The sequence below is a fragment of the Acidimicrobiales bacterium genome, assembly GCA_035540975.1.
Lineage (GTDB): Bacteria > Actinomycetota > Acidimicrobiia > Acidimicrobiales.
On record DATLFN010000055.1, the window covers coordinates 1 to 57,389 of the forward strand.

The following is a 57,389-nucleotide window of genomic DNA, read 5'->3' on the forward strand; positions in this document are numbered from 1 at the left end:
GCCGACGACACGATGACCTGAGCCAGCTCACGCACTCCGTCGCGGCGCTCATCGCGAGATCGTGGAGCGCGGGAGAGCCCGCCGCCCGGGCAGGCCTGCGCGGCGGCACCGACGAGCGGGAGGCCGCCGGCGCGATGGCACGCGCCGGGTGACGGTGAAGCTCGGGCGGCGGCCGGGGTCCTGAGCGGCGGGCTGCCCGCCCGCTCTACGATGAACCCGTGCCCACGCGCATCAAGCACTGCGGGATCACGAACCTCGACGACGCCCACCGGGCGGCCGAGGCCGGGGCGTGGGCGCTGGGGATGATCTTCTGGGCGGGCTCGCCGCGGCGCTGCGAGCTCGACGAGGCGCAGATCATCGGGTCGGCGCTGCGGCGCACGGTGCACCTCACGGGCGTCTTCGTCAACGCGCGGCTGGAGGAGATCGACCTCGTCGTGCAGGCGGCGGGGCTCGAGCTCGTGCAGCTGCACGGCGACGAGGGCCCCGTGTTCTGCAGCGAGGTCGCGCGCCGCACCGGGGCGAAGGTCATCAAGGCCGTGCGCGTGCAGTCGCGCGCGACGCTGCAGGCGGCGGCGGCCTACCACACCGACTTCCTGCTGCTCGACGCCCACGTCGAGGGCGTTCCCGGCGGCACCGGGCAGACGATCGACTGGGAGCTCGTGCGCCGGGCCAGGCTCGCGGCGCCGATCATCCTCAGCGGCGGGCTGAACGCCGGCAACGTCGCCGCCGCGATCGCCGCGACCGCGCCGTTCGCCGTCGACGTCGCGAGCGGCACCGAGGCGGCGCCCGGCCGCAAGGATCCGGCGAAGCTGCACGCCTTCCACGAGGCCGTCCGCGGCGCCGAGCTCGCGCAGGCGTCATGAGCGCCGTCGCCACCACGATGGCGCGATGACCGAGCGCGGCCCGGTCGTCGAGGCCGGGGTGGAGCATCGCTTCGGCCCCTACGGCGGCCAGTACGTCCCCGAGACGCTCATGCCGGCGCTCGCCGAGCTCGAGGTCGCCTGGGTCGCGGTCAGAGACGACGCCGGATACAAGGCACACCTCGGCGGCCTGCTGCGCGACTTCGCCGGGCGCCCGACGCCGCTGTACCTCGCCGAGCGCCTCTCCGAGCTTGCCGGCCGCGAGATCTGGCTCAAGCGCGAGGACCTCATGCACACCGGCTCGCACAAGCTCAACAATGCCCTCGGCCAGGCGCTGCTCGCCAAGCGGATGGGCAAGAACCGGATCATCGCCGAGACCGGCGCCGGCCAGCACGGCGTCGCCACCGCCACGGCCGCCGCCATGTTCGGCTTCGAGTGCGTGGTCTACATGGGCGAGGTGGACGTCGAGCGCCAGGCCCTCAACGTGTTCCGCATGCGCCTGCTGGGCGCCGAGGTGCGGCCCGTGGCCTCGGGGAGCCGCACGCTCAAGGACGCCATCAACGAGGCCCTGCGCGACTGGGTCGCCTCGGTGGAGACGACCCACTACTGCCTGGGCTCGGTCACCGGCCCCCACCCCTACCCGTGGATGATCCGCGAGCTCCAGCGGGTCATCGGCGACGAGGCGCGCGGCCAGTGCCGCGCCCTGCTCGGCGGTGCCGATCCCGACTACGTGGTGGCGTGCGTGGGCGGCGGGTCCAACGCGGCGGGCACCTTCGCCGGCTTCGTCGACACGGGTGCCCGGCTGGTGGGCGTGGAGCCGGCCGGCGGCGCGGCGGTCGGCCGCGGGATCCCCGGCGTCGTCCACGGCTCGCTGTCCCAGCTCCTCCAGGACGAGCACGGGCAGGTCCTCGAGGCCCACTCCGTGTCGGCCGGCCTCGACTACCCGGGCGTGGGCCCCGAGCACGCCCACCTGGCCGACGTGGGCCGGGCCCGCTACGTCCCCGCCGCCGACGCCGAGGTGCTCGACGCCCTCCAGCTGCTCGCCACCACCGAGGGGATCATCCCGGCCCTGGAGCCGGCCCACGCCGTGGCGTGGGTGATCCGGGCGGCCGGCACCGCCGAGCTGCCCACCGGCTCCACCGTGCTCGTCACCATGTCGGGCCGGGGCGACAAGGACGCCGAGCACGTGATGAAGACGGTTCACCTCGCGACCACGCGCCAGGTGCCGGCGCGCGCCAGCGCGAGGTGAACCGGTGACGGGGGCCCTCGAGGCGCACCTGCGGGCCCGCCGCGACGCCGGCGCCAAGCTGCTCGTGCCCTACGTCACCGGCGGGCTGGGGGAGCGGTGGACCGAGGTGCTGGCCGCCATGGCGGCCGCCGGCGCCGACGCCGTCGAGATCGGCATCCCCTTCTCCGACCCGGTGATGGACGGCCCGACCATCCAGGAGGCCTCGCAGCGGGCGCTCGACCTGGGCACCACCCCGGCGTCCGTCCTGGCCGCCGTGCCCGCCGACGTGCCCGTCCCCCTCGTGGTGATGACCTACTACAACATCGTCTACCGGGCCGGGCACGAGCGCTTCGCCGGCTCCCTCCGCCGGGCCGGCGTCGTTGGCGCCATCGTCCCCGACGTCCCCCTCGAGGAGCTGGGCCCGTGGGCGGCGGCGGCCGCCGGCGAGGACGTCGAGACGGTCCTCCTGGCGTCGCCGGTCACCCCCGACGACCGCCTGGCCCGCCTGTGCGAACGCTCCCGCGGCTTCGTCTACGGGGTGAGCGTCATGGGCATCACCGGCGAGCGCCGGAGCCTGGCCGCCTCGGGGGCCGTGCTGGCCAAGCGGCTCAAGGCCCACACCGACAAGCCCGTGCTCTTGGGCTTCGGCGTCTCCACGCCGGACCACGCCGTCGAGGCGTCGGCTGAGGCGGACGGCGTGATCGTCGCCTCCGCCCTGATGCGCCGCCTGCTGGACGGCGCGTCGCCCGACGAGATCGGCGACGTGGTCGCCGACTTCCGGGCCGCCCTCGACCGCGGCTGAAGCCCGGGCGCGCCACCGGCCGGCCCCGCGCTCGGGCCGGCCGGTGGTCGGGGCGGGACGGGCCCGCCGGGGCGCTCGCTCCTACAGCTCGCGGCGGTCGACGGCGTAGGCCGGGGACAGCAGGCCGTGGCGGCCGGCCAGCACCGACAGCTGCACACCGGTGACCGTCTCCTCCCGGAGCAGCTCGGCCACCAGGTCCTCCAGCAGGGGGACGTTGGCGGCGATCAGGTCGCGGGCGGTGTCGATGGCCTGCTGGAGGAGGCGGTCGACGGCCTCGCCGATGCGGTCGGCCTGGCCGCTTCCCAGCTGGGCGTAGGTGGCCCGGCTGGTGGGGCCCAGCTCGCTCATGCCGAACTCGGTGACCATGGAGAGGGCGAGCGACGTGGCCGAGGCGAAGTCGCTGGCCGCGCCCTGGGTGAAGTCGCCGTCCAGGTGGTGCTCCTCGGCGGCCCGGCCGGCCATGGCGACCACCAGGCGGGCCTCCGCCTCCGATCGGGTGAGGAACGAGTTGTCGTTGCCGCCCATCCACGTCACGCCGCCGGCCTGGCCGCGGGGGACGATGGTGACGGACACGGGATCGTCGGCGTGGGGGAGCAGCAGGGCGGCGACGGCGTGGCCCGCCTCGTGCCAGGCGGTGATCCGCCGGTCCCGCTCGGTGACGACGGCCGACACCCGGGCCCGGCCCATGACGGCGGTGGCCAGGGCGGCCTGGAGGTGGGCGTTGGTGATGGTCTGCGAGCCGCTGCGGGCCGCCTCCAGAGCCGCCTCGTTCATCAGCAGGGCGAGGTCGGCGCCGGTGAGGCCGGGGGTCCGGCGGGCCAGGGCGACCAGGTCGACGTCGCGGTCCAGGCGGCGCTCCCGGGCGTAGAGCTCCAGGATCTTGGTGCGGCCGACCCGGTCGGGGGCGGGGACGGTCACCCGCCGGTCGAAGCGGCCCGGCCGGGTCAGGGCGGCGTCGAGGACGTCGGCCCGGTTGGTGGCGGCCAGCACGATGACGCCGGAGTCGCTGAACCCGTCCATCTCGACCAGCAGCTGGTTGAGCGTGTTCTCCCGCTCCTCGTTCCCGCTGCCGCTCGACTGGCTGCTGCGGGCCTTGCCGACGGCGTCGATCTCGTCGATGAAGATGATCGCCCGGCCGTGCTTGCGGGCGGCGGTGAACACCTGGCGGACCCGGGAGGCGCCGACGCCGACGAACGTCTCGACGAAGTCGGACCCCGACAGGGCGAAGAACGGCACGCCGGCCTCGCCGGCCACGGCCCGGGCCAGCAGGGTCTTGCCCGTCCCCGGGGGGCCCACCAGCAGCACGCCCCGCGGCATGCGGGCACCGGCGGCGGTGAACCGGTCGGGGTCGGTGAGGAACTCGACGATCTCCTTGACCTCGGCGACGGCCTCCTCGACGCCGGCCACGTCGGCGAAGCGGGTGTCGGGCACCTCGGTGGGCTCACGGCGCGACTTGTTGAGCTTGCCGACGTTCATGCCCATCCGGGGGCCCATGAAGAAGATGAAGAAGGCGATCAGGAGGCCGACGGGCAGGAGGCTGAGGAGCAGGCTGCCCCACATGGAGCCCGCCTTGTTGGGCGAGGCCGTGACCTTGACGTCGTACTCGATGGCCGTGTTGGTGAGCTCGGGCCCCGAGCCCACGGGGTAGGCGGTCTGCACCTCGGTGCCGTTGTTCAGGATCAGGGTGGCGCGGCGGGACCCGTCGTTGAGGTGGAGCCGGCCGACCTTGCCCTCCTTGATGGCCTGGACCGCGCCGGAGAGCGTCACCTCCGGGGTCTTCTTCTTGGAGGACGCCCCGCCGGGCAGGTTGAAGAGGACGAAGAGGACGACGACGAACAGGGCGACGACACCGGCGATCTGCCAGCGGCTGGCCCGTGACTTCTGTCGCTGCGGTCCGTGCTGTCCGGGGGGAGGCATGCGCATGGTCGGCCTTTCTGGCGAGCGAGGCGACTCTCCATCTTCCCAGTGTTCGTCGGCATCGAACGGGCCGGATTTGAGCAGTTCACCGCATCTTCAACGAGGAATCGCCCTGTCCGCTACGCTGGGTGGTGTGAGCGCGCAGGGAGCGCTGCTCGCGGGCTCACCTCATGTCCTCCTGTGTTCGGGTGCGAGGCGGGGCCCACCCAGAAGACCAGGAGTGACAGACGTTGCAGACGACCTTCGCCGCGCTCGGCGTGTCGGACGACCTGGTGGCCGCACTGGCTGCCCAGGGGATCACCGACCCCTTCCCGATCCAGGCCCTCACCCTCCGGGACGCCCTCGCCGGGCGTGACGTGTGCGGGAAGGCCAAGACGGGGTCCGGCAAGACCCTGGCGTTCGGCCTGGCCCTCCTCGAGCGCATCCGCACGTCGCCCCCCGGCCGGCCCGACTCGCTGGTGCTGGTGCCCACGCGCGAGCTGGCCGTCCAGGTGACCAAGGTCCTCGAGCCGCTGGCCGCCGTGCGGGGCCGCAAGGTGGTCGCCGTCTACGGCGGCGCCAGCATGGAGCGCCAGATCAAGGCGGTGAAGGAGGGCGCCGACATCGTCGTCGCCACACCGGGCCGCCTGATCGACCTGGGCGAGCGGGGTGCGGTCAGCGTGGCCGGCGTGTCCATCATCGTCCTCGACGAGGCCGACCGCATGGCCGACATGGGGTTCCTGCCCCAGGTCGAGTGGTTCCTGCGCCGCGTCGAGTCCGACCACCAGACGCTGCTGTTCTCCGCCACCCTCGACGGCGACATCGACCACGTGGTCAAGACGTACCTGCGCGACCCCGTGCGCCACGAGGTCCACTCCGACCAGCCGACGGTCGAGGAGATGACCCACCGCTTCCTCAAGGTGCACCAGATGGACAAGCCCAAGGTGTGCGCCGCCGTGGCCCGCTCGCAGAAGCGGACGCTGGTGTTCGCGCGCACCAAGCGGGGCGCCGACCGCCTGGCCGCGCAGCTCGAGCGGGAGGGCGTGAAGGTCGGCATCATCCACGGCGACCTCCGCCAGCAGCAGCGGGAGCGGGCGCTGAAGGACTTCTCCGCCGGGAAGCTGCCCGTCCTGGTCGCCACCGACGTGGCCGCCCGGGGCATCCACGTCGAGGGCATCGACGTGGTCATCCACTACGACCCGCCGGAGGACCACAAGGCCTACCTGCACCGCTCGGGGCGCACGGCGCGCGCCGGCGAGGAGGGTGTCGTCGTGACCCTGGTGCTCTGGGACCAGGAGCTGGAGGTCGAGCGGCTCCAGAAGCGGGTCGGCGTGCGCCAGCCCCTGGTCGAGGTCTTCTCGAACGACCCCCGCCTCGCCGACCTCACCGCGTGGGACCCGGCCGAGAGCGACGATGCGCCGCCGGCGCCGCGGCCCAAGGCGACGTCGGGAGGCCGGCGCACCCGCTGACGGGCGCACCGGAGGCCGACCGCCGGGGACGCGCTCGTCGTGCGGTACCCACGTACCCACGAACCCGGCCCGTCGACGCCGGAGGGCTCACGTGTCCGGGGCGAGAAGACGCACCTTCGGGAAGTACGCCCGGTAGCGGGCGGGATCCCGGATGAGCAGATCGAAACCTTCGACCGCGGCGTGCGCGCCGATGAAGAAGTCGGGCAGGGGTGTCGATGCCGTGCCCCGGTCACGGCGGTAGGCCAGGAAGGCCTTGCCGGCGAGGAAGGCGGCTGCCCATGGAAGGGGAGCCCGCCTGAAGTGCTCGGGGCCGAGAGCGTCGTCGAGGTCCTCGATCCGCGAGAACCGGACCGACACCTCTGCGTAGACGATCGGATTGATGAAGAGCGGGCCCGATTCCGCCGCTGCCGCCAGCCCTCCGGACGACCACTCCAGCCAGGTGGCGTCCTCGGTGAAGACGTCGAGCAGGACGTTGGAGTCGACGAGGGTCCCGGCTGCCACCGGTCAGTCGGCGCGGGTGAGCGCCATGATCTCGTCCGTGGTCATCGGGACGTCGCCGCGCCCACGCAGGCGTTCGGCCAACCGGCTCCCGCGATGGCTTCCGGTCCGGGCCTTTCGGACCACGATCGTGTCGCGTCGGCGTTCGAACTCGACTTCGGTGCCAGCTCCGATCCCGAGGGCATCCCGCAGCGCCTTCGGGATCGTGACCTGTCCCTTCTCCGTGACTCTCAGAGTAGGAATCCTACCGGTCGAACTCCTACCAAGCTGGCCGCCGCTCCGGTTCCACGACGCGCCGACGACCTTCATCGCGCCATCCGCTCACGCAGGACGTGAAGACGGCCTCCCTCACGCCGGCGCTGCAGTGGGGATGCCGAGGCGGGCCGCCGCGGCGATCATCCCGTCGTCGTACGTGACGAGTTCGCGGAGCTCCGACTCGAAGCGCTTCACCGTCGCGAGGTGGATCGCGTCGAGGGTCCGCAGCTCGCCTGGTTCCAGCGTCGCGGCAGCGGCCAGCACGCGATCGTTGATCCGAGCGAGCTCGATGTGAGCCAGGACCGACCGACCCGCCGCGACGGCTGACGAGCCGGCGGGCAGGAGCGCGCGTACCACCTCCGCACGGGCGAGCGCGCTGGAGACGAGTGGTCGTCTGCGCCGCAGGTGGCGACGGAGGGCCGCCGACTCCGGCTCGGCCACGGCCAGCTTCACGATCGCCGACGAATCGAGGTACGTCACCATCAGCGCTCGCCGCGGCGGAGGCGAGCCAGCACCTGCGACGGCAGCTCCGATCCGGCGGGCAGCACCAGCGGCGGTGGAAGGCCGTTGATGTCGCCCGAAGCCGCCTCGATCTCGCCGGCGGCGCGCATGCGCTCGAGCGCGTTCCCCGCCGGAACCGGCGTGAGGAGGGCGACCGGGCGCCCGCGATCGGTGATCTCGATCGTCTCGCCCTGTTCGACGAGCCGCAGCAGTTCACTGGCCCGCTGCCGGAGCTCGCGGACGCCGACTCGGGCCATGCGCTACTTGTAGCACAATCGAGGGGCGGGGTGATAGGTTCCGGTGATGCCGCTCGAGCCGGGTGACAAAGCCCCCGACTTCACCCTGATCGACCAGCACGGCGACCCCTTCTCGCTCCAGAGGTCGCTGAAGGAGCGCAAGGCCCGCCACCTGGTCTACTTCTACCCGAAGGCCGGCACGCCCGGGTGCACCGCCCAGTCGTGCGGCCTGCGGGACGTGGCCGGTGCGGTGGGCGGCACGGTGATCGTGGGGATCAGCCCCGACAAGCCTGCCCGCCAGGCGAAGTTCGACGAGAAGTACGGGCTCGGCTTCCCGCTGCTGGCCGACGAGGACCACGCCGTGGCCGAGGCCTACGAGGTCTGGGCCGAGAAGAGCATGTACGGCCGGAAGTACATGGGCATCGTGCGGTCGGCGTTCCTCGTGGACGTGGACGGCACGATCGTCGAGGCGTGGTACAAGGTCTCGCCCAAGGACACGGCCACCAACCTGGCGGAGGCCCTTTCCACCCGCTGATCCCGGACCGGTCAGCGGACCCGAGACGATCGGTCAGCCGGACCGACGGCGTCCCACCAGCCAGCCGAGACGGTAGGCGAACCCGCCGTCCTTCTCGCCCGCCTCGGCCGCCAGCCGGGCCAGGCGCGAGCGGGCCGCCGCCCGGCCCAGGCGGTGCAGCGGCGGTTCGGGCGAACCCGCGGTCCGGGCGCGGTCCGGCTCGTCCGGGCGCCCCCGGGACGACCCCCGCTCGGCCAGGATCGCCTGGTAGGCGTCGGTGAGCTGAGCCATGGCCCGGTCGGCCTCCCGCCGAACCGCGTCGGGACGCCCCTCATGGAGGTCGGGGTGGAGCAGCATGGACCGGGCGCGGTAGGCGGCACGGACCTCGTCGTCGCCTGCCGTGCGGGCGACGCCGAGCACGGCGTAGTGGTCGGGCGCCGTCACGGCAGGCCCAGGGAAGGCACCCCACCAGTGTGGCGCGCCGGAGCCGCCTCGAACCCGGCAAGAAGGTCGTAACCCGATCGTCCCTTGGATTTCGGGCGTCCTTCGCGTACCCTTCCGACGTCATGGCTGACGCTTCGCGGGTGTTCCCCCGCCCCGTACCGGCGCCCGTCGCCGCTCCCTCGAAGCTCGGCCACCGGTCCGAACGGCGGGCGAGGAGCAGTCTCTTCCCATGATCCGCACGGCCTTGATCGCCTGGGTCGCGGCATCCGTCCCGTGCAGCGTCCTGCTCGGGCGGATGTGCCGCGAGGCGTCGGCCCCCCTCACCGGCTGGGGCGGCGATGCCGTCCCCCGCCCCGTTGTGGTCGCCCCGCCGCGGGCCGTCGCCCACCTGTAGCCGGCCCCGGACGGCGCCGGCTTCAGCGGCGGCAGGGCCCGACGTCGGCGGACACGCCGCGGTGGTCCGACCCGGTGATCGTGAAGCGCCCGCTGCCTCCCGCGCACCACTGGCGGGAGACGAAGACGTGGTCGATCCGCAGCAGGAACGGCCGGTACCTGGTCGAGACGTAGGTGGGGCCCGCCGGCGAGGCGCGGCCGGCGTCGCGCAGCGCCCCTTCCAGGCGGCGGTAGGCCCACGTCCGGTCGGAGAGGTTGAAGTCGCCGACGACCAGCGTCGGGGACGCCTCGCCGTCGACGGCGCGCAGCAGGGCGGCGACCATGGCCCGTTGCTCGAGCAGGGGTGAGCGCACCGCGCCGCGCGGCCGGGGCCGGCGCAGGTGGACGCTGTAGAGGACGACGGGGCCCGAGGGCGCCGACACCTGCCACCGGCTGACGCGGTCGTCCACCGGTGCCCCCGGGAGCCCGGACAGGAAGCGGACCGGGAAGCGGGAGAACACGGCGTGCGACGACTGCGGCGAGAGTTCGCCGTGGGGGAAGTGGGGCTCGAGCGCCTCGTCCATGCCGGTCGGCGCCTCCACGACCACCACCAGGTCGGGAGACCGGGCGCGCACGTCGTCCGCCGCGGCCACCGGAGAGGCGTTCCCGGCGTACGCGTTGACACCGACGACCCGGATCGGCTCGGACGGGGCCGGGCCGCCGGCCGGCAGCCACGGCCCGAACACGGCGACGGCGCCCATCGCCAGCACCGAGCCGGTCGCCACCACGAAGACGGGGCGGCGGGTGAGGAGGAAGGCGGCGAGGGCGAGGACGGCCACGCCGGCGACGACGGCCGGGAGCCCGGTGGCGACCACGTCGAGCAGCGACGCCGTGTCGCGCACGACGAACCACGTCCACGGGAGGGCGGCGGCCACCAGCGAGGGGAGTGCCCGCCGCAGCGCCGGCCGCCGGTCGGTTGTCTCCATCGACCAATCCTCCCGCCGGCGTGCCCGAGGTGGGACTCGAACCCACACGCCCCGAAGGACAGTGGCTTTTGAGGCCACCGCGTCTGCCGTTCCGCCACTCGGGCGAGCGCAGAGGAGCGTACCTGCGCCGGGGACCACCGCCCCGGCCGTGGTGGGAGGATGGCACGGATGCGCTACCCCCCGGCCCGCCGCCAGGACAACGTCGAGCACCTCCACGGGCGGGCGGTCGCCGACCCGTACCGGTGGCTGGAGGACCCGACCTCGGAGGAGACGCAGGCGTGGAGCGCGGCCCAGGACCGACTGGCCCGGTCGTTCCTCGACGCCCTACCGGGCCGCGACCACCTGCGGGCCCGCCTCCACGAGCTGCTGGCCGCCGGCCTCGTCACGGTGCCGGTGCACCGCGGCGACCGGGCGTTCTTCACGCGCCGCTCGCCCGGCCAGGAGCACGCCGTGCTGGTCGTGCGCCACGGCGACGGCGCCGAGCGGGTGCTGGTCGACCCCAGCGCCCTGAGCGACGACGACAGCGTCACCCTCGACTCCTGGGCCCCCTCCGACGAGGGCGACCGCCTCGCCTACCAGCTCTCCGAGGGGGGCGACGAGGAGGCGTCCCTGTGGGTCGTCGACGTGGAGTCGGGCAAGGTGCTGGACGGGCCTGTCGACCGGGTGCGGTACTCGGCGGTGGCGTGGATGCCGGGCGGCGACGAGCTGTTCGTGGTCCGCCGCCTCCCGCCGTCGGAGGTGCCCGAGGGCGACGAGCAGTTCCACCGCCGGGTGTACCGCCACCGCGTCGGCGCCGACCCGGCGGGCGACGAGCTCGTCTTCGGGGACGGCCGCGACAAGACGGAGTACTACTCGCTGGACGTGTCGCCCGACGGGCGCTGGCTGGTGGTGGGGGCGTCGAAGGGCACCGCCCCCCGCAACGAGGTGCACCTCTGCGACCTGGCCGCCGCCGACGCCACGCCCCGTTGGCGGGTGGTGCAGGAGGGCGTGGACGCGTGGACCGACGCCAGCTTCCACCACGACGGCCGTCTGTGGCTGCTCACCAACGACGGCGCCCCACGCGGCCGCCTGGCCGTCACCGACCCTGAGGCGCTGGGCCCGTGGGTGGACGTGGTCCCCGAGTCGGGGGCCGTGCTGGACGACTTCGCCGTCACCGACGGCGCCGTGGTGGTGGTGTCGACGTCGCACGCCGTGGCCCGCGTGCACGTCCACGACCTGGCCACCGGCGCCGTGCGCTACGAGGTGCCGCTCCCCGGCCTGGGCACGGTCGGTGGCGTGCGGGCCCGGCCCGAGGGCGGCTCGGAGGTGTGGATCGGCTACGCCGACTTCGTGCAGCCACCGGCCGTCCACCACTGCGACCTGCGGGACGCCACCGTGTCCCTGTGGGAGGACGCACCGGGGCGGGTGGCGGTACCCGGCGTGACCGCTCGCCAGGTCACCTACGAGTCGCGGGACGGGACCGAGGTGCGCATGTTCGTGCTCTCGTCGGGGGACGGGAGCGGGCCCCGCCCCACCATCCTCTACGGGTACGGCGGCTTCAACGTCCCGCTCACGCCCGGGTACAGCGCGGCGATCCTGGCGTGGGTGGAGCAGGGCGGCGTGTACGCCGTCGCCAACCTGCGGGGCGGCAGCGAGGAGGGGGAGGCGTGGCACCGGGCCGGGATGCGCGAGCACAAGCAGAACGTGTTCGACGACTTCGCCGCCGCCGCCCGGTGGCTGGTCGACAGCGGCACGACCACGCCCGAGCGCCTCGGGACCAGCGGCGGCAGCAACGGCGGCCTGCTGGTCGGGGCGGCCGTCACCCAGCACCCGGGCCTGTTCGCCGCCGCCGTGTGCAGCGCACCCCTCCTCGACATGGTGCGCTACGAGCGGTTCGGCCTGGGGACGACGTGGAACGACGAGTACGGCCGGGCCGACGATCCCGAGGAGCTGGGCTGGCTGGTGTCGTACTCGCCGTACCACGCGGTGCGGGAGGGCGTCCGCTACCCCGCCGTGCTCTTCACCGTTTTCGACGCCGACACCCGGGTCGACCCCCTCCACGCCCGCAAGATGTGCGCCGCCCTCCAGGCGGCGACGACGGCGCCGTTGGAGGAGGCGCCGGTGCTGCTGCGGCGCGAGCAGAAGGTCGGCCACTCGGCCCGGTCGGTCAGCCGCACGGTGGAGCTGACCGTCGACACCATGTCGTTCCTGGCCGACCGCCTCGGCCTCGCCCTGCCGGGGGCCGGCGGGCCCTAGTCAGCCGCCCCGCTCGGTCGTCGGTGCGGGGAGCCCCGGCAGCCCCTGGAGGAACGGGTTGGTCCGCCGCTCGTGGCCGACCGTCGTGGTCCCGCCGTGGCCGGGCAGCACGTGCACGTCGTCTTGCAGGGGCAGGATCTTCTCGGTCATGGAGGCCAGCAGCTCGTCCATCGAGCCGCCCGGGAGGTCGGTGCGGCCGATCGACCCCTTGAAGAGGTGGTCGCCGCTGAACAGGACCGGCGCCTCGCCGTCGACCTCGAGGAGGAAGCACGTCGAGCCCGTGGTGTGCCCGGGGGTGTGGAGGGCGGTGAAGGTCAGGCCCGCACCCGACACCCGCTGGCCGTCGTCCAGGCCGGACACCAGCTCGGGCGGGTGGAGGTCGAGCCCCGACGCCTCCAGCGCCTTGCCCAGCAGGGCGCCGGTGCCCACGGGGTCCAGCAGCATGTGGCGGTCGCCGTCGTGGAGGTGGACGGGCACGGGACCGGGCGACGACCGCACGACGGTGGGGATGCCACCGACGTGGTCGACGTGGCCGTGGGTGGCGAGGAGGGCGACGAGCCGCATCCCGTGCTCGGCGATCCGGGCCAGGAGGGCCGACGGCTCGGGCGGCGCGTCGACCAGCACGCACTCGCCGCCCGGGCCCTGCGGTGCGACGATCCAGGCGTTGGTCCGGGCCAGCCACAGCGGGATGCCCTCGATCAGCATGGCCGGTCGACGCTACGCGAGAACGGCCGGGGCGACGGGACACGACGAGGTGGATTAGGAAGGGAACCGTCGAGCCGGCCACGGTGACGGGCGCTGCGAGGCCCTGCGACGGACAACGGAGAGGTGGACCGCATGGGAGAACGACGCGTACGACCCGGCCGAGTCGCCGCGGCAGTGGTGGTGCTGGGGGCGGTCGCGGCGGGAGGCGTCGGCCCCCTGGAGCCGGCGCCGGCAGGGGCGGTGACCGTCCCCCCGCCGGCGCAGGCCAGGGCGGTCCTGCGGGACGCCGCGGGGGCCGAGCGCGGTGGCGTCCTGTTCACCCAGGAGGGGGCGCATCTCCGCGTCCAGGTGGCGGCCAGCCAGCTGAGCCCCGGATGGCACGGATTCCACGTCCACGCCGTCGGGAACTGCACGGTCGGCGACCCGGCCTCGCCGTTCACCGCCGCCGGCGGGCACCTCGGCTCGGGCGCCCCCCTGAACCAGGGCCACGGCGCCCACGACGGCGACCTGCCCCTGCTGTACGTCCCCGCCAACGGCGTCGCCCGCGCCGCGTTCCGCACCGACAACCTCACCATGTCCCAGCTGCTCGACGCCGACGGTACCGCGGTGATCATCCACGCCAACCCCGACAACTACGCCCACATCCCGGCCGACCCGAACCGGTACCGGCGGGCGCCGTTCGGGGAGACGGACACGGGGCCCGACGCCGCCACCCTCAACACGGGTGACGCCGGCGGGCGCCAGCGCTGCGGCCTCGTCCAGAGCGGCGGGCTGGGCTTCGCCGACGCCGGGTACTGGCTCCTGGGGGCCGACGGCAAGGTCCACGAGTTCGGGAACGCCGCCCAGCACGGCTCGACGGCCGACCTGCGCCTGAACCAGCCCGCCATCGGCCTGGCGCCGAGCCCCTCCCGCCGCGGCTACTGGGTGGCGGCCGGCGACGGCGGAGTGTTCGGGTTCGGCGACGCCGGGTTCCACGGCTCGACCGGCGCCCTCCGGCTCAACCGGCCGATCGTCGACATCGCCGCCCCGGCAGCCGGCGCCGCCGCCGTCCTGCGCGACACCGCCGGTTCCGCCCTCGGCCACGTGACGCTCACCGACGAGGGCGGCCCGCTGCGCGTGGAGGTCGTCGCCCGGGGGCTGAGCCCGGGCTGGCACGGCTTCCACGTCCACGCCGTCGGCAACTGCTCGGTCGGCGACCCGGCCAACCCGTTCACCGCCGCCGGCGGGCACCTCGGCTCCGGCGCGCCGCTCAACCAGGGCCACGGCGGGCACGACGGCGACCTGCCGTTGCTGTACGCCAACGCCGACGGTGTGGCGCGGGCCAGCTTCCGCACGGACAACCTGACGCTCGCCCAGCTGCTCGACGCCGACGGCAGCGCGCTGGTCGTCCACGCCAACGCCGACAACTACGCCCACATCCCGGCCGACGCCGCTCGCTACCGCAAGGCGCCCTTCGGGGAGGCCGACGTCGGCCCCGACACCGCCACCCTGGCCACCGGCGACTCGGGCGCCCGGCGGCGCTGCGGCGTGGTCCGCCGCACCGGCCAGGGCTACTGGCTGGTGGCCTCCGACGGCGGTGTGTTCGCCTTCGGCGACGCCCGCTTCGCCGGCTCCACCGGCGCCCTGCGGCTCAACCGGCCGGTGAACGGGATGGCACCCACCCCCACGGGCGACGGCTACTGGCTGGTGGCCGACGACGGCGGGGTGTTCGCCTTCGGCGACGCCGCGTTCCACGGGTCGACGGGGGCGCTCACCCTGCGCTCGCCCGTGGTCGGCATGGCGTCCACCCCCACCGGTCAGGGCTACTGGCTGGTGGCGGCCGACGGCGGCGTCTTCGCCGTCGGCGACGCCGCCTTCTGGGGCAGCACGGGCGACATCCGCCTGGCGGCGCCCGTCGTCGCCATGGAGGCGACGCCCACCGGCGGCGGCTACTGGCTGTTCGCGGCCGACGGCGGCGTCTTCGCCTTCGGAGACGCCGAGTTCGCCGGCGCCGGCGCCTCCAAGGGTCTCCGGGCTCCCGCCCGGGACGCCGCCGGCTGGACCACCTGACCGCCACCACGACGACCACGTTCTTGTAGCGGGAACGACTCGGATCCGGGTCGTTCCCGGTACAGGTTCGGAGACGGGCCGGTCAGTGGCCGGGCCCGCCGCCCCGGTGGGCGGCCACGAAGCGCTCGACGGCCTCCACCGACGCCTCGCCGGCGTCACCGCACACCAGGCGGTGCTGCCAGGCGGTGGCGACGACGGGCGACGGGAGCTCGGGGTTGGGCGCCACCGCCACGTCGTCGGCGGCGAGCGCCTCCAGGCGGGCGCGGCCGGTGGCGTCGAGGCCCTTGTGCTGCACCACCACGCCGCCCTCCTCCAGCACCGCCACCTGGACGGGGCGGGGGAGGGGCTCGCTCTGCACGCCCCCGACGCCGCCGCCGGCCAGGTGCGGGCCCGACGTCGGCGGGTCGGTGGCGTAGGACGGCTCGGGCGCGCCGGGCAGCACGTGGCGGACGCTGCCCGGGTCGAGCGCCTCCTGCACCTCCGGCCCGCACGAGCCGCCGCCTCCGCTACCGCCACCGCCGGCGCAGCCGCCGAGGAGGAGGAGCGCCAGCACGGCGGCCACCACCGGGCCGGGCCGCAGGCGCCGGAACCGCTCCTGGATCATGGCCATGCCGGCGATGGTGAGGGCGCCGCCGACGACCAGCCGGACGTGGAAGCGCTCGTGGAGGAACACCACCCCGACGGTGACGGCCACGATGGGGACGAGGTACGTGACCAGGGAGGCGCGGGTCGACCCCACGTCGGCGATCGACCGGTAGTTGACGACGTAGGCGATGCCCGTGCCCACCGCACCCAGCAGGGCGACGGCCGCCAGCTGGCGCGGCGTGGGCGAGAAGCCGTCGTCCACGCTGGTGGCCAGGGCCAGGGGCGCCGACAGCACGGCACCCGTCACCAGCTGGCCGCAGGCGGCGACGAGCGGAGCGGTGTTCGTGAGGTGGCGCTGGGCGTACACGAAGCTGAAGCCGTAGCAGGCCGACGCGGCCAGGGCGGCGGCGATCCCCGCGCCCGACGACGAGACGAAGTCCGAGGTCCCCGTCCCCGAGGCGACGGCGACGCCGCCGAAGCCGATCACCAGCCCGGCCACCTGCGGACGGCGCAGCCGCTCGCCCAGCCCGATGGCGGCGGCCACCGCGGTGAACAGGCCGGTGGTGGCGTTGACGACGGCGGTGAGCGCGGAGGTGATGTGCTGCTCGCCCCACGCCAGCAGGGTGAACGGCACGGCGCTGTACGCCAGCCCCATCACCGCGAAGTGCCGCCAGGACCGCAGGTCGCGGGGGAGGGAGGCGCCGGTGGCCTTCAGGACGGCGAGCATCACGACGGTGCCGAGGGCGATGCGGGCGAACGCCACCGTCGCCGGCGTCATGCCGCCCAGCGCCACCTTGATCAGGAGGAACGACCAGCCCCAGATCAGGGCCAGCAGCACGACACGCCGCACCCGCCGACCCTAGGCGGGCCCGTCGGGGCCCCCGCTCGCCGCTCCCGCATACACTCGACGCGTGTTCCAGGCCTCCGTCGAACGCCGTCTCCGCCAGACGACGGCGCGCCTGCGCAAGGCGAGGGAGGAGCTGGCCGTCATCGACGAGCAGCTGGCGGCGCTGGCCGAGGAGGCCGACGACCTTGCTGTCCGGGCGCTCGTGGGCGACTCCCCGATGACCGAGCGCCAGTCCCGCGAGGCGCAGAGCCACGTGGAGGCCATGACCCGCAGCCGGGCCGCCACCGTCGCCATCATCGCCGACCTCGAGCGCACCATGGACGAGCTGCTGGACAAGTTCGTCCCCGGTGCCCGCTGACCCGAAGGAGCGAGCTCTTTGGCCGTGCGAGTGGTGATCGCGGAGGACGAGGCCGTCATCCGCCTCGACCTCAAGGAGATCCTGGAGGAGGAGGGCTACGACGTGGTGGGCGAGACGGGCCGGGGCGACGAGGCCGTCGAGCTGGTGCGCCAGACGTCGCCCGACCTGGCCATCCTCGACATCCGGATGCCCGGCATGGACGGGCTGGCGGCGGCCCGGGAGATCGCCGGTGAGCGGCGCGCCGCCGTGCTGATCCTCACCGCGTTCAGCCAGCGCAACCTCATCGAGGAGGCCCGGGACGCGGGCGCCCTGGCCTACCTGGTCAAGCCGTTCCAGACCAGCGAGCTGATCCCGGCCATCGAGGTCGCCCTCGGCCGCTTCCACGAGCTCCAGGCGCTGGAGAACGAGAACCGCAGCCTGGAGGACCAGCTGGAGACCCGCCGGGTGGTCGACCGGGCCAAGGGCATGCTCATGGACCGCCACGGCATGCGGGAGGGCGACGCATTCCGGTTCATCCAGCAGACCGCCATGCGCGAGCGCCAGACCATGAAGGCGGTCGCCCGGCGCATCATCGACGGCGAGCTGACCCCCCCCGCCGGGTAGCGTTTCGACCTCATTCGTTCGCTCCGCTCACTCCATTCGGTCGAGTTGGATCGTGCTCCGGCGGGCGAGCGGAGCTCGCCCACCTCCGCCCTGTCCTCTCTCGGTGTCCGCAGCCGTCGAGGCCGCCTGCGGCGGCGAGTGCGGCCACGGACCTGGCGCGGCTGCGAACGCGGCGACGATCGCGAAGAACCAGCCGGCCCTCCGGCTGCGCCCGGTGGCGGCCGCCGGTCGAAGCTCAGGCGGTGACGACGAACAGCTGGCTGGCCAGGGCGGGCCCCAGGGCGATGGTGCCGTCGCCCACCTCGAGGGTGAGGGTCCCGTCGGGCGCCCTGGCGCTCACCCGGGCGGCGGTGCCGGGCACGAACCCGTTGAGGCTGAGGTAGGTGAGCGACTCGAAGTCGATCTCGACCTGCTCGGTCACCCGCTCCAGGCGCACCCGGTCGCCGGGGCCGAAGTCGGCCAGCGCCACCAGGTCGGCCTCGAAGGGCGCGCCCTCGGTGCCGGGGATGGGGTTCCCGTGGGGGCAGGTGGTGGGGTTGCCGAGCAGGGTGGTCAGCCGCTCCTCCACCTCGTCGGAGATCACGTGCTCCCAGCGGCACGCCTCGACGTGGGCCTTGTGCCAGGGCAGCCCGATCACGTCGGTCAACAGGCGCTCGGCCAGCCGGTGCTTGCGGACCACGCTCTCGGCCAGGTGGCGGCCCTTGTCGGTGAGCATCACCGCCCGCTCGACGACCTCCACGTAGCCGTCGGCCCGCAGGCGGCGGACCATCTCCGACACCGACGGGGCCGAGTGGCCCAGGCGCTCGGCCAGCCGGGCCTGGATGCACACCGTCCCCTCCTCCTCGAGCTCGTGGATCGCCTCGAGGTACTCCTCCAGCGGGGGGTGGAAGCCGTCGGACATGGCGCCCATGCTACCGACCGGAGTGGCCCCGGTCCGGCCCGCGGCGGCGGTGCGAGCCGTAGCATCGGTCCGATGGCGAAGATCCTGCTCCTCGACGGCAACAGCCTGGCCTACCGGGCGTTCTTCGCCCTCCCCACCGACATGGCCACCGCGTCGGGCCAGGTCACCAACGCCGTATTCGGCTTCACCTCGATGCTGGTGAACCTCCTCAAGGACCACGAGCCGGACGCGATCGCCGTCGCCTTCGACCGTCCCGAGCCCACCTTCCGGCACTCGCTCGTCAAGAACTACAAGGCGGGCCGGGCCGAGGCGCCCGACGTCCTGCGCCAGCAGATGGGCCTCGTCCGCCAGGTGGTGGAGACGCTGCGCATCCCCCTCCTCGAGGTCCCCGGCTACGAGGCGGACGACGTCATCGCCACCCTCGCCACCCAGGCCCGGGACCGGGGCGACGACGTCATCGTGGTCACCGGCGACCGCGACGAGTACCAGCTGGTGGAGGACCCCCACGTGAAGGTCCTCTACAACCGGCGGGGGGTGAGCGACTACGCCCTCTACGACGAGGCCGGCATCGTCGACCGCACGGGCGTGACCCCGGAGAAGTACCCCGAGTACGCCGCCCTGCGGGGCGACACGTCGGACAACCTGCCGGGCGTCCCCGGCGTGGGCGAGAAGACGGCGGCCAGGCTCATCAACACCTACGGCGACCTCGACGGCGTGTTCGCCAACGTCGACAAGTGCACGCCCAAGCTGCGGGAGTCGCTCATCGCCCACGAGGCCCAGGTCCGCAGCAACGCCAAGGCCACGCCGCTGGTGCGGGACGTGCCGCTCGAGTGCGCCGTCGACGACCTGAGGATGGGGGGCTTCGACCTCGACGAGGTCCGCACCCTGTTCAACTTCCTCGAGTTCCGGACCCTGTGGGACCGCCTCCTGGACGCCGTCGGGGGCCCGGCGGCGGTGGAGGCGGCGGCCACGGCGGCGGCCCCTGGGGCGGTGCTGGCCGTCGACGTGGCCCGGGTGGCCTCGCCGGAGGAGGCGGTGGGCGTGGTCGGGCGGCTGGCCTCGGGCACGGGGCCTTTGGCCGCCGAGATCGCCTGGACGGCGGCCGAGGGGCGGTCCGACCTGGCCGGCCTCGCCCTGGCCGAGGCGCCGGAGGGCGACGGGGCGACGCCGGTCGTGTGGTTGGGCGCCACGCTCCTCGACGACCCCGCCGTGGCCGTCGCCCTCGGGCGCCTCTTCGGCCGCCACGGTCGGCCCCTGGACGCCCACCGGGCCAAGGAGCTGATGCGGGGCCTGGACCGCCACGGCGTGGACGTGCGCGACCTCGACCTGGACACGGCGGTGGCCGCCTACCTCGTCGACCCGGCGGAGACGGCGTACCTGCTGGAGGACCTGGCCAGCCGCTACGCCGGCGTCGACCTGCGGGGCCCCGGCGCACCGCCCCCGGGCCAGCTGGACCTGGACGGGACGGCCAGCGACACGGCCGAGACGACGGCCCGGCGGGCCGGCGCCGTCGCCCGCCTGGCGCCCGCCCTGGCCCACGCCCTCGACGCCCGCGGCCTGCGCCGCCTCTACGACGACGTGGAGCGCCCGCTGGTCCGGGTGCTGGCGAAGATGGAGAAGGTGGGCGTTCGGGTGGACGTGCCCGCCCTGCGGGCGCTGTCCGAGGCGCTGGCCGCCGAGTGCCGCACCCTGGACACCGAGATCCAGGAGATGGTCGGCCACCCGTTCGTCGTCAACTCCACCAAGCAGCTGCGGGCCGTGTTGTTCGACGAGCTCGGCCTCCAGCCGCAGAAGAAGACCAAGACGGGCTTCTCCACCGACGCCGCCTCCCTGGAGAAGCTCAAGGGCCAGCACCCGGTCATCGACAAGCTCCTGCGGTACCGGGAGGTCGAGAAGCTGCGGTCCACCTACGGAGAGGCGCTGCTGGCCGAGGTGGCGGCCGACGGCCGCATCCACGCCACCTTCCAGCAGACCGTCGCCCGCACCGGCCGGCTGTCGTCCGACCGCCCCAACCTCCACAACATCCCGACGCGGACCGAGGAGGGGCACCGCTTCCGCAAGGCGTTCGTCCCCGAGGAGGGGTGGCAGTTCCTCATCGCCGACTACAACCAGATCGAGCTGCGGGTCATCGCCCACCTGGCCGAGGACCCGGGCCTCATCGACGCCTTCGAGTCGTCGACCGACATCCACACCGCCACCGCGGCGCGGATCTTCGGCGTGGACGCCGACGGGGTGACCCGGGCCATGCGGTCCAAGGCCAAGATGGTCTCCTACGGGCTGGCCTACGGCATGGAGAGCTACGGCCTGGCCCAGCGCCTGGGCATCCCCGTCGACGAGGCGTCTCAGATCCTGGCCGCCTACTTCCAGGCGTTCCCCAACGTGAAGGCGTACATGGAGCGCACCGTCACCGAGGCCCGGGACCGGGGCTACACCGAGACCCTGTTCGGCCGGCGCCGCCAGATCCCCGAGCTGTCGTCGCTCAACTACCGCATCCGCCAAGCGGGGGAGCGCCAGGCCATGAACGCCGGGATCCAGGGCCTGGCCGCCGACATCTTCAAGGTCGCCCTGGTCCGCCTGGACGCCACGCTGGAGCGGGAGGGCCTGGCCAGCCGCGTCGTCCTCCAGGTCCACGACGAGGTGATCCTGGAGGTGCCCGAGGGCGAGCGCGACGAGGCGGCCGAGGCGACCCTCGACGCCATGCGCCACGCCTGCGACCTGCGGGTGCCGCTGGAGGTCAACCTCTCCTGGGGCCCCAACTGGGCCGACGCCAAGCACTGACCGGCCGGAGCGGGCGGGCTCCGGCGGGGCGCGCGCCGGGCTTCGGGCGGGCTCCCGGCGGGGTCGCCCGCCGTTCCGGCGGCAAGAACGGGCGAATAGCGCCCCATTCTGCCGCCGGAACCGACCGACCGGCCCCGCCAGGTGTCAGGCCCCGGTCGCCACCGCCCACCGTCGTTCCGGCGGCAAGAACGGGCGAATAGCGCCCCTTTCTGCCGCCGGAACCGACCGACCGGCCCCGCCAGGTGTCACAGGGCCGCGCCACGCTTGGGCCCGTGACGAACTCGACCCACACCGAGCGCCGCCTGGCGCGCATCTCCCGGCGGCAGCTCGGGCTGATCACCAACGAGCAGGTCCTGGCCGCCGGGCTGTCCGTCGATGCCAGGAAGCGCCGGGTCAGGTCGGGGCGGTGGATCGCCGTCGCTCCCGGGGTCGTGGCGGTGGCGGGAACGGCGGCGACGTGGCGGCAGCGCACTCTCGCCGCGATCCTGGCCGCGGGGCCGGGGGCGGTTGCCTCCCACACCACCGCGGCGGCGCTGTTCGGGCTGTCGAGCTGCCCGTTCCGGGAGGTCGAGATCACCGTTCCGCGCGGGCGGTCACACCGCAGCCGGTTGGCAACCGTCCACGAGGCCCGGCACCTGCCCCGGTGCGACGTGACGACCGTCGACCGCATCCCGGTCACCCACCCGGCGCGGACGCTCGTCGATCTCGCCGGCCGCGTGCCGCGAACGGTACTCGAGGACGCCGTCGACGACGCTCTGGTCCGCGGGCTCACCACCCTGCCGCGGCTGCGGGCCCGGCTCGACGCGCTGGGCGGCTCCGGGCGGACCGGCTCCGCTCTGCTCCGGTCCGTGCTCTCCTGCTGGGACACGGGCGAGATGCCCGAGGAGGTGGCCGAGGCGCGCCTGCGGCGGCGCCTCCTCGCCCACGGGTTGCCGGAGCCGGCGGTCCAGCACGACGTCCACGACGCCGAGGGGCGGTTCGTGGCCCGGCCCGATCTCGCCTACCCGGAGGCACGCGTCGCCGTCGAGCTCGACGGGTTCCGCTGGCACGGCACGCCCCGCCGGTTCGCCATCGACCGGGCGCGAGCCCGGCGCCTCGCCGCCCTCGGGTGGCTCGTGGTGCCGGCCACACCAGCGGATCTGGCCGGTTCGGGCGACGAGCTGGCCGCCCAGATCGCCTCGGCCCTCCGCGAGGCTCCGGCGGCAAGAAAGGGCGCATAGCGCCCCTCCCTGCCGCCGGAACCGAACGGGCTGTCCCCGACCGGCCGACCAGCCGCGGAGGGGTCGCATCGGCCCTCGCGCCCCAAGTCCCGGCGGCAAGAAAGGGCGCATAGCCCCTCCCTGCCGCCGGAACCGGCCCCCCGGCAACCAGGCCGCCGTCCGGAGTCACCCGAGCAGGGGCTTGAGCTCCTCGACGGAGTGGGCGAGGGCCCGCCGGAGCTCCTTGACCCCGACCGCGGCGCCCTCGTCCTGGAGGCGGAGGAGCCGGTCGGCGTCCAGCTTGGCCTTGCGGCCCGGGGCCTTCTCGAGCTGGGCCTTCACCTTGTCGGTGGCCTCGAACGTGGCCCGGACGAGGCCGCCGAGGACGGCGATCTCGAACAGCTCGAAGGGCGGGCACGACAGGCACGGGTCGCCGCCGGGGACCGGGATGCCCTTCTTCCAGAAGAGGTGGTTCTTGAGCCACGCCCAGATGTCGTCGTCGACCAGGGCGAGGCGGTCGAACACCCAGCTGGTGACCCAGCACGGGCCCAGGTACCGGGAGAGCTGGGCGTGGAGCGGCCGCCCCAGCTCGAAGACGCTGGCGCCCCGCTTGTACTCCTGGAAGCCGAGGTAGGAGAACTGGCTCTTGACCGCCTCGAAGACGATGCACCAGTCGCGCCGGCCCGGAGGCGCCAGCCACGTCGCCACGTTCAGGTAGTAGCGGCTGATCTTGTCCCAGTTGGCGCCGCCGGCCGCCTCGATGGCCGTGATGTTCTCGTCGAACCAGTGGTGCCAGGTGGTGTCGGTGACGACCCGCCCCACGTTGGCCTGGTGGCCGTCGTAGGCCGTCACCATGGCGAAGCGCTTCTTGGGCGACGGGCCCTTCTCCAGGTTGAACGGCGGGTTGGGCGTGGTGGTGCCGTGGGCGATCACCACGGGCGACGGCCGGTTGGCGCCGACCATCGGGTACTCGTCGCCCGACAGGGCGCCGAAGGCGTAGGTGGCGGTCAGGTCGATCTCGTCGTCCTCGTAGTTCCAGCCCTCGTGCGGGTGGTCGGGCATGACGTCGATGGGCCCGTGGGTCGGGTGGCACAGGATCGGGTGCGGCCGCTGGTTCACCTTGAAGATCGACACCTGCTGGGAGATCCACGGCACCCAGTCGATGGACTGGGGCTTGGAGTCCTCCTGGACGGAGAAGGGGATCTCGGCCCCGCCGCTGACCTGGGCGGGCGTGAAGGGCTGGTTGGTGTCGTGGCGCAGGGCGGTGTCGGCGTCGAACTCGCCGCCGATGGGCGGGACGCCCTGGGCGTTGGTCCACCGCCGCATGGAGCGGATGCGCGGGATGCGGTGGCACATGGAGGCGCCGAGGTAGTCGTGGTCGCCCATGGCGAGCAGCCCGCCCCGGCGCTCGTTCATCCAGCGGGTGAGGGCCTCGAGCTCGGCGTCGGACGCGGGCAGGGCGAGCGCCGAGGTGATGTTGGCGTCGGGACCGGCGTCGTTGCCGGGCTTGAAGCCGAAGCACCAGACCTCGTCGTAGCGGTTGAGCACGGGGGCGCCGCCGTCCTGGGAGTTGAACCGGAAGCCCTCGTAGCGGGGCTGGTTGGGCGCCGGGCTGGCGTTGACGGTGAAGGCCGCGTTGTTGCGGCGGGCCAGGTCGACGCGGAACGACGTGCAGCCGACGGTCGACTCCCGCAGGAGCCGGACGACGCGCCCGACGCCGAACGCGGAGGGGCCCTCGGTGAGCGAGATCTCGCTGTCGACGACGACGAGGATCCGCACGGTCGAGCGCAGGAAGAACGCCTCGTGCAGCTCGGCGATGGTCGGCACGTAGACGTCGGAGACGCCGCGGACGGCGGCGTCGCGGAGGTGGTCGGACATGGATGGGCCTCCCCGGGATCGATGTGGTCGCCCGGACGGGCATCGCGCCGGGCATCGGGGGAGAGCGCCACCGGGCCCGACTGATACATCCGCTTCGGCGGGGCCGGCGGGACCGGGGGGCGCCGAGCGGTTCCCGGCCGGGGCGGTAGTACCCTGGTCCGGACCACGCCCGGCGACGAGCGCTGGCCGTGGTCCGTCCGGAAAGAGAGCGACCGAGCGCATGTCCGACCAGCCCCAGCAGGACCCCACCGACGCCGCGCCCGCCGAGGGCGCCATGGGCAGCTTCGACGACGAGGGGAAGTACACGCCCAAGCAGATCACCCAGGACGACCTGGGTGAGATGTCGTTCGAGGACGCCATCGCCGGCACCATCGTGCTGTTCGAGGACGGCGACATCGTCAAGGGCACCGTCGTCAAGGTGGACAAGGACGAGGTGCTGCTGGACATCGGGTTCAAGTCCGAGGGCGTCATCCCCGCCCGCGAGCTGTCCATCCGCCACGACGTCGACCCGAGCGAGATCGTGTCGCTGGGCGAGGAGATCGAGGCCCTGGTCCTCCAGAAGGAGGACAAGGAGGGCCGCCTGGTCCTGTCCAAGAAGCGGGCCCAGTACGAGCGGGCGTGGGGGACGATCGAGCGCATCAAGGAGTCGGGCGGCGTCGTGTCCGGCCCCGTCATCGAGGTGGTCAAGGGCGGCCTGATCCTCGACATCGGCCTGCGGGGCTTCCTGCCCGCCTCCCTCGTGGAGCTGCGCCGGGTGCGGGACCTCCAGCCCTACGTCGGCAAGAGCCTCGAGGCCAAGATCATCGAGCTGGACAAGAACCGGAACAACGTGGTGCTGTCCCGGCGGGCGTGGCTGGAGGAGACCCAGAAGGAGCAGCGGGAGGAGTTCCTCGAGAACCTCAAGCCGGGCGAGGTGCGCAAGGGCGTGGTCTCGTCGGTCGTGAACTTCGGCGCCTTCGTCGACCTGGGCGGCATGGACGGACTGGTGCACGTGTCGGAGCTGTCGTGGAAGCACGTCGACCACCCGTCGTCAGTGGTGGCGGTGGGCGACGAGATCAGCGTCCAGGTGCTGGACGTCGACCTCGACAAGGAGCGCATCAGCCTGTCGCTCAAGGCCACCCAGCAGGACCCCTGGCAGGAGTTCGCCAACGCCCACCGGGTGGGGGAGCTGGTCTACGGTCGGGTCACCAAGCTGGTGCCTTTCGGCGCCTTCGTGCAGGTCGGCGAGGGCATCGAGGGCCTGGTGCACATCTCGGAGATGGCGGCCCACCACGTCGACCTGCCCGAGCAGGTGGTCACCCCCGGCGAGGAGCTGTGGGTGAAGATCATCGACATCGACCTCCAGCGCCGGCGCATCAGCCTGTCGATCAAGCAGGCGGCCGAGGGCGGCGAGGTGGCGGCCGAGTACCGGGAGCACTTCGGCGAGCACGCCTACGACGAGCAGGGCAACTACATCGGCGCCGTGGAGTTCGAGCCGGAGACCGAGGCGCAGGCGGCGTGGGCCGACTACGCCGCCCAGCTCAGCGCGGCCGAGGAGGCCGCCGGGACCGGCTTCGGCGGCGCCGCCAGGGCGGAGGACGAGCCTGCCGACGGCGCCGACCCCGTCGCTGCCCCTGCTGATCCCGTCGCCGCCGACGCCGGCGAGGACGCCCCCGGCGGCTCGTAGCCGTCCGGTGCTGGTCGTCGGGCTCACCGGCGGCATCGGGTCCGGGAAGTCCACCGTCGCCGACCTCCTGGCCGAGCGGGGCGCCGCCACCGTCGACGCCGACGCCCTCGCCCGGGCCGCGGTGGAGCCGGACGGACCCGCCTACCCGGCGGTGGTGGAGCGGTTCGGCCCCGGCGTGGTCGGCGAGGGCGGGCGGCTCGACCGGGCCGCCCTGGCCGCCGTCGTGTTCGCCGACCCGGCCGCCCGCCGGGACCTGGAGGCCATCGTCCACCCGGCCGTGCGGGCGGGCGTGGCGTCGCGGGTGGCGGCGCTTGCGGCGTCGGGCGGCGCTGGCCGGGTCGTCGTGGTGGAGATCCCGCTGCTGGTCGAGTCGCCGGCGTCCCGGGCCGGCCTGGCGTCGGTGATCGTGGTCGACTGCCCCGAGGACGTGGCCGTGGCCCGCCTGGTGGCGCAGCGGGGCATGCCCGAGGCCGACGCCCGGGCCCGCGTCGCCGCCCAGACGTCACGGGAGGAGAGGCTGGCGCTGGCGGGGTTCGTGGTGGACAACTCGGGGACGATCGAGGACCTGCGGGCCGGGGTCGACCGCTGCTGGGCGTGGCTGGAAGGGTTGCGGGCCGGCTCCCCGGGGTGACGGGCGGGGGAGTCAGTCGCTCCCGAACAGCTCCTCGACGAAGAAGCGGGCGGCGACGTCGAGGCGGTCGCCCATCCGCTGCTCGGCCACGGCGAGCACCTGGGCTGCCGTCGACAGGCCGAGGTGGCGGGCCAGGAGGCGGACGTCGTCCTCGTCCTCGCCGATCCGGTGGGCGAGGACCTTCAGGGCGAGGGGCATCTCCGGCGGGGCGACCATGCACCGCAGGCCGGGGACGTCGAGGACCGGGGCGGCGAGTGGGTCGTCGCCGGCCAGGAAGCCCTTGACGGCGTCGTTGAGCCACCCGGCGGGCAGTCCGAGTTGGGCGGCGACTTCCCCAGCCGCCCGGTAGACCGCCGTCTTCGGCTCGAAGACGGCGTCGACGTCGCGGGTCGAGCGTCGTTCGGCGAAGGCCAGGGCGATGGCGGCGCCCCCGACGACGTACATGTCGCCCGTCAGGCCCTGGGCGTGGAGGCGACGCCCGAGGGCGGTCAGGGCGGCGATGTCGTCCCGGTCCACCGCTCAGCACCGCTCCAGCGAGCGACGCGGGACGAAGACGCCCCGTCGCCGGAAGGCGGCCGGCGCCTCTGCGAGGGCGGCGGCCCGGAAGCCCTTCACCGTGCTCACGAACCAGAACCGGTCCAGGAAGCGGTCGGGCTCGCACCCCCACGCCGGTCGATCGACGCCGGCGGTGGCGGCCAGGTGCTCGGCCAGCGCACCGAGGAAGGCGTCGTGGCGAGGGTCGCCGGTCGGCGGCGGGCGCTCGGCGAGGGCGCGGGCCCGTTGTCCGTCGGTCTGGAGCAGCGAGAACTCGTCGAGCAGCTCGCGAACCGCGGGCAGGAACGCCTCGCCGGCCACGGCGCGTCGCGCCACGCCCGCCGACGTCTGGGTGAACGCGCCGTCGGGCGGCGGGTGCTCGGCCAACCAGTCCCGCAAGGTCATACCGCCGACGGTAGGCGAGCGCGAGCCGCTCGGGCCGTGATCCCCGTACGGGCCCTGGGGTCCATGTGGGGATCTGATGCCGGCGATGTCGGGGCCTCACGTCAACGTCAAGGAAGGGAGCCATCATTTCGGCAAATACCGGTGGCGGATCGAACACATGTTTGGTACAATGGCGGCATGGGAATCGGGCTGGTCGACCCGCCGGGCGGGAGCCCCCGCGTCGTGTGCGACGGGCCCGAGGAGCGCCTGTCGGCGGCCATGGGCCTGGTCAACGCGGCCACGGCCGAGCTGGTGGCCGCCATCGCCGACGCCCTGGAGGGGGGCGGGTGGGAGGGCGACGGCATCTGCTCGCCCGAGCAGTGGGTGGCCCTGCGCTGCGGGGTGAGCTCGGCCCGGGCCCGGCGCCTGGTGTCCCTCGCCCGGGCCCTGGCCGATCTGCCGGTGGCAGCCGCCGCCTTCGCCGAGGGGTCGCTGAGCGAGGACCAGGCGGGTGTGGTCTGCCGCCACGTCGATCCCGCCCACGACGCCGAGGTCACCGAGCTGGCCCGGCGCTGCACCGTCGGCCAGCTGCGGCGCATCCTGCCCACCGTGGTGCCGGCCGAGCCGGCTCCGGATCCGGTGCCCGACCGGGAGCCGGTGGCCGGCGAGGAGGGCGACGCCGGATCCGACGCGGGCGACACGCCCGGTCGGCGCGAGGTGTCGTTCCACAACGGCGAGGACGGACGGTGGTGCGCCCGCGTCCTGCTGCCCCCCGACGAGGGGGCGGTGGTGCAAAAGGCGCTGGAGGCGTCGCGTGACTTCCTGTTCCGCCACGGCGGCGCCGACACGGTGGGATGGGCCGACGCCCTGGTGCATCTGGCCGAGGCCGCCCTGTCGAACATCGAAGGAACGGGGCGGCTGCCCGCCGACCGCTTCCAGGTCATCCTCCACGCCAACGCCGAGGATCCCGAGCGGGCCCGCCTCCACCTGGGACCGGTGCTGGCGGCGTCGCTGCGCGACTACCTCACCTGCGACGCCACCACCCGGGTGGTGGCGGAGCGCAACGGCACCCCGGTGCACGTGTTCGCCCGCCGGCGCACGGTGGACGACCGGCTGCGGGCGCTGATCGAGCACCGCGACGGCGGCTGCCGGGTACCCGGGTGCGGGCGGCGCCGCTGGCTGCACGTCCACCACCTGGTCCACCACGAGGACGGCGGGCTCACGGTGCCCGAGAACCTGTGCTGCCTGTGTCCCGCCCACCACCGCCTGCACCACCAGGGCCGGCTGGGCATCGACGGCGACCCCACCACTCCCGACGGCCTGGTGTTCACCGACCACCGGGGGCGGCCCCTGCGAGGTCCCAGCCCCCGCGCGCCCGGAGCCCCACCGCCGGAGGCCGCCGCCGGCCTCGGCCTGCCCCCGCCCCGGTGGGACCCGCCGCTGGGCGAGACGCTCGACCCCAAGTGGATCACCTGGAGCTGAGCGGCTGCGCCGCGGGGCGGCCGCTCGGTGGTGGCCTGCCGGGCTGTCCGGGGTGATTGGTCTGGCGACGCGCGGCACGTGTCGACCGTCGAGGGAGGGGGCGTGTCGCCCATCCGCGAACGCCCGGACGTCGCCGGGACCCCGAAGGAGGTGCGATCCGCGTCGACCGGCGCTGGCCTGGGCCGCGCCTGGTCACCGTGACTGGCCCGTCGTACAGCGCCTCAAGGACGGTCGTCGCAAGAATGTCGAGTTCGAGCAGGGGCGGCCTGGCGACAGTAGGAACTCGACGAGGGCGAGCCGTTCGACGACAGAGCTGTCACCCCCCGGCACGCTGTTCGCGTGCGCCTTGGAGACCTCGATCGCCGTCGTGCTTGCTCCCTTGTCGCGTGGCTGGTTCGCCGTAGCGACGGTCCCGTCCCCGTCTGGACGCGCAACCACGGCGCCATGTGAGGCGCGGCTACCGGTTCGACTAGCGAACCAGGACGGCCCGGGGAGACCCCGGGGCCGTCTTGGTGTGGATTGCTACAGGTTCGTCACCGTTCACGAACCGGGCTGTCACCAACCGCGAAGCGGGGTCTCGCTTTCCGCGAATTCGGAGTGTCACCTGGCGCGAGTTCTCACTACGAGCAGCCGCTGGTGCTCCCGCACGAGGGGCAGGCGTGGCAGCTGCCGGCCCGGACCATCTGCACGCCGCAGGTCATGCAGAAGGGGGCGTCGCTGTGGGCGGCCGGCGGGGCGATGCGGGGAGCGTCGACCACCGGCTCGTCCCGGGTGGCCGTCTCCTCCACGCCGGGCAGGGTGGGCTGGGTGCGCTCGGACGTGGTGAGGATCCCGAGCTCGGCCCGCTCCTCCACGGGCAGGTAGTCGACGGCCAGCCGGCGGAAGATGTAGTCCACCAGTGACGAGGCGATGCGCAGGTCGGGGTCGTCGGTCATGCCGGCCGGCTCGAAGCGCATGTTCGTGTACTTCTGGACGTAGGTCTTCAGCGGCACGCCGTGCTGGAGCCCGAGCGACACCGAGATGGAGAAGGCGTCCATCACCCCGGCAAGGGTCGACCCCTGCTTGGACACCTTCATGAACACCTCGCCCGGGCGCCCGTCGTCGTACTCGCCCACGGTGACGTAGCCCTCGCAGTCGGCCACCCGGAAGGCGAACGTGTACGAGCGGCGCCGCCGCGGCAGCCGCTCCCGGATGGGCTGCTTCACGACCACCGTCTGGCGGTTCAACGCCTTCTCCAGCTCGGCGACCTTCACGGCCAGCTCCTGGTCGTGGGCCTGCGCCTCCGACTTGGGGGCGTCCTTCTTCACGCTCGACAGGGGCTGGGCCACCTTGCAGTTGTCCCGGTAGACGGCCAGCGCCTTGACACCCATGCGCCAGGCATCGATGTGCAGCTGCTCCAGCTCCTCGACCGTGGCCGACTCGGGCAGGTTCACCGTCTTGGAGATGGCGCCCGAGATGAATGGCTGGACGGCCGCCATCATGCGCACGTGGCCGGTGTGGTGGATGGTGTTGTCGCCCATCGAGCAGGCGAACACCGACAGGTGGTCGGCCGACAGGTGCGGCGCACCGAGGGCCGACTTGTTGGCGTCGATGTGGGCGACGATGTCGCCCACCTGCTCGTCGGTGTAGCCGAGGCGGCGGAGGGCCCGGGGGACCGTCTGGTTGACGATCTGCATGGTGCCGCCGCCCACCAGCTTCTTCGACTTGACGAGGCCGAGGTCGGGCTCGATGCCGGTGGTGTCGCAGTCCATCAGCAGGCCGATGGTGTTGTGGCTCACGAACCCGTTGGCCAGGTAGGTGAGGTTGTCGGGCACGGACAGGTCGTACGTGAGCTCCTCGTCACCCAGGGCGACCGAGGCGACCCGGTCGTAGAAGAAGCGCAGCAGGCGACCGAGCTCGGGGTCGCCGGTGCGCTCGTACAGCTGCGTGGCGATCCGGCGCGACACCCGTCCCCGGGCAACCTCCATGAGCAGCAGGCGGCGCAGCCGGTCGTTCCCGGGCGCCAGGCGGTCGACCAGCTCGCGGGTGAGCGGGACGTGGTCGTGGCGCCCGCTCTGGGCGGTGTCGACGGCCAGGAGCAGGCCCGTCTTCCGGCTCCCCATGAAGCCGATCTGCTCGAGCCAGCCGGTCGAGGAGCTCAGGTTCAGCAGCCCGACTGCGGCGAGGGGTGCGGTCCCCCACCCGGTGCGCTTGTCGTCCACCTTGCGGGTTGTGGGGAAGCCGAGGGCGAGCAGCAACGACTGGACGTCCCGGGAGAAGCCCATCGACGTGGTGCTCCACACCGGGTACCCGTTCGTGACGGTGCCGTCCGCCTCGAACAGGCCCCGCAGGAAGGCGGCATACACCTCGCGGTCGTTGGCGTGGAGGACGGCGTCGGGGATGTGCGGGACGTGGCCCTTGCCCTGGTGCCCCTCGGACGGCAGGCGCTTGGCGAACCCGCACGCCTCCCACCACAGCACGACGCGCACGGAGTCGATGCGGACCTCGGTGTACCCCTGCTTCGGGGCGACCGCCGCCGGGAGGCCGAACACCTCCTTGGCGAGCTGGCGGAGCCGCTCGACGACGTCGAAGTCGCCGTCGGTGACGCAGAAGCGCAGGCCCCGGGCGTGCAGCGACCCGTCGCCCATGAAGTAGCCGACCAGCTCCGCCAGCTCCGCCGTCATCCGGCGGGGCGCCGACGCCGCGTGCTCACCCGTCCAGTACGCCTCCGGCAGTGGGGGCAGCGGGACGACCTGCGGCTCCCCCACCAGCTGGTCGAGGCCGAGGGGGACGAGGTCGCCCTCGGCGATGTCGGCCAACCGCTTCCAGTCCCACGTCCCCGTCTGCGGATCGACGACCTTGACGCGGTGCTGCGGCGTGCCCTGGATGCGGTAGCCCCGGCCCGTCTCGACGGTGACCACCGGCTCGAGGCCGTTGACGTAGAACCGGCTGGTCTGCCGCGGCCCCTCGTCGGTCTGGACGGTGACGTCGAGGTCCTGCCACTTCGCACCCTCGACGTCGCCGAGCGACCGGAGGCGGACGAGGCCGCGCGACGTGGCGACCAGGCTGCCCCCCACCAGGCAGCCCGTGGGAGCGAGGACGCTGGCCTGGGAGTTGCGCACGCCGTAGACGTCGCCCAGGTCGACGGCCGCGTCCCACTCCTCCTGGGCCGCCGACAACAGCTCGGGGGGGACCTTCTCCTCGTCGATCTTCGCCACCTCGTCGCGGTGCATGCGCAGCACGCGCCGCATGTGGTCGGCGTTCTCGTGGAACCCGGCGAACGGCCCCATGCGGGCTGCGATGCGGGCCGACGTGGCGTAGGCCCCGCCGGTGAGCAGCGCGGTGATGGCGGCCGCCCACGCCCGGCCCTCGTCCGAGTCGTAGGCCATCCCCTCGGCCATCAGCAGGGCGCCCAGGTTGGCGTAGCCGATGCCCAGCTGGCGGAACCGCCGCGAGGTCTCGGCGATCTTCTCGGTGGGATAGTCGGCGTTGCCCACCAGGATCTCCTGGGCCGTGAACACCACGGCCGTGGCGGCCCGGAACCCGTCGACGTCGAACGTGCCGTCGGGGTCGAGGAACCGGAGGAGGTTGAGGCTGGCCAGGTTGCAGGCTGAGTTGTCGAGGTGCATGTACTCGCTGCAGTTGCGGACTACGAGACCGTTCACGACGTACGAGTGGTTCCGCGGCTCGCTGAGGTTGTAGGTCAGCTCGACCCCCTCGTCGGTCCGCTCGACCAACCGGGCCGCCGTGTCGACGGCGTAGAACCCGCGCACGCGGTCGGTGCAGACGCTCGCCAGCGAGGCGGACTTCGGAGAGAGGGAGAACCCGATGTGGGCGGCGAACCGCTCGATCGAGCGACTGGTGATGCGCAGGTCCCAGCTCGGCGAACGGCCGTAGGTGACGTCCGTCCCGTCCTTGCGCGTGTACGGCAGGTGCCCGGTCTCGGAGCCGGGGTGGACGGCGTAGATGCGGCTCGCCACGCCGAACGTGACGAGCAGGCGCTGGACGTCCACCAGCAGCTCCCGGGACGTCGACCCGAGCCCGACGTAGCTCCCCTTCCCGGCGTCGACCCGTACGCAGCCGTCGGCGTCGAACAAGCCGCGCAGGAACGACGCCGTCACATCCGGCGGAGCCTGCTGCACCGACCACGGCACGCGCTTGTGGGGACCGGCCACGCTGGCGACGCCCAGTGCCTCGAGGAAGCGCTTGAACGGCCGCCGGGAGAGCCGCAGCTGGGCGGTGCCGTTCTCCTGCTCGGAGACCTTGAGCGGCCGGTCGCCGTTGACCCAGTGGAGCAGGTCCTGGTGCGCCGGCAGGATCTCCACGCGGTCGTCGGTGGACCCGTACACGGTGACCGCGCTGGCGCCGGTGGTGCACCCGTCGCCCACCAGCCAGCCGAGGTAGTGGGCGAACTCCGACGACCACTGCTCGGGGAGGCGCAGGAGGTCGGTGTGCTCACCCTTGCCGCGGTAGTCGTCGACGTCGGTGGGCACGGGCAGGGCACGGTCGGCGTTCACGGCGGGCGCCGGCAGGTCCAGCACGTGGACGGCGTCGTCGGGCGTGAGCTCGGAGGCCTCGACGTAGCCCCGGTTGGTCGTGAACAGGCGGTGCGCCGGCGTGCAGCGCACCTCCATGCCGTTGTCGAAGCGAAGGCGGACGACGGGGTTGAGCCCGGTGATCATCAGCGCGTCGGGCGTGGTGAGCGCCAGGCGCGACGCCGGGGCGTCGGGGTTGGTGACGTCGTGCGTGTAGACGGCGAACTGCTCGCCGGCGTTGACCCGGCCGAACAGCTCTCGGAACGCGACCAGGCCCTTGTCGGTGTGGACGAGCGAGTCGCCGGTGAAGCACGGGTTGCTGCCGTTGATGCGGCCGGTGTTGGCGGCCGTGTGCCAGCGGTTGATGGTGGTGTCGAACTGCATGCCGGGGTCGGCGCACTCCCACGTGGCCTGGGCGATCTGGCGCATGAGGTCGCGGGCCCGGACCGTGTGCACGACCTCACCGGTGGTGCGCGACGTCAGCTCCCACGCGGCGTCGTCCACCACGGCCTGCATGAACTCGTCGGTGACCCGCACCGAGTTGTTGGCGTTCTGGTACTGGATCGAGTGGCTGTCCCGCCCGTCGAGGTCCATGTCGAACCCGGCGTCGCGCAGGGCGCGGGCCTTGCGCTCCTCGATGGCCTTGCACCAGATGAACTCCTCGATGTCGGGGTGGTCGACGTCGAGGATCACCATCTTGGCGGCCCGGCGGGTGACGCCTCCGCTCTTGATCGTGCCCGCCGACGCGTCGGCGCCGCGCATGAAGCTCACCGGGCCCGACGCGGTGCCGCCCCCCTTGAGGCGCTCCTTGGACGACCGGATCCTCGAGAGGTTGACCCCGGCGCCCGACCCGCCCTTGAAGATGACGCCCTCCTCGACGTACCAGTTGAGGATCTCGTCCATGGTGTCGCCGACGGCGAGGATGAAGCACGCCGACGCCTGGGCGGGCCGGCCGGCGACGCCGATGTTGAACCACACCGGCGAGTTGAAGGCGGCCTTCTGGTTGACGACGAGGTGCTTCAGCTCGGCGTTGAACGCCTCCGCCTCGGCCCGGTCCAGGAAGTAGCCGTCCTTCACGCCCCACCCGGTGATGGTGTCGGCCACCCGGTCGATCACCTGGCGCAGCGACGACTCCCGCTCGGGCGTGCCCGGGTTCCCGCGGAAGTACTTCTGGGCCAGGATGTTCGTGGCGTTCACGCTCCACGTGGACGGCACCTCGACGCCCAGCTGCTCGAACGCCACCGAGCCGTCCAGGTAGTTGGTGATGCGGGCGTCCCTGCGCTCCCACGTCACCTCGTCGTAGGGGTGGGTCCCCTCCGTGGTGAAGTGGCGGCGGATGCCGATTCCCATGCGCTCGGGCGCCATGGCCATGGGGTGAGCCTCCTGTCTTCGGTAGGGTCGCAGCCGCCCGGTCGACGGCCTGCCCACCCGCCGTTCCCTCCCAGGGACACAACATGTTGTGGTCAGCGGCGGCGGGGCTACGAGATGCGGTAGCCATTACAGCACTGGAATTACAACCGTGTCAACGGCCCAGGCCGCGCGAAACCCCAGGTGAGAGGCGAGTTGGGCAAATCCACAGCGGAGTCACAGGCCGTGGCGCCCCTGGCGCTCCGCCCGCCCCGTCGACGACGGGCACCCGAGGGGCCGGTCGGCGACCCGGGGCGCACGTCGAGGTGCCGGGGGTGGCGCTCCACCAGGGCGGGGCCACGCCGCCGCCGGGGGCGGGAGACGCCACAAGGCCAACCCAGCGGACACTCCCCGAACCTGCCGACGAACCGGTTGACTTGACCGCCCTCGTGCGGCAAGTTGGCACCGACTCCGGGACCACGCCGGGGCACGAGGGGGAGGAGGCGCCCATGGCGCAGCCCAAGAAGTCGTCCGGCGCGTCCGCGTCCGCGGGCGGCCGCAAGCGCCGGCCGTCGAAGCGGTCGGCACCGTCGCCGTCGGCGGGGCCGGAGCGGGCCCCCGCCGTCCTGTACGCCCAGGCGTCGCCTCGCTCGGTCGGGGGCGTGTCGCTGTTCGACTACGCGCAGCCCGTCACCCAGGAGGTGGTGCCGGCGTTCGCCTCCGAGGAGGCGATGACGGCCAGTGCCGTCACCCGCCTGCGCGCCGCCGGGTTCGACGTGCTCCAGGTGTCGCCGCTCACCATCAACATCGCCGGCCCGCCGGCGCTCTACGAGCAGGTGTTCGCGACCAGCCTGGTGACCGAGGAGCGCCCGGTCGTGAAGGCGGAAGGCCGGGAGGACACCGCCACCTTCTACGACAGCACGGACACCGAGATGCGGGGGCTCATCGACCCGTCGCGCAGCGCCCTGGCCGACGTGCTGGAGGGCGTGGCCATCGAGGAGCCCGTCTACTTCCACGCCCCCAACGCCCTGGCGCCGCTGAAGAGCTACCACCACCTCCGGGTGCCGGGCGACGTGTCGCTCGGCTGCAACGCCGACAAGGCGCACCGGGGCGGGACCACCGGAAGGAACATCAAGGTCGTCATGGTGGACTCGGGCTGGGAGCCGCACCCGTACTTCGTACAGCGCGGCTACCGGTTCTCGCCCACCATCCTCGGCCCGGCCGCCGCCAACGCCGGCGTGGACGAGAACGGCCACGGCACCGGCGAGTCGGCCAACGCCTTCGCCACCGCGCCCGACATCGACTTCACCATGGTGAAGATCAACTTCGTCAACAGCACCGGCGCGTTCAACGCGGCCGTCGCCCTCAACCCCCACGTCATCAGCTGCAGCTGGGGCTCGAGCGTGATGAACGGCCCGCTCAGCGCGGCCAACCAGGCCCTGGCGGCGGCGGTGGCGGCCGCCGTGGCGTCGGGGATCGTCGTGGTGTTCTCGGCCGGCAACGGCGGCTTCGGCTTCCCCGGCCAGCACCCCGACGTGGTGTCCGCCGGAGGCGCCTTCATGAACCTCGACGGCAGCGTCCGGGCCACCCAGTACACCAGCGGGTTCGCCAGCAACGTCTACCCGGGCCGCAACGTGCCCGACCTGTCCGGGCTGGTGGGCGACCCGCCGGGCGCCGCCTACATCATGCTCCCCATCCCCGCCGGCTGCCAGATCGACGTCGGCCGGGCGGGCGGCACCCACCCCAACGGCGACGAGACGGCGAACAACGACGGCTGGGGCGCGTTCAGCGGGACGTCGGCCGCCGCCCCCCAGATCGCGGGAGTGGTGGCGCTCATGCGCCAGGCCTGCCCCGCGCTCACGCCGGCGGCCATCCGCCAGATCCTGATGGCGACGGCACGCGACGTCACCAGCGGCACCAACGCCATGGGGAACGCGGCGACGGCCGGCTACGACATCGCCACCGGCGCCGGGCTGGTGGACGCCAACAAGGCGGTGCTCAGCGCCAAGATCCGCTGCCTCGGTCCCATCCGCCCCATCCGCCCGGTGGAGCCCATCGTCCCCATCCAGCCCATCCGGCCGGTGCAGCCGGTGGTCCCCGTCCAGCCCATCCGGCCGGTGGAGCCCATCCGGCCGGTGGAGCCCGTCCGCCCCATCGAGCCCATCCGGCCCGTCGAGCCCATCATCCTGCCCGGCCCCGAAGGCCCGGTCGGCCCCGCCGAGTCGGCCGCCGGCGGGCCCGCCCTGTCGGCTGAGGACGTGGCCGAGCTCGAGCGCATGATCGTCGAGTCGGGTGAGGACCTCGGGCTGTGACCCGGCGACCGTCGTAGCGGCGGAGCCGGGCCGCTCGGGCGGCGGGGCGGCGGCACCCCGCCGCCCGAGGGTGCTGCTGGTCAGCATGCCGTTCGGGGCCCTGGAGCGCCCCAGCCTCGGGCTCGGGCTCCTCGCCGCCCTCCTCGCCCGCGACGGCGTGGCGTGCGACACCCGCTACCTGGGGTTCACCTTCGCCGAGTTCACCGGCGTGGACGACTACCTGTGGGCCGCCGGGGAGCTGCCGTACACGGCCTTCGCCGGCGACTGGGCGTTCACCCGCTCGCTCTACGGCGACCGCCCGGGTGCCGACGGCGCCTACGTCGACGAGGTGCTGCGCCGGGAGTGGCGGCTCGGCGCCGAGGAGGTCCGCCGGATCCTGCGGGTGCGCGCCTACTGCGAGCCGTTCCTCGACCACTGCCTGCGGGCCGTCCCGTGGGACCGCTACGACGTCGTCGGCTTCACCTCGACGTTCGAGCAGAACATCGCGTCCCTCGCCCTCGCCCGCCGGGTCAAGGAGGCGCACCCGCGGTGCACCGTCGTGTTCGGCGGGGCCAACTGGGAGGGACCGATGGGCGAGGAGCTCCACCGCCGGTTCCCGTTCGTCGACGTCGTGTGCTCGGGCGAGTCGGACGAGTCCTTCCCTGCCCTCGTCCGGGCCCTCGGCGCCGGCCGCCACAACCTGGCGAGCGTGCCCGGCGTCGTGTGGCGCGACGGCGGCGGCGCCACCCGGGCCAACGGCCCGGCCCGGCCCGTCGAGGACCTCGACGGCCTGCCCGTCCCCGACTTCGACCCCTTCTTCCGCGGCCTGGAGGCGAGCCCGGCGGGCGCCTCGCTGGCGCCGTCGCTGCTCGTCGAGACGGCCCGCGGGTGCTGGTGGGGAGCCAGGTCGCACTGCACGTTCTGCGGCCTGAACGGCGGCTCGATGGCGTTCCGCAGCAAGAGCGCCCACCGGGCGCTGGCCGAGATCCGGGAGCTGTCGGAGAGGCACGGCATCGGCCGGCTGAACGTCACCGACAACATCCTCGACATGCGGTACTTCCGGACCCTGCTGCCCATGCTCGCCGCCGAGGGGCTTGCCGTGCGGCTGTTCTACGAGGTGAAGGCCAACCTCAGCCACGCCCAGGTCCGGGGCCTGGCGGCGGCCGGCGTGGAGGAGATCCAGCCCGGCATCGAGAGCATGAGCGACCACGTCCTCGACCTGATGCGCAAGGGCACCACCGCCCTCCGCAACCTCCAGCTCCTCAAGTGGTGCCGCGAGTTCGGCATCCGGGCCGACTGGAACCTCCTCTACGGGTTCCCCGGCGAGACGGCGGCGGACTACGAGGCGATGGTGCGGCTGCTCCGGAGCGTCACCTTCCTCGACCCGCCCACGGCCTACGGCCCCGTCCGCCTGGACCGCTTCAGCCCCTTCTCGGAGGACCCGGCGGCGTTCGGCATGGTGAACGTCCGACCCATGAAGCCGTACCGGCACCTCTACCCGTTCCCGCCCGACGCGCTGGCCCGGGTCGCCTACTACTTCGAGTTCGACTACGAGGACGGACGCGACGCCGCCTCCTACGCCGCCCCGGCGGTGGAGTTCGTGCGGGGCTGGATGGCCGACGGCCGCCGGGGCGACCTGTGGGTGTTCCCAGACGGCGACGGTGGCGTCGTGGTCGACGACCGCCGGCCCGGATCGGAGGGCACGACCCGGCTGTCGGGGTGGCGGGCCGCCGTGTTCGAGGCATGCGACCGGGCCCAGCCCCTGGGCGACGTCGCCCGCCTCGCCTCCGGCCTCGGCGCCGGCACCGCCGAGCTGGCCGCGTTCCTCGGGACGTGCGCGCGGCGCCGGCTGCTCCTCGTCCGGGGCGGCTCGTGCCTGGCCCTGCCCGTCCACCGCCCGGCCCGGGTCGACGCGGCCGGCCGTCCCCGCCGGCTGCGCTCCATCCCCGTGCTGGCCGCCGGCGCCGCCCCCTAGGATCGATCCGTGGCGGGCACCGACGTCGTCTCCGCACTCGTCGTCCTGCGCCCGGCGGGCGGCCGCCCGCTGGACGGCAGCGAGCAGATCACCGCCGCCACCCTCGACCGGTTCACCGCCGACCCCGACGACGTCGAGCGGGTCCGCGCCTGGTTCGGCCGCCGGGGGTTCGACACCTCGCCCGCCGGCCCGCTGGGCCTGTCGATCACCGGTCCCGTCGACCTGTTCGAGGAGCGGTTCCGGACCACCTTGCACATGGAGCGGGCGGCGGCGGGCATGGCGGTGACGTGCGACGAGGGCGCCGAGCTGCCCCTCCGGCGCCTGCCCCGGACCATCCGCTCGTGCGTGCAGGCGGTGGCGTTCGAGGCCCCGCCCGACTTCGGCCCGGGCAACCCGTGACCACCACCGTGCCGGCGCCGAGCCGGGCGGCGCAGCTGGCTGGCTCGCCCCTCGTGCGAGCGGGCGGCTGGCGGGTGGAGCGGCTCCTCACCGGCCCCGCCCTGGCCGCCCTGGCCGCCGAGTCGCAGGCCTGCCATGGCCACGCCACCGAGTCCGTCGTCGCCGAGCCGCACGACGACGACCCGAGGCGGGGCCACCCCGACCGCCGCCTGGAGTCGGCACCGGGCGGGCCGGTGCTGCGGGCCCTGTACGCGTCGCCCGTGCTGCACGGCCTCCTGGCCCGGCTCACCGGCGCGGCGTGGGAGCCGTCCGGGCTCCAGGCGACGTACTCGTACTACCGGGCGCCCGGCCACTACCTCGGCCTGCACCGGGACGTGGACGTGTGCGACCTGGCCGTCATCGCCTGCGTGGCCGACGATGGGCCCGGCGCCCGGGTGGGCCTCGGCGACGACGGCCCGACCGGCGGCGGCGCCGCCTCCGGCGTCCTGCACGTCTACCCCGGGCGCGCCGGCGAGGCGCTGGCCGCCATCCGCGCCGACCGCCGCGGTGGCTTGGCCGTCCCGGTGGTCCCCGGCGAGGCGGTCGTCCTCCTCGGCGGCGTCGTGCCCCACGAGGTCTGGCCCGTGGCGCCCGGGCGCCGCCGCGTCGTGGCGCCGCTGTGCTTCCGCCCCGCCCGCTGACCGGCACCCTCCGGCGGCGCCTCCACGCCGAGGCCGGAATTCCGGGCGACCCGGGGGACGCGCGCCAATAGTGTCTGCCGGCGGTGCGAGAGGCGTCCCCGACGGCCTCGCCGAGCGACAGGAGACAACCGGTTGGCAGCGACGGACGCCGGCTCGAGCAGCCCGCGGTGGGCCGTCGAGGTCGACGGCGTCGGGCGGGTCTTCTCGGCCAAGGGCCGCCCCGACGTGGTGGCGCTGACGGACGTCTCCCTCCGGGTGCGCACCGGGGAGGTGCACGGCCTCCTGGGGCCGAACGGGGCCGGCAAGACGACCCTGGTCAAGATCCTCTCGACCGTCCTCCTGCCGACGTCGGGGACGGCCCGCATCCTGGGCCACGACGTGGTGGCGGAGACGGCGGCGGTCCGCCCCCTGCTCGGGATCGTGCTGGGCGGCGACCGCGGCCTCTACGACCGCCTCACCGCCCGCCAGAACCTGGCGTACTGGGCCGCCCTCTACCGGCTGCCGGCGAAGCGGGCGGGCCGGCGGGTGGACGAGCTGCTCGAGCGGGTGGGGCTGGCCGACCGGGCCGACGACCGGGTCCAGACGTTCTCGCGGGGCATGCGCCAGCGCCTCCACCTGGCCCGGGGGCTGGTGAACGACCCGCCCGTGCTGTTCCTCGACGAGCCCTCGACGGGCATGGACCCGGTGGCCGCCCGCGAGTTCCGCGCCATGGTCCACGAGCTGTCCACCGAGGACCGGGCCATCTTCCTCACCACCCACGACATGGGCGAGGCCGAGGCGGTGTGCGACCGGGTGACGCTCATCGACCGGGGCCGCGTGCTCGCCACCGAGTCGCCCGCCGCCCTGTCCCGGCTGCTCTCCCGCTACGAGCGGGTCGAGTGCTCCGGCGCCGGGGACTCGGTCATCGAGGAGGTCGCCTCGATCGAAGGGGTCGAACGCGTCTCCGTCGAGGGCGGCACCGCCCGCATCGACGTCACCAGCGAGGCGGCCGTCGGGGAGGTCATGCGCTGGCTGGTGGCGGCCGGCGTCACCTCCCTGCGGGTGACGCGGCCCAGCCTCGAAGAGGTCTACCTGGGCCTGGTGGGCGACCGCGGCATGGAGGTGTGACGTGACCGGCCTGCGCGCCGCGGTCGCCCTCCAGCTGCGCATCGTGGCCGCCGACCGCGGCTACCTCAACGAGGTGCTGGCCAACCCGTTCTTCGCCGTCATCTTCCTCGGCATCGTGCGGGGCGCCGGTCGCGACGACCTCACCGCCCACGCCGTCGTGGCGCCCGTGCTCATCACGCTGTGGGGGATGGCGCTGGAGATCTCGGGCGACATCGTGGACTCCGACCGGGGCGCCGGCATCCTCGAGGGCGTGGTGGCGACGCCCGTCGGGTTCCCGACGGTGGTCTCCGGCCGGGTGCTGGCCGTCACCGCCCTGAGCTTCGTCGGGATCGCCGAGACGTGGCTGGTCGCCCGGTTCGGGTTCGGTGCCGACGTCACCGTCCACCACCCGGCGGCGCTGGCGGCGACGCTGGTCGTCACCGGCCTGGCCACGGCCGGCACCGCCATCGTCATGGCCGCCGTCTTCGTCCTGGCCCGCACGGCGCGGACGTTCCAGAACACCATGAACTACCCGGTGTACCTGCTGGCCGGCGTCATCGTCCCCCTGTCCCTCCTCCCCGGGTGGCTGCGCCCGGCCGGCCGGGCGGTGTTCCTGTCGTGGAGCGCCGACCTGCTGCGCGAGTCGCTGTCCCCGGCGCCGATGTCCGACGTGCTGCCACGGCTGGGCATCATCCTGCTCCTCGGTGCCGTGGGGCTGATGGTGGGGCGCGTCGCCCTCCACGTCGTGCTGCGGCGTGTTCGCGTCCGCGGGACGCTGGCGTTCCGGTGAGCGGCGTCGCCCACGTCGCCCGGGTCCTGCGCCACGCCGCCCGGAGCGGTTTCTCGGACTTCGGCAACACCTACACGGTGTGGTCGTGGGCGTTCGGCCTGCTGCTGCGGATGCTGACCCAGGTGGCGTTCTTCACCTCGATCGGCCGCCTGCTCGACTCCGAGGCCCACGTCGAGTTCCTCTTCGTCGGCAACGCCGTGGCGGCGGCCGCCGTGGGATGCCTCACGGCCACGACGGCGACCGTCTGGGAGCGGCGCGCCGGGACGCTCCCCCTGCTGGTGGCCTCGCCCACCAGCCCGCTGGTCGTCCTGATGGGCCGCAGCACGTTCTTCATCGCCAACGGCCTGGCCTTCTCCGTCGGGGCCCTGGTCCTGGTGCCGCCGCTGTTCGACGTCGAGATCCCGATGGCTCGTTTCCCCGCCCTCCTCGCCCTGGTGGTGCTGATGGCGGTCACGACCTACTTCCTGGCCACCTTCCTCGGCGGCCTGGTGCTGCGGACGCCGAGCGCGGCGCGCACCGTACCGCAGGTCGCCCGTCTCACGATCATGGCGTTCTGCGGGGTGAGCGTCCCCCGCTCCGTCTTCCCCGAGGCGGTGAGCCGCCTGGCCGGGTTCCTCCCCGTGACCCACGGCCTCGACGCCGTACGCGAGCTGCTCGGCGAGGGCCGCCCCGGCGCCGTCCTCACGGGCGCCGGGCTGGAGCTGCTGGTGGGCGCCGGCTGGCTGGTGGCGTCCCTCGTCACCTTCCGCCGGCTGGCCGAAGCGGGCCGGCGCGACGGCTCGATCGTGTTCTCGGCCGCCTGAGGGCGGCCCGAGGCGTCAGCGGGGGACGAGCCTGGGAGCGTCGCTCAGCCGCTCGCGACAGCTCCGGCGGGCGGCGACGGCCGAGTAGTAGGCCGCCTTGCGACGCTCGGCCCGCATCGGGGGCTCGAAGTACACGACCTCGCTGTCGAGCTGCCGCCTCAGCGCCTCGCCGATGAGGGCCAGGGCCTCCGCCCGCATCTGGGAGACACGGGAGGCGCTCACCCGGAGCTCCTCGGCCAGCGCGGCCATGGGCAGCTCCTCGAAGAAGCAGCCCACCACGACGCGCCGGAGGCGATCGGGCAGCTCGGCGATGGCGTCGTGGAGGTACCCCGTCCGCTCGCGCTCGATGACCGACGCCTCGGGGGTGAGGGCGGCGGTGGGCAGCTGCTCCTCCTGCTCGGCGCCCGGCAGGCTCTCGTAGCCGATGACGACCGAGCGGTGGATGTCGACCGTCAGCTTCTGCATCTCCGCCGCGCTGAGGCCCAGGTGGGCGGCGACCTCGGGGTTGCTGGGCGACCGGCCCAGCTGCCCGGTGAGGGTGTCGGTGGCGTTGCGCACGGCGCGGGAACGGCTGCGCACCGATCGGCTCGCCCAGTCCGCGCTCCGCAGCTCGTCGAGGACGGCGCCGCGGATCCGACTGGCGGCGAAGCGCTCGAACGGGATCCCGCGCTCGGGGTCCCACGAACGGGTGGCCAGCGCCAGCCCGGTCATGGCCGCCGAGCGCAGGTCGTCGACCGGCACGTGACGCGGCACCTTCATCCGGAACTCGTTGACGATGTAGCCGACGAGGGGCAGGTGGAGCTCGGCCAGCTCACGCTCCCGTTTCGCCCGGGCGTCGCCCGGACCACCGGGCGCGCCACCCACCGACGCCGCCGCCCCCGTATTGGAGTTCATGGAGAGTGATGATGCGACCACGAGACGCGGTTGACCATCGGCCGCAGGGATGAACCCGGGGGTGCCGCCCACCCGACCGGGCCAGGGCGCAGGGCCGGGACGGTCTAGTCACCGCATCGGAGGTGGCCGAAACCGGCACCAGTCGGTCGCGGGACGGCGGCTCGGTTGAGCGTCCTGTGGACCAAGGGGCTAGTGTTCCCGCTGCTCGCTGGCCACCAGGTGGGAGTCGACCCGAGCATGAGCGACCTCTCCTCCATCGTCACCAGACCGGAGTTCCTCCTCCCGGTGCTCTGCATCGTCGGGGTGCTCATTGCCGCGCTCCGGCTGACGGCCCAGAACCGCAAGGCGGAGGAGGCGGCCAGGCTCCAGGTCCACCGGGTGCCGCGCCGCCCGGACGACGGCGACGGCGTGGCCGTGGCCCACGCCGGCCAGCAGGTGCAGCGGGCCGCCGCCGACGCCGGCAGCGACGTGGCCCCCGAGCGGCCCACCGTCACCTTCGCCGACGTGGCCGGCCTCGACGACGCCATCGCCGAGCTGCGGGAGGTCACCGAGTACCTCTCCGACCCCGAGCGCTTCCAGCGCCTCGGCGCCGAGCTGCCCCGGGGGATCCTGCTCCACGGCCTCCCGGGGTGCGGCAAGACCCTGCTGGCCCGGGCCCTGGCCGGCGAGACCGGCGTCCCCTTCTACTTCGTGTCCGCCTCCAGCTTCGTCGAGAAGTTCGTCGGAGTGGGGGCCGCCCGGGTGCGCGACCTGTTCCAGGAGGCCAAGAAGCAGGCGCCCGCCATCGTCTTCATCGACGAGCTGGACGCCGTGGGCCGCAAGCGCGACTCGGCCGACGGCGGCGCCCGGGAGTTCGACCACACCCTGAACCAGCTGCTGGTCGAGCTGGACGGGTTCCTCGGCTCGTCGGGCGTGCTGCTCCTGGCCGCCACCAACCGCCCCGAGCTGATCGACCCCGCCCTGCTCCGCCCCGGCCGGTTCGACCGCCGCATCGAGATCGGCCGGCCCGACGTGCGGGGCCGCGAGCAGATCCTGCTCCTCCACGCCGCCAAGCGCCCCTTCTCGGGGCGGGTCGACTGGGCCGAGGTGGCGGCCACCACCGCCGGCCTCTCCCCCGCCGAGCTGGCCAACATCGTCAACGAGGCGGCTCTCCTCGCCGCCCGGCGCCACCATCCCCGCATCTCCCCCGAGGACGTGGAGGAGGCGGCCGCCCGGGTGCTGTCCGGTACGCGCAACTCGCGGCTGATGGACGACGAGGAGAAGGAGGTGGCGGCCGTCCACGAGGCGGGCCACGCCCTCCTGTCCGTGCTCGTGCGGGGCATGGCCACGCCCGCCCGGGTGTCGATCGTGGGCCGCACCGGCGCGTTCGACAAGTCGCAGTGGTCGCCGCCCGACGAGGGCGGCATCGTCACCAAGCGCGAGCTCATCGCCCGGCTCATCGTCCTCCTGGGCGGGCGGGCGGCCGAGGTGAACGCCTTCGGCGAACCGAGCACGCGGGCCGAGGACGACCTGGAGCAGGCCGCCACCCTCGCCCGGCGCATGGTCGAGCGCCTGGCGATGACGGGCCGCTACGAGCTGGCGGCGGGGCGCAAGGACGACCCCCACTACTTCGAGGGCAGCGCCGGAGGCGCCGAGGTCCGCCAGCTGCTGGCCAGGTCGGAGCAGGCGGCCCAGGTCATCCTGGCCGACCACCGCGCCGCCCTGTTCGCCATCGCCGACGCCCTGGCCGAGCGGGAGACGCTGTCGTCGTCGGAGCTCCTCCACCTGGCCGGCCGCTCCCCGGCCGCCCGGCCCCTGGCCGAGGTCCGGGAGATCAACGGGACGTACTAGTCCCGCCGGCGCCGAGGCGCCGGTGTTCTGCTGACGCTGCGCACCGCAGACCGGCGATCTCCGTCCGGAGAACGGGCGGCGGCCTCACCGCGGCAGCCGCCGTCGTCGCCAACGCCGTCGCCTGGCGGCCCGTTCCCCCGCCGTCCGGGTGGTGCGCGCACCACCCGGACGGGTGGTGCCGCTGGGGTCGAACGACCCTGGGAGAACCCTCCCGGACCGTCCACCTTGGGAGCAGAGGACGGCTTCCCGGGGAGGCGCAGATGAGGAACGACGCGGTACGGCGGGTACGGCGGATGGCCACCCTCGTCGCATCGACCTTCACGGCCGCGGTCGTCGCCCTGGTGGTGATGGCGCCCCCCTCGGCGGCGCAGGACCCGCCCGGCAACGACGGCACCATCAAGATCGACGGCGCCGACGTCGAGGACGTCCCCGACAACGATCCCCACGCCGACTGCCGGTTCACGCTCGAGTTCCGGGGCTACGACCAGGGTGAGCTGGAGGCGACGGTCCGCTTCGAGCTGGTCCCGCCGACGGAGCGGCCGGCGGGGTCCCAGACGCTCCTCGAGGACACGCTCGCCATCGGCGCCGACCCGGCGGGCGGGGCGACCGACCTCGACGCCGCCCGGGCCTACGAGCTCGACTTCACCGGGGCGGTGGCGCACGAGTCGCAGGGGTTCCACGTGCGGGTGACGATCCACGCCGAGGGCTCCCGCGGCGCCGACGCCAAGCACAAGGTGTTCTGGGTGCAGCCCTGTCCCCCGCCGGTGACGACGACGACCACGACGACGACGACGACCACCACCACGACCACCACCACGACGACGACGACGGCCCCGACCAGCCCGACCACCGCGGCGACCACCAGCGTGGTCACCGTGCCGGCGCAGGTCGCGGGCGTGCAGATCACGCAGCCGGGGGCGACCGCCACGACCGCCCCGGCCCGGGTGCTCGGGACCCAGCTGTCACGACTGCCGGCCACGGGCACGGGCTCGCTCACCCGGGCCCTGCTGCTCACGGCCGGGCTGTTCCTCGCCGTCGGCACCGGCATCCTCACCGTGGTGAGGCTCAGGGAGGAGTAGGCGCTCCAGCGGCGCCCCGTCGGCGAGCCCGCCCGGGGCACCGCCCCGGGCGTCAGGCGCTGGCGGCGGCGCGCAGGCGGGGGGCGGCGAGGCGGCGCTGGCGGGCCAGGAAGTCGCCCAGCGTCCGCGAGCTGGCCGCCACCGTGGAGGCGCACGTCTCCAGGTACTCGACCCCGGCGGGGGTCACCGCGTAGCTGCGCCGCGCCGGGCCCGCCCCCGGCTCCCACCACGACTCCAGGAGGCCGTCGGCGTCGAGCCGTCGCAGCGCCCGGTAGACCTTGCCCGAGTCGACGTTGGCCAACCCCAGCTCCGACAGGCGGGCGGCCAGTCCGTAGCCGTAGCTGGGCGACTCGGCCAGGAGCAGCAGCAGGCACCCGTACAGGTAGTCGCCGGGCGCGGCCACCGGGCCCTGCTGCGTCCTCCGAGCGGTCATGCGGAGCTCCTCTCCGTGCTGCGGGCTTCCATCGCGACTTTGTGAAAGTTTTCACGATGCTCCAGCCACCATAGCGGTTCGCAACCCGTAACGGAAACGACTCGGATCCGGGTCGTTCGCAACACCGGTTCACGAAGGGTGAGGAGGAGGGGCTCCGATGGTCGACGTGTCCACCGACATCACGATCGAGCGGCCGGTGGAGCGGGTCGCCGGCTACGCCGCCGACCCGTCGAACGCACCCGAGTGGTACGTCAACATCCACTCGGCCGAGTGGCGCACCGCACCGCCGTTGGCGGTTGGCTCCCGGGTGGCGTTCGAGGCGACGTTCCTCGGGCGCACCCTCACCTACACCTACGAGGTCGTCGACTTCCGCCCCGGCGAGCGGCTGGTGATGCGCACGGCCGAGGGCCCCTTCCCGATGGAGACCACGTACTCGTGGGCGCCGGCCGGCGACGGCGCCACCTCCATGACGCTGCGCAACCGGGGCGCGCCGGCGGGGTTCGCCAAGGTCGCCGCGCCGCTCATGGCCAAGGCCATGGCGCGTGCCAACCGCAAGGATCTCGAGCGGCTCAAGTCGATCCTCGAGTCCTGACTCGCAAGGGCGCTCCGGAAGGCGGCGTCCCTGCGCCGCGTTCCGGCCGGCCGCCGGTCGGTTCCGGCGGCAGATCCGGGCGAATAGCGCCCTGCCGCCGGAGAAGCCTGGCCTCGCAGAACCCGTTGGCAGCCAACGGTTTCTCGCTCCCACTACGCTCCTTCGATGCGCCGCACGAAGATCGTCGCCACCGTCGGCCCCGCGTCGGAGGACCCGCACACCCTCGCCGCCATGGTGACGGCCGGCATGGACATGGCGCGGCTCTCCCTGGCCCACGGCCGTCTCGACGAGACCCTGGACCGGGTGCAACGGGTCCGGGCGATCGGCGAGCAGCAGGACAAGCACGTGGGCGTCCTGGCCGACCTGCCCGGCCCCAAGGTGCGGGCGGCGGAGTTCCCCGAGGGCGGCGTGCTCCTGGCCGAGGGCTCGACCGTCGACCTGGTGGCGGCCGAGGCCGGGTCGGCCAGCAGCGACTCGGTCCTGGCCGTCGACCACGCCGCCGTGCTGGACGACCTCCGGGCGGGCGACCGGGTCGTGCTCGGCGACGGCGCCATCAGCCTGGTGGTGGAGGACGTCGGCGAGGCCCGGGCACGCGCCGTGGTCGTCACCGGAGGGTGGGCGCAGGGGCGGCCGGGCGTGGCGCTGCCCGCCGGCCGGTTCGCCGTGCAGTCCCCGACGGCCCAGGACCTGTACCTGCTGAAGGCCCTGGTCGAGGCGGACGTGGACGCCGTCGCCATCTCCTTCGTCCGCTCGGCGGCCGACATCCGCCGGGCCCGCGAGGCGCTGGACGGCGCCGGCCCCATGCTGGTCGCCAAGATCGAGACCCAGGAGGCGGTCGACGACCTCGAGGACATCATCGCCACCGCCGACGCCGTGATGGTCGCCCGGGGGGACCTCGGCATCCGGTGCGACCTCGAGGACGTCCCCGTGTACCAGAAGCGCATCATCCGCTCGGGCGTCGCCTACGGGCGGCCGGTCATCACCGCCACCCAGATGCTCGAGACGATGGTGCGGGCGCCCACCCCTACCCGGGCCGAGGTGAGCGACGTCGCCAACGCGGTGTTCGACGGCACCAGCGCCCTGATGCTCTCGGGGGAGACGGCGGTGGGCCACGACCCGGCGGGCGCCGTGCGCACCATGGCGCGGATCGCCCTCCGGGCCGAGCGCGAGTTCGACTACGCCGGGTGGGGCGCCCGGCTCGGCCGCCAGCAGCAGGCGGAGGCCCAGAACGCCCCCGTCGGCCTGCGCATCACCGCCGCCATCTCGGCCGCTGCCTGGCGGGCGGCGGGCGACGCCGAGGTCGCCGCCATCATCGCCTGCACGAACACCGGCGCCACCGCCCGCGCCATCTCCCGGTTCCGGCCCACCGTGCCGGTCCTGGGCGTCACGCCGTCGCTGCGCACGGCCCGCCAGCTCTCGTTCGGCTGGGGCATCACCCCCATCCTGGCCGACGTCCACGGCACCACCGACGACATCGTGTGGTTCGCGGTGAAGACGGCGGTGGAGCGGGGCGTCCTCAAGCAGGGCGACGTGGTGGCCGTGCTCGTGGGGTCCCCCACCCGGCCCGGCCTGGTCACCGACACGCTCCGCCTCGAGCGCATCGAGTGACCTCGCCGGCGCCGCGTCAGCCCATGTAGACCAGCTCGGAGCGGCCCTCGGCCACCTCGGTCAGCACCTCGGCCAGCTTGCGGGTGACGCCGCCGATGCCCGACACCTGCTCGGAGGACACCCCACGGGTGTCCACGCAGCCGGGTCAGAGGGAGACGAGGAAGGGGGCGTCGACGCCCTTCTTGATCTTCTCCCGCAGCTCGTCCCCGAGGGCGGTGTCGGGGATCCCCTCGACGGTGGCGACCAGCACGGCGTCGCCGGCCAGGCGGACCTCGGCCTCCAGGCCGGCGTCGGCCGCCACCGAGGCGAAGTGGTAGGCGGTGCGGGCCGGCCGCGGGTCCTCCCGCGGGTCGGCGGAGGCGAAGAAGATCAGCTTCTTGCGTTCCATCGGTTGCTCCTTGCTCGTGTTCACGACGGGACCTGGTCGAGCTCGCCCTCGCTGGCGGCGAGGAGCAGGCGGGTGTAGTCGGCGGTGGGGCGGTGGACGACGTCGTCGCTGGCACCCGTCTCCACCACCTGCCCGTTCCGCATGACGACCATGCGGTCGGAGACCCAGCGGGCCACGGCCAGGTCGTGGGTGATGTAGACGAAGGCCGTCCTGTGGCGGTCGCGCATGGCGAGGACGAGGTCGAGGATGCCGGCGCACACGGACGCGTCCAGCATCGACGTCGGCTCGTCGGCGATCACCAGCTCGGGCCGGGCGACCATGGCCCGGGCCAGGGCCACCCGCTGGCGCTGCCCGCCCGACAGCTGGTGGGGGAAGCGCCGGCCCATCGACGCCGCCGGCTGGAGCGCCACCTCCTCGAGCGCCCGGGTGACGGCGGCGCCGCGCACGGCCCGGGCGTCGCCGCGGACGGCCAGCGGCTCGGCCACGATCTCGCCGACGCGCATGCCCGGGTGCAGCGACTGGTAGGGGTCCTGGAACACCAGGTGCATGCGCTGGCGGACGGCCCGGAGCTCGGAGCGCCTCAGGGACGTGAGGTCGCGGCCGTCGAAGCGGACGGCGCCCGTGTCGGGCCGCTCCAGGCCGAGGATGAGGCGGGCCAGGGTCGTCTTGCCCGCGCCGCTCTCCCCCACCACGGCGACGATCTCGGCGGGCTGGACGGTGAGGGAGACGCCGTCCACGGCGACCACCTCCGCCTGCCGGCGCGGGCCGCGTCGAGAGCGGTACCGCCGGCTCACGGCGTCGAGCTCGAGGACGGGCGGCGCCGGCGTCACGGGCGCTCCTCGGGGCGTTGGACGATGCACGCGACCGCATGGCCGCCGTCGCCCGCCAGCGCCGGGTCCGTGGTGGCGCAGCCGTCCACCGCCTCGGCGCACCGGGTGCGGAACCGGCACCCCTCCGGCGTCCTCGACAGGTCGGGGACCTCGCCGGGCACGGCCGCCAGCGGGCGCCGCTCGCCCTTGAGCGACGGGAAGGCGCCGAACAGGGCACGGGTGTACGGGTGCCGCGGTGAGGCGGAGACGACCGCCGCCGGGCCCCGCTCGACGATGCGCCCGGCGTACATGACGGCGAGGTCGTCGGCGATGCGGGAGACGGTGGGCAGGTCGTGGGACACCAGCAGGATCCCGAGGCGCAGCTCGTCGCGCAGCTCGGTGAGCAGCTTCAGGACCTGGGCCCGGGTGACGACGTCGAGCCCGCTGGCCGGCTCGTCGGCCACCAGCAGGTCCGGGTCGTTCACCAGGGCCATGGCGATGACGGCCCGCTGGCGCATGCCGCCCGACAGCTCGTGGGGAAAGGCCTGGTGGCGTGACGGGTCGAGCCCCACCCGCTCGAGCAGCTGGCGCGACCGCACCTCGGCGGCCGCCTCGTCGCGGGTCAGCCGGGCCGCCTCGACGACCTGGCGGAGCACCGGGTACGCCGGGTTGAGGGCGTTCATGGCCGCCTGCGGCACCAGGGCGACGTCCCGCCCCCGGTACGGAGCGAGGGCCGGGCGTGACGGGCGGCCGACGGGGCGCCCGCCCAGCGAGAGGTCGCCGGCCACCACCCGCCCGGGTGGGCGCAGGACGCCGGCCGCCGTCAGGGCGATGGTCGTCTTGCCGCTGCCCGACTCGCCCACCAGGCCCAGGATGCGGCCCCGCTCGACCTCGAGGTCGACGCCGTCCACCGCCCGGACCACCGAGCGGCCCAGCTGGTACTCCACGACCAGGCCGGCGAGGGAGAGCGCAGGAGCGTCGTCGGCCCCCGCGACGCGGACCGCCCCTCGGCGGCGGCGGGCGGGGCGGGCGGCCGAGCGGCGCAGGCGGGGGTCGGCCCACTCCTCCACCGCCGACCCCACGAAGGCGAGCCCCAGGATCACCGTGGTGAGGGCCAGCCCGGGGGGCAGCACCCACCACTGCCAGGCGTCGGTGAGGAAGGCGCTGCGGGCGTTGGCGAAGTAGAGGATGGTGCCCCAGCTGACCCGGTCCGGGTCACCCAGGCCGAGGAAGGCGAGCGACGCCTCCAGCATGACGGCCACGTTGGCGGCCCGCACGAACTGGGCGGCGGCCAGCGGCGCGATGCGGGGGACGATGTGGCGGCCGATCACCCGCAGCCCCGAGGCGCCCATGGCCTTGGCCGCGACTACGTGGGCGTGCTCGCGCAGCTTCAGCACCTGGGACCGCAGGATCCGGGCGGGGCGGGCCCACAGCACGGTGGCGATGACGAAGATGGTGGTGCCCAGCCCGCGGCCGAAGAAGGCGGCCAGCACGATGACCAGGACGAGGAACGGGAAGCCGAGCATGAGGTCGACGATGCGCATGAGCACCGTCTCCACCGGGCCCCGGTAGTAGCCGGCCACGAGGGCGACGGCGGAGCCGACCACCACCGCCACCAAGGCGGCTCCCAGGGCGATCACCAGCGACAGCCGGGCGCCGTGGAGCAGCTGGGCGAACAGGTCCTGCCCCACGTCGTTGGTGCCGAGGGGGTGGGCGGAGGACGGCCGGAGGAACGGGAGCCCGGCCGTCTCGTCGGGCCCGTAGGGCGACAGCACGGGGGCGAACAGCGCGGCCGCCAGGCAGGCGCCGACGAGCACCGCGCCGACCACGCCGAGCGTCCGCCCGACCCCGCCGGTGCGCCGGCCCCGCCTGCGGGCCCGGTCGGGGACGGGCGTCTGCGCCGGCGGCCCCCCACCCAGTGGGGTGGCGTCGGCCGCCCGCGCCGGGTCGGTGTCGGCGAGCGTCATTCGTGGTGCGCCCGGCGGACCCGGGGGTCGAGGTACGGGTAGACCAGGTCGTTGAGCAGGTTGGCCACCACCACCGTCACGATGAGGAGCAGGAAGGCTCCCTGGATGACGGGGTAGTCGCGGGCCAGCACGCTCTCGTAGATCAGCCGCCCGAGGCCGGGATAGGAGAACACCGTCTCCACCACCGCCGCCCCCCCGACCAGCGTGCCGAGGCCGACCAGGGCCACGGTGGACACCGGGAGCAGCGCGTTGCGGGCGGCGTGGCGGCGCACCTCCTTGTCGGTCAACCCCTTGGCCTCGGCCATCAGCACATAGTCCTCGGCCAGCTCGGACACGAGGGCCGAGCGGGCCACCAGGTACATGGGCCCGAGGCCGGCGATGGCCAGGGTGGCGATGGGCAGCACCGCCCGCTTCAGCACCTCACCGATGGACTCGAGGCCCCGGGCGTCGCTCGGCGCCAGCGCGCCGTAGCTCGGGAACCACCCGAGCCCCACCGAGAAGGCCAGCAGGAGGAGCATGCCGACGAAGAACGGCGGCAGGGCGTCGAGGAACATCATCCCGGCCATCGTCCCGGTGTCGGCCGACGTCCCCCGGCGCCACGCCGATCGGAACCCCAGGAGGGCGCCGATCACGGTCGACAGCACCAGGGCGCCGCCCACCAGCAGCAGCGTCCACCCGACGCGCTCGCCGAGAAGCGACGTGACGGGGCGCCCGAAGCGGATCGACACCAGGAGATCGCCCCGGGCGATGCCGGCCACGTAGTCCTTGAACTGCTCGGGCAGCGGGTCGTTCAGCCCGAACCGGTCGAGGATCTCCGCCCGCTGCTCGGGCGTGAGGGCGCCGGCCTGCTCGGGCGGGAGGAGGTAGTCGATGGCATCCCCGGGGGCCAGCCGGGGGAGGGCGAAGTTGAGGGCGATGGCGGCCACCAGGACCGCCCCGTACTGCGCGACGGTGCGCAGGACGTGCCTGGTCACGCCCAGGTCCTACTCGTCCTCGGCCGTCCGGCGGCGCCCGCGGTTGCCGAGGTAGGCGAACAGGCCGACGGCCGCCACCACGGCGACGGCGATGGGGATCACGGGCACGCCACTCCCCTCGTCGTCGCCACCGGCGGCCGCCGGCTCCTCGAGGTCGGCCGCCCCCTGGACGGCGATCTCCTCGTAGCCCGGGAGGAACGAGCGCTTGGTGAAGATGCCCTGGCCCTTGTCGGCCACCCACCCGTCGTAGGCCGCCTCCCGGAAGGCGAACTGGCCGTCGGGGTAGTACAGGACGATCACCGGCACCTCCTGGGCGAGCACCTTCTGCGCCTCGCCCAGGATCTCCTTGCGCTCGTCGTTCTCCTTGCCGGTCGCCTCCTCGATCAGCCGGTCCATCTCGGCGTTCGTGTAGCCGGTGATGCTGGCGCCGAAGCCCTTGGGCCCGGGCGAGTGGAAGAAGTAGTAGAGGCCGTCGGGGTCGACGTGGGCGTGCGCCTCCAGGCTCGACACGTAGGCGTCGTAGGTGGGGACGGACCCGGGCGGCGCCTGCCGGCGGGTCCGGAGCGTGGCCGGGTCGAGCGGCTCCACGTTGAGCTTCACGCCCAGCGGCGCGATCTGCTCGCCCACCAGCTGCATGGCCCGGATGTCGGTCGGCTCGAACGACGAGACGAGGACGTTGAGCTCCAGCCGTGTGCCGTCGGGCGCCTTGCGGACCCCGTCAGGGTCCTTGGCGGTGTAGCCGGCGTCGTCCAGCATCGTGGCCGCCGCCGGCCGGTCGAAGTCGTGCCCCGCCTCCGCCTCGGGCAGCGCCCACGGCGAGTCGGGGTGGACGAAGGCGTCGCGGCCGGGACGCCCGTGGCCGAGCAGGACGGTGTCCACGAGGGCGTCGAGGTCGATCCCCGTGCTGATGGCCTTGCGCAGCTTCGGGTCGGACCACGGCGCCTTGCGGGCGTTGAAGTACATCTGGATGGAGTCGAACCGGGTGCTCTCCGCCACGCCGATCCCGTCCGTGCCTCGCAGCTGCTCGACCAGCTCCGGGGGGATGTTGCGCTCGACCATGTCGACGTCGCCGGTGCGAAGGGCCGTGTACGCCGACTGCGGGTCCTTGACGATCACCAGCTCCAGCTGGTCGATCTTCGGCGCGCCCTTGAAGTGGTCCTCGTTCGCCTCCATCCGGTACCGCTGGTCGGGGACGATCTCGACCAGCTTGAACGGGCCGGTGCCGACCGGCAGCTGCGTCGTCATCGACGCCGGCTCGGCCACGCCCTCGTAGACGTGCTTGGCGATGATGGGCAGGTCGCCGCCGGGCATGATCCTGAACTGCGGGGCCGGTTGCCTGAAGAAGATGCGGAGCCGGTGCTCGTCGACGATCTCCGACCGGTCGTAGGCCGGCATGTCGGAGACGTGGTGGGCGTAGCGGCCCGAGGCGCCCGGCTGCGCCTTGTAGTAGTCGAAGCTGAAGGCGACGTCGGCGGACGTGAACGGCGTTCCGTCGTGCCACGTGACGCCCTCGCGGAGCTTGACGTCCCACGTGGAGCCGCCGTCTTCCGACTCGGCCGACTCCGCCAACCACGGCTCGGGGTCGGGCACCGCCTGCGACCAGAACAGCGCGTCGTAGACCAGGTGCTGGATGTCGTTCGTGGCCGGGAGGGCGCCAAAGCCGACGGTGAAGGGGGTGATGTTGTTCTCGAACCCCTTGATCGCCACCCGCACCGTCTTCGTCGCCCCGGCCTGGCCCCGGGCGGGCGACGGGGCGACCAGGCCGGCGGCAGCGAGCCCGAGGCAACACGCGGAGACCAGCACACGACGAAGCAAGGTTCCGTCCTCCCCAGCGACAGTGGCGTCATCGGCACGGGCACCTGCGCGGCCCGCGGTGAGGCGTACGAACCTATCGCGAACTACCGGCGGATCAACCGGGATGCAAGAGGCGCGGGGCCGGCGGGGCTACCGGCCGGTGGCGGGGCGGGTGACGGCGGCGGGTGCCGCCAGCTCGTCGCGGCGGGCGTCGGCGATCCGCGACAGCGCCACCAGCTGGCGGCGCTCACGGGCCCGGAACGGCCGGCCCTGGCGGCCGACGACCAGCGCCTGGTCCGCGTTGGGAAGGGCGGCCCAGGCGACGTCGTCCGGTCCGCCGTCGGTGCCGACCACGGCGGCCGACGCCCCGTGCAGGAAGGCGGCCAGCCAGGGGGCGGGCGGGGGCGTCCCGGCGGCGGACACGGCAGCCGGGCCCTCGAGGTCGAGCAGCACCGCCCAGTCGGCGTCGAACGTCTGGCGGGCGCAGCCGCACAGCCCCTCGAACAGCCCTTCGAGCGTCGCGTGCTCGACCAGCACGGCGGCCGCCTCCAGCGCGCCGAGGCGCTGGTCGTGGTCGGCGTCGACGGCCAGGCGCACGTCCTCCACGTCCACCCCGTCGACCTGGCCCATCTCGGCCGTGAGCAGCGGGACCAGGTCGTCGCTCGGGAGGTCGACGACGAGCTCGTCGATCGCCCGGCCCCCGCCCCGCTCCAGGATGTCGATGCCGACCAGGTCGCCACGCACGGCCCCGATGCGGCTGGCGACGGCGCCGAGGGCGCCGGGCCGGTCGGGGAGCCACACCCGCACGACGTAGGTGGTCATCGCTTCGACGCTAGGTCCGCTCGGTGAACGCCGCATTTCGGCCCGGCGAAGGTACAGGAAACCGTCACAGTTCTGACGCCTCCCGCCGGGCGGGCGGCGGCGATCACAGCTCGGGCAGGCCGCGGCGGATGGTGCGGACGGCCTGGGCGATCCGCTGCTCGTTCTCGATGAGCGCGAACCGCACGTAACCCTCGCCGCCGGGACCGAAGCCGACGCCCGGGGAGGTGGCCACCTTTCCTTCGCGGACGAGCAGCTTGGCGAACTCCAGGCTGCCCAGGTGGCGGTAGGGCTCGGGGATGGGCGCCCACACGAACATCGTCCCCCGGGGCTTGTCGACGTCCCAGCCGATCCGCGACAGGCCCTCGCACAGGGCGTCCCGGCGGCTCTGGTACATCTCGTTCACCAGCTTGGGGTAGTCGCCGGCGTCGTTCATGGCCACGGTGGCGGCGATCTGGATGGGCTGGAAGGTCCCGTAGTCGAGGTAGCTCTTGAGCTTGGTGAGGGCCTGCACGATCGCCGCGTTGCCGACCAGGAAGCCGACGCGCCAGCCCGCCATGGAGAACGACTTGGTGAGCGTGTAGAGCTCGACGGCCACGTCCTTGGCCCCGGGCACCTGGAGGATCGACGGCGGCTGGTAGCCGTCGAAGGCGGTGTCTGAGTAGGCGAAGTCGTGGACGAGCACGACCTCGTGCTCCTTGGCGAACTCCACGACGCGCGTCATCCAGGCCAGGTCGACGCACGCCGTGGTGGGGTTGTGGGGGAACGACAGGACGATGACGCGGGGCTTGGGCCACTGGTTCTCCCACGCCTCCACCAGGTTGGCGAAGAAGTCCTGCTCGGGGCCCACCCGGACCTGCTGGACCTCGGCCCCGGCGAACAGGGCGGCGTAGATGTGGATGGGGTACGACGGCGACGGCACGAAGGCGGAGTCGCCCGGGCCGAGCAGCACCCACATCAGGTGGGACAGGCCCTCCTTGGCGCCGATGGTGGTGACCACCTCGTTGTCGGGGTCGAGCTCCACCCCGAAGCGCCGCAGGTACAGGTCGGACACGGCCAGGCGGAGCTTGGGGATGCCCTTGGACGACGAGTAGCGGTGGTTGCGGGGGTTGTGCACCGCCTCGGCCAGCTTCTCGACGGCCACGTCGGGCGAGGGGATGTCGGGGTTGCCGAAGCCGAGGTCGATGACGTCGTCGCCCTGGCGGCGTGCCTCCACCTTGAGCTCGTTGATGACGGTGAAGACGTAGGGCGGCAGCCCGTTGATCCGCCTGAACTCCATTGGTAGTCAGACCCCCATGGGCTTCGCCCGCCACGACGGATGAGAATGGTGCGTGCTCGGCCAAGCTCGGCTTTCCTTGGTGCAGCAAAGCCCGATAGTCAGACTGATGCGGGGGCCTTCTCGGCACCACGAAGTGTTCACT

Annotated in this window: 49 protein-coding genes and 1 tRNA gene; 26 read left to right on the plus strand and 24 right to left on the minus strand. The window is 73.7% G+C overall.

Annotated elements, in window-relative coordinates; translation table 11 throughout:
* The first annotated feature begins 218 nt into the window (after positions 1-218).
* From VM242_06635 to trpA, 3 genes are read left to right on the plus strand one after another with little or no spacing between them, the layout of a single operon-like run.
* Positions 219-863 (plus strand): phosphoribosylanthranilate isomerase, encoded by a 645-nt coding sequence (locus VM242_06635; protein HVM04827.1) that lies wholly within the window; start codon positions 219-221, stop codon positions 861-863.
* A gap of 25 nt (positions 864-888) precedes the next feature.
* Positions 889-2,109, plus strand: a complete 1,221-nt coding sequence (gene trpB / locus VM242_06640; GenBank protein HVM04828.1) for a tryptophan synthase subunit beta — start codon at positions 889-891, stop codon at positions 2,107-2,109.
* Positions 2,110-2,113: 4 nt separating this feature from the next.
* Complete coding sequence (gene trpA, locus VM242_06645; GenBank protein HVM04829.1) at positions 2,114-2,890, plus strand: tryptophan synthase subunit alpha; 777 nt, start codon at positions 2,114-2,116, stop codon at positions 2,888-2,890.
* 81 nt (positions 2,891-2,971) lie between these two features.
* Here the strand turns inward: trpA and ftsH are convergent, their stop codons facing one another.
* Positions 2,972-4,807 carry an ATP-dependent zinc metalloprotease FtsH gene (gene ftsH, locus VM242_06650; protein ID HVM04830.1) on the minus strand — a complete coding sequence of 612 codons (1,836 nt, stop codon included), beginning with the start codon at positions 4,805-4,807 and terminating at the stop codon, positions 2,972-2,974.
* 230 nt (positions 4,808-5,037) lie between these two features.
* Here ftsH and VM242_06655 point away from each other — a divergent pair, with 230 nt between their 5' ends.
* A complete protein-coding gene (locus tag VM242_06655) occupies positions 5,038-6,255 on the plus strand; it encodes a DEAD/DEAH box helicase (protein ID HVM04831.1) in 1,218 nt (405 codons plus the stop codon).
* 87 nt (positions 6,256-6,342) lie between these two features.
* Here VM242_06655 and VM242_06660 read toward each other — a convergent pair whose 3' ends face one another.
* The 4 genes from VM242_06660 to VM242_06675 are packed head-to-tail and all read right to left on the minus strand — an operon-like array spanning position 6,343 to position 7,766.
* A complete protein-coding gene (locus tag VM242_06660) occupies positions 6,343-6,756 on the minus strand; it encodes a type II toxin-antitoxin system VapC family toxin (protein HVM04832.1) in 414 nt (137 codons plus the stop codon).
* A 3-nt stretch (positions 6,757-6,759) separates the two neighbouring features.
* Positions 6,760-7,062: an AbrB/MazE/SpoVT family DNA-binding domain-containing protein gene (locus tag VM242_06665; GenBank protein HVM04833.1), complete on the minus strand. Its 303-nt coding sequence runs from the start codon at positions 7,060-7,062 to the stop codon at positions 6,760-6,762.
* A gap of 39 nt (positions 7,063-7,101) precedes the next feature.
* On the minus strand, positions 7,102-7,491 hold the full coding sequence (locus tag VM242_06670; GenBank protein ID HVM04834.1) for a type II toxin-antitoxin system VapC family toxin: 390 nt from the start codon (positions 7,489-7,491) through the stop codon (positions 7,102-7,104).
* Complete coding sequence (locus VM242_06675) at positions 7,491-7,766, minus strand: type II toxin-antitoxin system prevent-host-death family antitoxin (GenBank protein HVM04835.1); 276 nt, start codon at positions 7,764-7,766, stop codon at positions 7,491-7,493. The genes VM242_06670 and VM242_06675 overlap by 1 nt, the downstream gene beginning before the upstream one ends.
* Positions 7,767-7,812: 46 nt before the next feature.
* On the opposite strand from VM242_06675, the gene bcp reads away from it, so the two are divergent.
* The gene (gene bcp, locus VM242_06680; protein HVM04836.1) at positions 7,813-8,280 is read left to right on the plus strand and encodes a thioredoxin-dependent thiol peroxidase; all 468 of its coding nucleotides are present in this window, start codon (positions 7,813-7,815) and stop codon (positions 8,278-8,280) included.
* Positions 8,281-8,313: 33 nt separating this feature from the next.
* Here bcp and VM242_06685 read toward each other — a convergent pair whose 3' ends face one another.
* On the minus strand, positions 8,314-8,703 hold the full coding sequence (locus tag VM242_06685) for a J domain-containing protein (protein HVM04837.1): 390 nt from the start codon (positions 8,701-8,703) through the stop codon (positions 8,314-8,316).
* A gap of 229 nt (positions 8,704-8,932) precedes the next feature.
* On the opposite strand from VM242_06685, the gene VM242_06690 reads away from it, so the two are divergent.
* On the plus strand, positions 8,933-9,097 hold the full coding sequence (locus VM242_06690; GenBank protein HVM04838.1) for a hypothetical protein: 165 nt from the start codon (positions 8,933-8,935) through the stop codon (positions 9,095-9,097).
* 22 nt (positions 9,098-9,119) lie between these two features.
* Here the strand turns inward: VM242_06690 and VM242_06695 are convergent, their stop codons facing one another.
* Together VM242_06695 and VM242_06700 are read right to left on the minus strand one after the other, a co-directional pair.
* On the minus strand, positions 9,120-10,061 hold the full coding sequence (locus VM242_06695) for an endonuclease/exonuclease/phosphatase family protein (protein HVM04839.1): 942 nt from the start codon (positions 10,059-10,061) through the stop codon (positions 9,120-9,122).
* A 21-nt stretch (positions 10,062-10,082) separates the two neighbouring features.
* Positions 10,083-10,165: transfer RNA gene (locus VM242_06700), tRNA-Leu, on the minus strand.
* A 64-nt stretch (positions 10,166-10,229) separates the two neighbouring features.
* Between VM242_06700 and VM242_06705 the strand changes: the two genes are divergently transcribed.
* Complete coding sequence (locus VM242_06705) at positions 10,230-12,296, plus strand: prolyl oligopeptidase family serine peptidase (protein ID HVM04840.1); 2,067 nt, start codon at positions 10,230-10,232, stop codon at positions 12,294-12,296.
* Here VM242_06705 and VM242_06710 read toward each other — a convergent pair whose 3' ends face one another.
* Positions 12,297-13,001 carry an MBL fold metallo-hydrolase gene (locus tag VM242_06710; protein HVM04841.1) on the minus strand — a complete coding sequence of 235 codons (705 nt, stop codon included), beginning with the start codon at positions 12,999-13,001 and terminating at the stop codon, positions 12,297-12,299.
* 132 nt (positions 13,002-13,133) lie between these two features.
* Between VM242_06710 and VM242_06715 the strand changes: the two genes are divergently transcribed.
* Positions 13,134-15,050 carry a superoxide dismutase family protein gene (locus tag VM242_06715; GenBank protein ID HVM04842.1) on the plus strand — a complete coding sequence of 639 codons (1,917 nt, stop codon included), beginning with the start codon at positions 13,134-13,136 and terminating at the stop codon, positions 15,048-15,050.
* An 82-nt stretch (positions 15,051-15,132) separates the two neighbouring features.
* Here the strand turns inward: VM242_06715 and VM242_06720 are convergent, their stop codons facing one another.
* The gene (locus VM242_06720) at positions 15,133-16,485 is read right to left on the minus strand and encodes an EamA family transporter (GenBank protein HVM04843.1); all 1,353 of its coding nucleotides are present in this window, start codon (positions 16,483-16,485) and stop codon (positions 15,133-15,135) included.
* Between the two features lie 61 nt (positions 16,486-16,546).
* On the opposite strand from VM242_06720, the gene VM242_06725 reads away from it, so the two are divergent.
* On the plus strand, positions 16,547-16,840 hold the full coding sequence (locus tag VM242_06725; protein HVM04844.1) for a hypothetical protein: 294 nt from the start codon (positions 16,547-16,549) through the stop codon (positions 16,838-16,840).
* Between the two features lie 24 nt (positions 16,841-16,864).
* Entirely contained in the window at positions 16,865-17,443 is a 579-nt protein-coding gene (locus VM242_06730) for a response regulator (GenBank protein ID HVM04845.1), read from the plus strand.
* Between the two features lie 235 nt (positions 17,444-17,678).
* Here VM242_06730 and VM242_06735 read toward each other — a convergent pair whose 3' ends face one another.
* The gene (locus tag VM242_06735; GenBank protein ID HVM04846.1) at positions 17,679-18,344 is read right to left on the minus strand and encodes a metal-dependent transcriptional regulator; all 666 of its coding nucleotides are present in this window, start codon (positions 18,342-18,344) and stop codon (positions 17,679-17,681) included.
* A gap of 72 nt (positions 18,345-18,416) precedes the next feature.
* Here VM242_06735 and polA point away from each other — a divergent pair, with 72 nt between their 5' ends.
* Positions 18,417-21,122: a DNA polymerase I gene (gene polA / locus VM242_06740; protein HVM04847.1), complete on the plus strand. Its 2,706-nt coding sequence runs from the start codon at positions 18,417-18,419 to the stop codon at positions 21,120-21,122.
* Between the two features lie 272 nt (positions 21,123-21,394).
* Positions 21,395-22,342, plus strand: a complete 948-nt coding sequence (locus VM242_06745) for a type IV toxin-antitoxin system AbiEi family antitoxin (GenBank protein ID HVM04848.1) — start codon at positions 21,395-21,397, stop codon at positions 22,340-22,342.
* Between the two features lie 165 nt (positions 22,343-22,507).
* Here VM242_06745 and VM242_06750 read toward each other — a convergent pair whose 3' ends face one another.
* Positions 22,508-24,199, minus strand: coding sequence for a hypothetical protein (locus VM242_06750; protein HVM04849.1), 1,692 nt, complete (start codon positions 24,197-24,199; stop codon positions 22,508-22,510).
* Between the two features lie 220 nt (positions 24,200-24,419).
* On the opposite strand from VM242_06750, the gene rpsA reads away from it, so the two are divergent.
* Both rpsA and coaE read left to right on the plus strand, forming a co-directional pair.
* The gene (rpsA, locus tag VM242_06755; GenBank protein ID HVM04850.1) at positions 24,420-25,865 is read left to right on the plus strand and encodes a 30S ribosomal protein S1; all 1,446 of its coding nucleotides are present in this window, start codon (positions 24,420-24,422) and stop codon (positions 25,863-25,865) included.
* Between the two features lie 7 nt (positions 25,866-25,872).
* Positions 25,873-26,496 carry a dephospho-CoA kinase gene (coaE, locus tag VM242_06760; protein HVM04851.1) on the plus strand — a complete coding sequence of 208 codons (624 nt, stop codon included), beginning with the start codon at positions 25,873-25,875 and terminating at the stop codon, positions 26,494-26,496.
* Positions 26,497-26,508: 12 nt separating this feature from the next.
* Here the strand turns inward: coaE and VM242_06765 are convergent, their stop codons facing one another.
* Together VM242_06765 and VM242_06770 are read right to left on the minus strand one after the other, a co-directional pair.
* Complete coding sequence (locus VM242_06765; GenBank protein ID HVM04852.1) at positions 26,509-27,012, minus strand: hypothetical protein; 504 nt, start codon at positions 27,010-27,012, stop codon at positions 26,509-26,511.
* A gap of 3 nt (positions 27,013-27,015) precedes the next feature.
* Complete coding sequence (locus VM242_06770; GenBank protein HVM04853.1) at positions 27,016-27,435, minus strand: hypothetical protein; 420 nt, start codon at positions 27,433-27,435, stop codon at positions 27,016-27,018.
* A gap of 177 nt (positions 27,436-27,612) precedes the next feature.
* On the opposite strand from VM242_06770, the gene VM242_06775 reads away from it, so the two are divergent.
* A complete protein-coding gene (locus VM242_06775; protein HVM04854.1) occupies positions 27,613-28,896 on the plus strand; it encodes a DUF222 domain-containing protein in 1,284 nt (427 codons plus the stop codon).
* A gap of 620 nt (positions 28,897-29,516) precedes the next feature.
* Here the strand turns inward: VM242_06775 and VM242_06780 are convergent.
* Positions 29,517-34,781 (minus strand): LAGLIDADG family homing endonuclease, encoded by a 5,265-nt coding sequence (locus VM242_06780; protein HVM04855.1) that lies wholly within the window; start codon positions 34,779-34,781, stop codon positions 29,517-29,519.
* Between the two features lie 485 nt (positions 34,782-35,266).
* On the opposite strand from VM242_06780, the gene VM242_06785 reads away from it, so the two are divergent.
* From VM242_06785 to VM242_06815, 7 genes are all read left to right on the plus strand, one after another.
* The gene (locus VM242_06785) at positions 35,267-37,069 is read left to right on the plus strand and encodes a S8 family serine peptidase (GenBank protein ID HVM04856.1); all 1,803 of its coding nucleotides are present in this window, start codon (positions 35,267-35,269) and stop codon (positions 37,067-37,069) included.
* Positions 37,050-39,023: a RiPP maturation radical SAM C-methyltransferase gene (locus tag VM242_06790; GenBank protein HVM04857.1), complete on the plus strand. Its 1,974-nt coding sequence runs from the start codon at positions 37,050-37,052 to the stop codon at positions 39,021-39,023. The genes VM242_06785 and VM242_06790 overlap by 20 nt, the downstream gene beginning before the upstream one ends.
* A 9-nt stretch (positions 39,024-39,032) precedes the next feature.
* Positions 39,033-39,422, plus strand: a complete 390-nt coding sequence (locus VM242_06795; GenBank protein ID HVM04858.1) for a hypothetical protein — start codon at positions 39,033-39,035, stop codon at positions 39,420-39,422.
* Entirely contained in the window at positions 39,419-40,102 is a 684-nt protein-coding gene (locus VM242_06800) for a hypothetical protein (protein HVM04859.1), read from the plus strand. The genes VM242_06795 and VM242_06800 overlap by 4 nt, the downstream gene beginning before the upstream one ends.
* Before the next feature lie 132 nt (positions 40,103-40,234).
* Positions 40,235-41,209: an ABC transporter ATP-binding protein gene (locus VM242_06805; protein HVM04860.1), complete on the plus strand. Its 975-nt coding sequence runs from the start codon at positions 40,235-40,237 to the stop codon at positions 41,207-41,209.
* A gap of 1 nt (position 41,210) precedes the next feature.
* Positions 41,211-41,978 (plus strand): ABC transporter permease, encoded by a 768-nt coding sequence (locus tag VM242_06810; GenBank protein HVM04861.1) that lies wholly within the window; start codon positions 41,211-41,213, stop codon positions 41,976-41,978.
* Complete coding sequence (locus VM242_06815; GenBank protein HVM04862.1) at positions 41,975-42,781, plus strand: ABC transporter permease; 807 nt, start codon at positions 41,975-41,977, stop codon at positions 42,779-42,781. Before VM242_06810 ends, VM242_06815 begins: the two co-directional genes overlap by 4 nt.
* Positions 42,782-42,796: 15 nt before the next feature.
* Here the strand turns inward: VM242_06815 and VM242_06820 are convergent, their stop codons facing one another.
* The gene (locus VM242_06820; GenBank protein ID HVM04863.1) at positions 42,797-43,675 is read right to left on the minus strand and encodes a sigma-70 family RNA polymerase sigma factor; all 879 of its coding nucleotides are present in this window, start codon (positions 43,673-43,675) and stop codon (positions 42,797-42,799) included.
* Positions 43,676-43,912: 237 nt separating this feature from the next.
* On the opposite strand from VM242_06820, the gene VM242_06825 reads away from it, so the two are divergent.
* Both VM242_06825 and VM242_06830 read left to right on the plus strand, forming a co-directional pair.
* A complete protein-coding gene (locus VM242_06825; GenBank protein ID HVM04864.1) occupies positions 43,913-45,505 on the plus strand; it encodes an AAA family ATPase in 1,593 nt (530 codons plus the stop codon).
* A gap of 293 nt (positions 45,506-45,798) precedes the next feature.
* Positions 45,799-46,584, plus strand: coding sequence for a hypothetical protein (locus tag VM242_06830; protein HVM04865.1), 786 nt, complete (start codon positions 45,799-45,801; stop codon positions 46,582-46,584).
* A 52-nt stretch (positions 46,585-46,636) separates the two neighbouring features.
* On the opposite strand, the gene VM242_06835 is transcribed toward VM242_06830, so the two are convergent.
* Positions 46,637-47,017 carry a PadR family transcriptional regulator gene (locus tag VM242_06835; GenBank protein HVM04866.1) on the minus strand — a complete coding sequence of 127 codons (381 nt, stop codon included), beginning with the start codon at positions 47,015-47,017 and terminating at the stop codon, positions 46,637-46,639.
* A 157-nt stretch (positions 47,018-47,174) separates the two neighbouring features.
* Between VM242_06835 and VM242_06840 the strand changes: the two genes are divergently transcribed.
* Together VM242_06840 and pyk are read left to right on the plus strand one after the other, a co-directional pair.
* Positions 47,175-47,609: an SRPBCC family protein gene (locus VM242_06840; protein HVM04867.1), complete on the plus strand. Its 435-nt coding sequence runs from the start codon at positions 47,175-47,177 to the stop codon at positions 47,607-47,609.
* 165 nt (positions 47,610-47,774) lie between these two features.
* A complete protein-coding gene (pyk, locus tag VM242_06845; protein HVM04868.1) occupies positions 47,775-49,217 on the plus strand; it encodes a pyruvate kinase in 1,443 nt (480 codons plus the stop codon).
* 145 nt (positions 49,218-49,362) lie between these two features.
* On the opposite strand, the gene VM242_06850 is transcribed toward pyk, so the two are convergent.
* From VM242_06850 to VM242_06880, 7 genes are all read right to left on the minus strand, one after another.
* On the minus strand, positions 49,363-49,605 hold the full coding sequence (locus VM242_06850) for a hypothetical protein (GenBank protein HVM04869.1): 243 nt from the start codon (positions 49,603-49,605) through the stop codon (positions 49,363-49,365).
* A gap of 20 nt (positions 49,606-49,625) precedes the next feature.
* A complete protein-coding gene (locus VM242_06855) occupies positions 49,626-50,435 on the minus strand; it encodes a dipeptide/oligopeptide/nickel ABC transporter ATP-binding protein (GenBank protein HVM04870.1) in 810 nt (269 codons plus the stop codon).
* Positions 50,432-52,381 (minus strand): dipeptide/oligopeptide/nickel ABC transporter permease/ATP-binding protein, encoded by a 1,950-nt coding sequence (locus VM242_06860; protein HVM04871.1) that lies wholly within the window; start codon positions 52,379-52,381, stop codon positions 50,432-50,434. Before VM242_06860 ends, VM242_06855 begins: the two co-directional genes overlap by 4 nt.
* Positions 52,378-53,355 carry an ABC transporter permease gene (locus tag VM242_06865; GenBank protein ID HVM04872.1) on the minus strand — a complete coding sequence of 326 codons (978 nt, stop codon included), beginning with the start codon at positions 53,353-53,355 and terminating at the stop codon, positions 52,378-52,380. Before VM242_06865 ends, VM242_06860 begins: the two co-directional genes overlap by 4 nt.
* A gap of 9 nt (positions 53,356-53,364) precedes the next feature.
* Entirely contained in the window at positions 53,365-55,158 is a 1,794-nt protein-coding gene (locus tag VM242_06870; GenBank protein ID HVM04873.1) for an ABC transporter substrate-binding protein, read from the minus strand.
* A gap of 141 nt (positions 55,159-55,299) precedes the next feature.
* On the minus strand, positions 55,300-55,971 hold the full coding sequence (locus tag VM242_06875) for a hypothetical protein (protein ID HVM04874.1): 672 nt from the start codon (positions 55,969-55,971) through the stop codon (positions 55,300-55,302).
* A gap of 103 nt (positions 55,972-56,074) precedes the next feature.
* Positions 56,075-57,247, minus strand: coding sequence for an aminotransferase class I/II-fold pyridoxal phosphate-dependent enzyme (locus VM242_06880; protein HVM04875.1), 1,173 nt, complete (start codon positions 57,245-57,247; stop codon positions 56,075-56,077).
* Between the last annotated feature and the right edge of the window lie 142 nt (positions 57,248-57,389).

What these genes read in the sequence shown, in the direction of transcription:
- trpB (HVM04828.1), top strand. Translation starts at nt 889, where the DNA reads ATGACCGAGCGCGGCCCGGTCGTCGAGGCCGGGGTGGAGCATCGCTTC.
- ftsH (HVM04830.1), bottom strand. Translation starts at nt 4,807, where the DNA reads ATGCCTCCCCCCGGACAGCACGGACCGCAGCGACAGAAGTCACGGGCC.
- VM242_06665 (HVM04833.1), bottom strand. Translation starts at nt 7,062, where the DNA reads ATGAAGGTCGTCGGCGCGTCGTGGAACCGGAGCGGCGGCCAGCTTGGT.
- VM242_06670 (HVM04834.1), bottom strand. Translation starts at nt 7,491, where the DNA reads ATGGTGACGTACCTCGATTCGTCGGCGATCGTGAAGCTGGCCGTGGCC.
- VM242_06675 (HVM04835.1), bottom strand. Translation starts at nt 7,766, where the DNA reads ATGGCCCGAGTCGGCGTCCGCGAGCTCCGGCAGCGGGCCAGTGAACTG.
- bcp (HVM04836.1), top strand. Translation starts at nt 7,813, where the DNA reads ATGCCGCTCGAGCCGGGTGACAAAGCCCCCGACTTCACCCTGATCGAC.
- VM242_06690 (HVM04838.1), top strand. Translation starts at nt 8,933, where the DNA reads ATGATCCGCACGGCCTTGATCGCCTGGGTCGCGGCATCCGTCCCGTGC.
- VM242_06695 (HVM04839.1), bottom strand. Translation starts at nt 10,061, where the DNA reads ATGGAGACAACCGACCGGCGGCCGGCGCTGCGGCGGGCACTCCCCTCG.
- VM242_06705 (HVM04840.1), top strand. Translation starts at nt 10,230, where the DNA reads ATGCGCTACCCCCCGGCCCGCCGCCAGGACAACGTCGAGCACCTCCAC.
- VM242_06710 (HVM04841.1), bottom strand. Translation starts at nt 13,001, where the DNA reads ATGCTGATCGAGGGCATCCCGCTGTGGCTGGCCCGGACCAACGCCTGG.
- VM242_06715 (HVM04842.1), top strand. Translation starts at nt 13,134, where the DNA reads ATGGGAGAACGACGCGTACGACCCGGCCGAGTCGCCGCGGCAGTGGTG.
- VM242_06735 (HVM04846.1), bottom strand. Translation starts at nt 18,344, where the DNA reads ATGTCCGACGGCTTCCACCCCCCGCTGGAGGAGTACCTCGAGGCGATC.
- polA (HVM04847.1), top strand. Translation starts at nt 18,417, where the DNA reads ATGGCGAAGATCCTGCTCCTCGACGGCAACAGCCTGGCCTACCGGGCG.
- VM242_06750 (HVM04849.1), bottom strand. Translation starts at nt 24,199, where the DNA reads ATGTCCGACCACCTCCGCGACGCCGCCGTCCGCGGCGTCTCCGACGTC.
- rpsA (HVM04850.1), top strand. Translation starts at nt 24,420, where the DNA reads ATGTCCGACCAGCCCCAGCAGGACCCCACCGACGCCGCGCCCGCCGAG.
- VM242_06770 (HVM04853.1), bottom strand. Translation starts at nt 27,435, where the DNA reads ATGACCTTGCGGGACTGGTTGGCCGAGCACCCGCCGCCCGACGGCGCG.
- VM242_06775 (HVM04854.1), top strand. Translation starts at nt 27,613, where the DNA reads ATGGGAATCGGGCTGGTCGACCCGCCGGGCGGGAGCCCCCGCGTCGTG.
- VM242_06780 (HVM04855.1), bottom strand. Translation starts at nt 34,781, where the DNA reads ATGGCCATGGCGCCCGAGCGCATGGGAATCGGCATCCGCCGCCACTTC.
- VM242_06785 (HVM04856.1), top strand. Translation starts at nt 35,267, where the DNA reads ATGGCGCAGCCCAAGAAGTCGTCCGGCGCGTCCGCGTCCGCGGGCGGC.
- VM242_06820 (HVM04863.1), bottom strand. Translation starts at nt 43,675, where the DNA reads ATGAACTCCAATACGGGGGCGGCGGCGTCGGTGGGTGGCGCGCCCGGT.
- VM242_06825 (HVM04864.1), top strand. Translation starts at nt 43,913, where the DNA reads ATGAGCGACCTCTCCTCCATCGTCACCAGACCGGAGTTCCTCCTCCCG.
- VM242_06830 (HVM04865.1), top strand. Translation starts at nt 45,799, where the DNA reads ATGGCCACCCTCGTCGCATCGACCTTCACGGCCGCGGTCGTCGCCCTG.
- VM242_06835 (HVM04866.1), bottom strand. Translation starts at nt 47,017, where the DNA reads ATGACCGCTCGGAGGACGCAGCAGGGCCCGGTGGCCGCGCCCGGCGAC.
- VM242_06840 (HVM04867.1), top strand. Translation starts at nt 47,175, where the DNA reads ATGGTCGACGTGTCCACCGACATCACGATCGAGCGGCCGGTGGAGCGG.
- pyk (HVM04868.1), top strand. Translation starts at nt 47,775, where the DNA reads ATGCGCCGCACGAAGATCGTCGCCACCGTCGGCCCCGCGTCGGAGGAC.
- VM242_06850 (HVM04869.1), bottom strand. Translation starts at nt 49,605, where the DNA reads ATGGAACGCAAGAAGCTGATCTTCTTCGCCTCCGCCGACCCGCGGGAG.
- VM242_06860 (HVM04871.1), bottom strand. Translation starts at nt 52,381, where the DNA reads ATGACGCTCGCCGACACCGACCCGGCGCGGGCGGCCGACGCCACCCCA.
- VM242_06875 (HVM04874.1), bottom strand. Translation starts at nt 55,971, where the DNA reads ATGACCACCTACGTCGTGCGGGTGTGGCTCCCCGACCGGCCCGGCGCC.
- VM242_06880 (HVM04875.1), bottom strand. Translation starts at nt 57,247, where the DNA reads ATGGAGTTCAGGCGGATCAACGGGCTGCCGCCCTACGTCTTCACCGTC.